We start from the raw sequence: 56715 nt of genomic DNA, 5'->3' as shown, positions 1-56715 counted from the left end.
AGACCAGCTCATTCAGCCAGGTACTGTCGAGCCAGCCGTCATTGGCGGAGCCTGCAATCAGCCCGTTCAGACACTGCCGCGGCGAGAGTGCGCCGATGGTCAGATAGGGTGATATCCGTGATGTGCCTTCAACTGACGGAAAGTCACGCTGTTCACGATAATCCAGAACCTGTTCCGCGATAAAACTCTGCAGTCGTGACGAAATAGCTGCCTCACCTGCAGGCCAGAGATCCCTTGAATACTCGGCAACCTCATAGCCAGGATCATAACCAGGGTCATAATCATCGGGTATCGAGTCTGAGTTCACGCTCGACACAGGCTGTCCGGACGGCAGCCCCAGCGGCTGAACATCACGCGTCATGAGCTGTTGACGCCAGCGCCTGCTGAAGGGCGTGAACACCTTGAAGGGAGTGCCCTGCCCGGTCAATACCTGGCCAGGTGGAATAATCAGCTCACCGTGATAACCACGGCAACTGACACCGGTGGATTCCAGCATACGACAGACTTCGCGATCGCGCTGGCGCTCATTGAGTGGATATTCATAATTGAAGTAGAGTTCAGTCGCCCTGAGCTCCGCGGCCAGATCGCACAGTGCAGGCGCAACATCGCCAAAGCGATCAAGCCGCAGAACTTTCAGGGGAATATTCAGTTCACCCAGCGCTCCAGCCACCTCACGCAAACGATCTCGCCAGAGCGACATCCGAAGGGGTGACTCATCATGTTCACGCCATTGCCCCGGGGTCAGCGTCACAACCGCCACCACACCCTGACGCGCCTCACAGGCATAAAAAAGCGCCGGGTTATCCACCAGGCGCAGGTCATTTCTCAACCAAAGGAGCATCATTTGCACATCACCACGAATTAACAAGCTTCTCTATATCAAAGCTCTGTGAAGAGCCCTGAAGATATCCGAAGAGAGCCTGCCAGCTGTCAGAGCCCGACAAAAGGCTGAATCAAACGGCCCATGATGCCGGTAAACTTCAGAGGGGCATCCGTCGCGATCAGACAGATACAATCCTCACCGGTATCGACTATCGGTTGATGCAATACATCGCTGTCCAGGTCGGCAACATCACCACGGCGAAAACGACCAATTTCATCGCTGTAGGAGCCACGCAATATCAGCGTCAACTCATTGCCGGTATGTGTATGGTGAGGAACGGATACGCCCGGCGCCAGTTTGAACAGGCGAGCCGCACCTTTACCACCGAAATTCAGATCCACCTGATACATGCCATAGCCTATCCATTTCCATGGAAGATCATCCAGCGGTTTGTCCAGATAGGTCGACAGTGGATAAGGCAGATCGCTCTGAGTCGGTTTAACCGCTTCTACCTTCTCAACTGCTGCCGGTGGCACGTCATCCAGGCTTGCCAGTAGGTTGTCCAGAGCTGAATCACTTACCGCAACCGGGTTGATATTATCCAGCAACGCTCCACCGACTGCCTCCGCCTGCTTGACACGCTTCATGCACTCAGGGCACCAGTGTAAATGGCATGCAACCACCAGTGCCATGCCTTGCGACAGGGTGCCAGCTGCATAGGCCATCAACGTGGCGTCGTCAAAATGATGGCTAATATTCACGCTTCTTCTCCCCAGTAGGTCTTGAGCTTACTGAAAGCCAGACGCAACCTTGATTTAACACTGCCAAGCGGAATGCCGAGCTGTTCGGCAATTTCAGAATGACTTTTTCCTTCGTAATATGACAGATGCAACACCTGAGCCTGATTTTCAGGAAGCTGTTGAATCGCAATCTGCATGCGCTCAGCCAGAATCGCATGTTCGGCATTATCGCGCTGATCCGGATCTGGCTCCTCCTCCGGCAACTCATACTCCACCGCTTTTTCGCGACGCATACGGTCGATACACTGATTACGTGCCAGAGTGAAGATCCAGGTGCTCGCGGCCGCCTTCTCAGAGTTGAACATATGTGCCTTGCGCCAGACCGCCAGCATCGCCTCCTGCGTCACCTCTTCGGCTGTCGCCAAAGGCATGCCCAGGCGTATGATGTACGCTTTCACCCTGGGGGCGAAATAACTGAAGAGCTGTGCAAACACGACTTTATCGCGCGTTTCGCCAAGAGACATCAGTTGTGCAGACCATTCATCGCGCATCTGCTTTCTGCTGTCCTCCGCTAGCTTGGTGACTGCGTTCACATCGCCTCCTATAGGCTCATCTTCTTGCATCACCCACTCCTACGCTGGAAAAAAAAGTTCGGATCACATGAAATTAGTCTGGTCTTATGATGATCTGGAAAGGGAGTCATCATCGTAGATTCAGAAACGTTATGCAAAGTTTGGCAAGAGGCCAGCCGATGAAAGTAAAAGCGATTCGCCCACTCAGAATAGCAGTAATAGGATCAGGTATTTCAGGACTATCCTGCGCCTGGCTGTTAAATCAACAGCATCAGGTGACACTGTTCGAAAAAGATGACCGGCTCGGTGGGCACTCCAATACCGTTGATGTGGATGTCGATGGCAAGCTGATACCGGTGGACACAGGCTTTATTGTGTTTAATCCGGTCAACTATCCCAATCTGGTGAAGTTTTTTGAGCAGCTCAATGTTGCAAGCAGCGAGACTGAGATGTCGTTTGCCGTCTCCATGGAAAAGGGACGGCTCGAATACAGCGGTACCAATATCAACGGCCTCTTTGCTCAGCGCAGCAATCTATTGAAGCCTCGTTTCTGGAAAATGATTGCCGACCTTTTGCGCTTTTATCGCGAATCCTCAGATATGCTGAACAATGAAGAGTTTCAAACGCTTACATTAAGAGAACTACTGGCGCAGGGTGGCTACGGCGAGGCTTTTGTGCGTGATCACCTGATACCGATGGGTGCTGCGATCTGGTCCACACCAGCAGACAAAATGCTCGATTATCCGGCACAGAGTTTTCTGCGTTTCTGCCAGAACCACGGGCTGGTTCAACTGGAAAACCGCCCCCAGTGGCGAACAGTGATTGGCGGCAGTCGTGAATATGTAACTCGCATTGCCGATGCACTTAAGGGTCGTATCCGTCTTAACAGTCATATACATCGGATTCATCGGCTGGATGGCAAAGTGATTCTTGAGGACCTGCATGGTGGCAGGGAAACCTTCGACCATGTTGTGCTGGCCTGCCATGCGGATCAGTCGCTGGAAATGCTGGCACAGCCGGATCCACTTGAATCAGATCTGCTGTCGAAGTTTCCCTATCAACGCAACCGCGCCATTCTGCATTGCGATACCGCTCTGATGCCAAGACGCAAATCCGCCTGGGCCAGTTGGAACTATCTGTCTGGAGGTTCTGATGCTGATAAAAGGGACAACGAAAACAGCAAGGAAAGTGACCTGTCGGTCACCTACTGGATGAATCGTCTGCAGCCGCTGAGCACCAGCAAGCCCTTGCTGGTCACCCTGAATCCTGTAGTGGAGCCAGAAGCCGGGAGCATCTATCGCAGTTTTCTGTACGACCACCCGGTTTTCACTCTCGAATCCATCTCTGCGCAGAAAAAACTCTGGGCGCTTCAGGGTCATCGCAACACCTGGTTCTGCGGTGCTTATTTCGGCTATGGCTTTCATGAAGACGGTCTTCAGGCAGGACTGGCAGTAGCTGAAGCACTTGGTGGTATTCAGCGCCCATGGCAGGTGGCAGAGCCCAATGGACGCATCCATGTACACCCACCGAAACGACCCTCTGTTCCACAGGCCGAGGAAGCAGTTGCATGAGCGCACAGATCAACTCCTGCTTTTACCGGGGCGAAGTGATGCATCACCGCATGCGTCCGCACAAGCACCGTTTCATCTATAAAGTTGCCTCCTGGTTGATCGATCTGGATGAGGTGGATACGCTCAACAGCTTGAAGCTGTTTTCTCACAATCGCTTCAATCTTTTCTCCTTCCATGATCGTGACCATGGTGATGGATCGGATACACCACTGAAAGAGCAGATCAGAAGCATCCTGCAAAGCCATGATATCAACACCGGTAAGGGGTCGATCATGCTGCTGTGCTATCCGCGCATTTTCGGCTATGTGTTCAACCCACTGAGTGTTTTTTACTGCTATGACGAGCAAAAAACATTGCAGGCGATCCTCTATGAGGTCAGTAACACCTTCGGGCAGCGGCACAGCTACCTGATCCCTACAGATGAGAATGCCACCTCCCGCATAGTGAGACAAAACTGTCGCAAATTGCTTTACGTATCACCCTTCATGCCAATGGAGACAGACTATTCGTTCCGCATGCAGCCACCTGGCAACAGAATTGCGGTTTGTATTCGCCAGTCAGGCGATGAGGGACCGGTACTGGATGCCACCTTCACCGGCATCCGTCATGAGATCAGCAACAGCGCCTTGGTAAGGAGCTTTTTACGCTACCCGTTAATGACACTCAAAGTGATTGCCGGCATCCACTGGGAAGCCCTCAGATTGTGGCGCAAAGGCATGAGGTTACAACCAAGACCCGATGCTCCCACCTATTCAGTTTCACTGGTATCCGGCAAAGGAGTGACAGTGCATGAAGCCATCTGAATATCGCAGCATGACTGCACGAGACCTGCTGCCCGAGCAGGGTTGGTTAAACCGCTGGTGCCTGGACGCGGTCCTGCGCCATCTGCCGGCATTGGAATATGGCACGCTGATGCTGACCCTGCCCGGTGAGCAGACATTACAGTTCGGCGCACCTCACGATGGAGAGCCACGAGCTGAGGTGAGGCTGCATAATCTCAAACCGATCCGCAAACTCCTGCGTGGAGGCCTGGTCGGTTGGGCCGAGAGCTACATGGATGGCGACTGGGATTCACCAGATCTGACGGCACTGGTCCGCTGGGCGCTCGGTAATGAAGCACGCATGACGACGCTGAATGATGGCAAGCTCTGGATTCGCACGCTGAATCGACTGATGCATCTGAGTCGTGCCAATACAAAGCGTGGCAGTCGTCGCAATATCGCCTACCACTACGATCTGGGAAATGAGTTTTATCAGTTGTGGCTGGATCCGAGCATGACCTACTCGGCAGCGCTTTTCGAATCATCCGAGATGCCATTGGCTGATGCTCAGGCCAACAAATACCGTCGTATCGCCGAGATGCTTCAGCTGAAACCCGGCCAGACAGTACTGGAAATTGGCTGTGGCTGGGGAGGTTTTGCCGAGCTGGCATCACGCGAATTTGGCGTTTCAGTAGAGGGCATTACCCTTTCACAGGAGCAACTGACGTATGCACAGGAGCGAGTTAAACGCGCCAGCCTCGACCATTTGTGTCATTTCAGCCTGACCGATTATCGCGATGTCAGCAAACAATACGACCATATCGTCTCCATTGAGATGTTTGAAGCGGTTGGAGAGGAGCACTGGGGTACCTATTTTGATCAGATCAAGCGCTGCCTGAAACCCGGTGGCAAAGCGGTGCTTCAGGTCATCAGCATCGACGATCAGCGCTTTGCCGACTATCGCCGCAACCCTGACTTCATCCAGCGATATATCTTCCCCGGCGGCATGCTGCCAAGCCCTGAACGACTGCGCAAAGCTGTGGCAGATGCCGATCTCAACCTCACGGCAGAACAACTGTTCGGCCAGGATTACGCACACACACTGGCCCTGTGGCGCCACAGTTTCATTGAGCAATGGCCACGTATCCGAAGCCAGGGCTTTGATGAGCGCTTTCGGAGGATGTGGCTTTATTATCTGGCATATTGCGAGGGAGGCTTCAGGCATGGCACGGTGGATGTCGGCTTTTATCAGATAGAAGCTGAGTGAGCCTGCCGGTGAAAAACCAGATCGCGACGTCGACACTGCTGGCTTACTCAGGGCCAGCACTGCCGCTGGCCATTCCCACCGTCGTGATCTATGTACTGCTCCCCGCCTACTATGTAGAACACTACGCCCTGCCATTGCTATGGACAGGCGTGCTGCTGATGCTGGCACGCCTGACTGATGTGATCACTGATCCGTTGATCGGGCACTGGCTGGATCGAGGTAACACCCGCACCTACCGGCTCAGTCTGATACTGGGCGGGCTGATCTGCATCCCATCACTGCTCCTGCTGATCAACCCACCGACAGAGCACGCAATGCTGACGCTCTTTTGCGGCTCGCTATTACTTTACCTCGGCTGGACGCTGATTCAAGTGCCCTACATCACCTGGCTCAGCCACCTCAGCACCGACAGCTACCAACGTGCGCGTGCAGCCACCGGCCGCGAAGGCCTGGCACTGATTGGTCTGCTGCTTTCCGCATCCCTGCCGGTCGTGGCTGTGTCCCTGGGGTTCGACACCCAGGCAACACTCTGGTTAATGGCCGCTGTGACCATCCTGCTGGGTGCACCTTTGATCGCTGGATTACTGCGCTTTGCGATGCCGCTGCAGACGCAGACGCACCAGCCAGGCCTTGGAAAAAAACATTCAAGTGGCAGACACTGGGCATTATTGCAAAACCGGCTGGCCTTGAGACTTGTCGCAGCCTGGTTCTGTAACGGTATCGCTAACGGTGTGCCAGCGGTTTTGTTTCCCTTCTACATCACGGCGGTGCTGGGTGGAACCGAAGCGGACAGGCCTGTCTATATCCTGATCTACTTTGCTGCCGCCTGCCTGTCATTGCCGTTGTGGCTCATATTGTCGAAAAAGATCGACAAGCGTGTGCTCTGGCAACTGGCGATGTCGGGTGCCGTGCTGGCATTTTTACCAGCCCCCTGGCTCGGTCCGGGTGATGAGGTTCTATTCATGCTGATCTGCATTCTGACCGGTGCAGCTCTGGGGGCTGATCTGGCACTGCCACATGCCATGCAGGCAGAGATCACCGACTGGGACAGATTCCGCTTCCGGCGCCAGCAGACCGGGCTGCTCTTTGCCCTGTGGAACGGCGCCACCAAACTGGCTCTGGCGTTGGCCGCTCTGCTGGCGCTGGGCTTATTGGAGCTCAGTGGCTACTCAGCCGAAAACGCAGCCCCACTCCTGGCTCTGGGTCTGATCTACGCACTGTTACCCTGCGTATTCAAAGCAGGTGCTATTGCACTCTTGTGGGGTTTTCCTTTAAAGACCCATCACCATACCGCTATCCAGCGCCGCTTGATGGAGCGGTCTGGCAGGAGTTCAACCCATGCTTCGTACACTGATATCCCTAATGACATTTCTGATACTGACAGGCTGCAGCAACATGAATCTCGAACAATTTGAAAATCGAGAGCCGGAACTGGTGCTGGAAGAATACTTCGATGGCAAGCTCTATGCCTGGGGTATTTTTGAGGATCGCTTCGGTAATCTGCGGCGAGAATTTCAGGTCGAGATAGACGGAAAATGGGATGGCACTCAATTGGTGTTGGATGAGCGCTTTCTCTACTCGGATGGAGAGCGCGATCAGCGCATCTGGACCATCACGCCCATCGGTGATGGTCATTATGAGGGGCGGGCAGACGACATTGTTGGCGTCGCAAAGGGAGTCGTGCGTGGCAATGCGTTGAACTGGCGCTATCGCATGGACCTGAAAGTGGGAGATGGCAGTTGGCGAGTCGGTTTCAATGACTGGATGTATCTGCAACCCGGCGAGGTCATGATCAATCGAGCCACTGTCAGTAAATGGGGCTTTGAACTCGGTCAAGTCACCCTGTTTTTTGCCCGCTCTGAGGATCTTGCAAAACCACCCTTCTCACTCTTCGATTGAGCGTCAATATGATTCAAGGAAAGACACGGCAAATGGATCTTGCCTGATCGATTTTTTTACTATACCATCTGGTCGGTAAACTAACCGTCTGGATGGTACAGTCATGTCAAAACGCAAGAGCTCCCCCGATTCACGTAACGCTATTCTTGATGCTGCACAGCAAGTTGTAGCCCGCGAGGGTGCAGCCAACCTGACTCTCGATGCCGTTGCCAAGGAGAGCGGTTTCAGCAAAGGCGGACTGCTCTATAACTTCCCCAGCAAAGAGGCCCTGATACAGGGGATGCTGCAACGCCTGATCGACAGTGTTGAACCCAAAATGCAGGCTTTTCGTGATGAGGTTGCCAGCGAGCTGAATCCAACGCTGCAGGCCATGATTGAGTGTGTCCGCTGCGAAGAGATCATTGACCGCAATATCTCCATGGCGATTCTGGCTGCCGGCGCACAGAACCCTCAATTGCTTGATCCACTGCGCAACCTTTACAAAGAGCATTATCAGAGTATCCAGCAGGAGTCACCAGACCCGGATCTGGCCATGTTGCTCTGGGCTGCAGCCGACGGTCTGATGTTCATGTCACTGCTGAACATAGAGCCCTTTCCTGCCGATAAAGCCGACCACCTGATGGATCGTCTGCTTCAATTGGCGAAGGATGAGCAGATCAACACCCCCTGCAACGAACAACCGGTATCCTGAGAAAAACCAACATGAAAATCATCCCAACTCGTCATCTGATCATCGCGCTGGCAGGCCTGGCTCTGGTTGCCTGCAGCGCAGAAAATAATGAACCGGTTGCCGCCATCCAACCCAAGCCGGTCCGAATTGAGACCGTGGGGGCTGATACTCAACTCAACAGCCGCCGCTTTGTCGGCAGAGTGGATGCTGTCAGCACGGTAGACCTCTCGTTTCAAGTGGGTGGCCAAATCTCGGAACTGGATGTACAGCAAGGCACCTTGATCAAAAAAGGTGAATTGATTGCCGCTCTGGACCAATCCGATTTTGCACTTGCTGTTCGTGAATCTGAAGTACAGAAAGAGCACGCCCAGAAAAATCTGGAGCGAATAAAAACACTGGTTGACAGAAACATGGTCTCGGACTCGGCATTTGATCAGGCCAATACCGATCATCAGCTACAATCTGTAGCGCTGGACAACGCTCGTCGTAACCTCTCCTACACCCGTATCAATGCACCCTTTGATGCATTGATCACACGTCGTCTGATAGATCGTTTCAGTAATGTGCAGGCCAATACTCCGGTCGTGCGCGTACAGGATGTCACCGAGCTGCGTGTACGGATCAATGTGCCGGAAGGTCTGATCGCTCTGATCGGCGGACGCAACGGATTCAAGGTTGAAGCCCACTCCCCCGACTACCCTGAGCAGGTGTTCCCGCTGGAATACCGCGAGCATGCCACCGAAGTGGATCGCGCCACACAGACATATGAAGTGGTATTCGGCATGGAAAGACCGGAAGAGATAGAGATATTACCGGGTATGACACTGACAGTCTCGATTACCCGCAATGGCAGTGAGCCACTGCGGCTGGTCAGCGTACCACTCTCCGCTGTCGACACTGACAGCAACGGCAATTTCAGGGTGTGGCGCTATGATACTGAGCGAAACATCGTGACCCCTCAAGCAGTCACACTGGGAACACTTTCAGGCACTCATGTGCCGGTTCTCACTGGTCTTGAGCCAGGTGATACCATCGTGACAGCTGGTACTAATCTGCTGTCAGATGGCATGTCCGTGCGCCCATTCGACCACTTCTGACAGGATAGATGAACATGGATATTGCACGTACATCTATCGAAAAGCCGGTCAATACCTGGTTGATCGTAATGATCTGTCTGCTGGGGGGGATATGGGCGCTGTTGACCATCGGTCGTCTGGAAGATCCAGCGTTCACACTCAAACAGGCGCTGGTTGTCACTCCCTATCCTGGCGCAACTGCGCAGGAGGTTGAAGAAGAGGTCACTGAACTGCTGGAATCTACTCTGCAGCAGCTACCACAACTAAAGCGGGTCAAATCCAAATCTTCGCCTGGACTGTCTGAAATCGAGATCGAGATAAAAGACACCTATGATGGCCCCCAGATGCCGCAGGTCTGGGATGAAGTGCGCCGCAAGGTGGGTGATGCTCAACCCTACCTGCCACCCGGCGCAGGAAACTCGATGGTGAATGATGACTTCGGCGATGTATTCGGTCTTTTCTATGCGGTCACAGCTGAAGGCTTCACCGAACGAGAGATTCATGATCTGTCGACTTTTCTTCGTCGTGAATTATTAACGGTCAAGGATGTTGCCAAGGTGGAAACCCGTGGCGAACAAACCGAGAGCATCTATATCGATGTCACCAATGAGCGCATGACCAGTCTCGGTATCGATCCGAATCTTCTGGCCCAGACACTGCAATCGGAAAATGCTGTCGCCGATGCTGGTGCGATCACTGTGGATGATCGTCGAGTTCGCCTGATATCACGTCCCGGCTTCGACTCAGTCGCCAGTATTGAAGCCGTCAGAGTTGGCACCCCCGGCTCAACCGAACAGCTGAGTCTGTTGGATATTGCTGATATCTATCGCAGTACAACCGAGATCCCTTCACATCTGGTTCGCTTCAATGGCAAGCCCGCTTTTACACTGGCCATATCAGCCGTTGCCGGCACCAACATTGTCGAAGTAGGTCAGCGCGTCAGTCAGCAGCTGGATCTGTTGAAAGAGCAGATTCCACTGGGAATTGAGATTAATCCCATCTATGAGCAGCATGTAGTGGTGGATGAATCGATCAACAGTTTTGTGTTTAACCTGGCGCTGGCGGTCGTGATCGTTATCGGCGTACTCTGCCTGTTCATGGGTTGGCGTGTCGGTTTCGTCGTCGGCGCTACGCTGTTGCTGACCGTGCTGGGGACCGTCTTTTTCATGCGCCTGTTCAGCATCGAGATGGAGCGTATTTCGCTCGGCGCGCTGATCATCGCCATGGGGATGCTGGTGGATAATGCCATCGTTATCGCCGAAGGGATGCTGATCAACATGCAGCGTGGTATCAGCGCCAAGACCGCTGCAAGTGATGCGGCCAAACGGACTCAGATCCCGCTGCTCGGAGCAACCGTGATCGGTATCATGGCGTTCTCAGGTATTGGACTGTCACCGGACTCCACAGGTGAATTTCTCTTCTCGCTGTTTGCCGTGATTGGTATCTCGCTGTTACTCAGTTGGGTGCTGGCGATTACTGTGACTCCTCTGTTCGGGTACTACATGCTGAAAGTATCCGATAAAAACATGAAGGATGACCCTTACGATGGCACCGCCTATCGACTGTATCAGCGCTTTCTGAACCGAGCACTGCGCGCAAGAGGCTTCACAGTTATCGTCCTCCTGCTACTGACCAGCAGTTGCTTCTACGCCTTCGGTTTCGTAAAGCAGGCATTCTTTCCAGACTCCAACACGCCCATTTTTTACGTCAATTATCAGTTACCACAGGGCACCGACATTCGTGCCACGGCAAGAGATATGGCCGAAATTGATGAGATAATACGTCAGCAACCAGGTGTCGTCGCCGTAACAACGCTGGTAGGCCAGGGCGCGAGCCGTTTCATGTTGACCTATAATCCAGAGCAACCGAATACTGCTTACGGTCAGTTCATCATCGAGGTGGAGGACCGTCTTCAGATAGACCCTCTGGCCGAGGCACTGCGCCGGGAGTTACCCCCCACCTATCCAGATGCAGATATCCGTACCCAGAAACTGGTTTTCGGACCGGGTAGTGGTGCCAAGATAGAAGCACGCTTTTCAGGACCAGATGCCGCTGTATTAAGACAGCTGGGTGATGAAGCGATCAGCATCATGCAGGCAAATGGCAATCTGCAGGATATACGGCAGAACTGGAACAAGCAGGAGCTGGTCATTGTTCCCTTGTTCAATGAGGAGCGCGCTCGCATTGCGGGTCTTGGCCGTACCCATGTCGCCGAAACTCTGCAGTTCGCGACCGTCGGTATACGTGCCGGTACCTATCGTGAAGGTGATGAACAGATACCGATCATCGCCCGCCCACCGGCCGATGAACGACTGGATGCCGACCGTCTGGAAGAGCGGCTGATCTGGAGTCCGGGGTTATCAGCCTATATCCCAATCACTCAGGTGGTCGAGCGCTTCATCACTGAAAGTGAGGAGACCCTGATCCATCGTCGTGACAGGGTACGCACGCTGACAGTTCAGGCCGAGCCGAAGGATGATCTGACGGCAGATGCGGCACTTAGGGCCATTCGCGCTTCGATTGAGGCAATCGATCTGCCGCAGGGGTATCGTATGCAGTGGGGCGGTGAGTTCGAAAGCTCCAGCGAAGCACAGGCCTCTCTTGGTGCTCAGCTACCACTGGGCTTCCTGATAATGCTGCTGATCTCCATCCTGCTGTTCGGAAAGCTGCGCCAGCCGCTGATCATTTGGCTGGTAGTGCCCATGTCGGTGTGCGGTGTGGTGATTGGTTTGCTCGGCAGTGGCATGCCCTTTGGCTTCATGGCCCTGCTTGGCTTCCTCAGTCTGTCAGGGATGCTGATGAAGAACGCGATTGTTCTGGTGGATGAGATAGACAGCCAGATCAGTGGCGGCAAGGATAAAGTCGAATCGATCATTGATGCCAGTGTCAGTCGTCTGCGTCCGGTCTTTCTCGCCGCCGTGACCACTATACTCGGTATGCTGCCATTGCTGACGGATGCATTTTTCTCCAGTATGGCGGTAACGATCATGGGGGGGCTGGCATTTGCGACGCTGCTGACATTGATCGCTGTGCCGGTATTCTATGCTTTGCTCTTTGGCATCAAGCCGGCTCGCAAAATAGCGGCCTGATTATTGTCAACACAACGTCCGGGTGCTATCGCTGCCCCGGACGTTTTTTATTCTACTTTTCATACTCAACTGTCATTTTTCAACTATCTATATTCAACTACCTATTTTCAAATACCTATTCTCAACTATCTATTTTCAACTACCCATTTTTGCTCGGACCCGCCTTAACAGTGCCCCCAGCACTGGCAGTCTCAGGTAGATCGGGGCGCTGTCCCAATAGTCGATATGTTCAGACACTTTCCCCTGCTCATCAAAAGCCAGTCGACTGACACCCTCCACTCGCAGATCACCCACCACCGGTAATCCGGCATGAAATATCCAGCGCAGGTAAGCTCTATCCTCGACAACACTGATTTCCGTCACTTCAAAGCCGGGATCACGCGTCTGGCGGAACATATCTTCCAGCACACGCCTCATCTGATCAAAGCCATGATGATCATTAAAAGGGTCCTGAAAATGGATACCGGGCGTGACCAGAGGTTCAAACTCGGCGATACGTTCAGGAGTCAATGACGAAAACAACGCCGCATAGCGTGCACAGGTCTGTTGATTGCGTTGAAGCTGCTCAGTTGTCAGCTCTTTTGACTTATTTGGCATCAGCACCCGTTACCTTGCGGATAAGTGGTAGATAGATAAAGTAAGGCAGTAATCTCATTATCTTGAGCTGCAACACAAAGGTCCAGGGAAAGGCGATCTCGAACCGCTTGCGCTGGAGCCCTTTCAGGATCGCGCTGGCGGCATCATCAGCCTCGATCAGAAAGGGCATCGGGAAAGAGTTTTTATCCGTCAAGGGTGTGCGTACAAAGCCGGGATTGATCAGTGACAGATGCACCCCTGTCCCTCTGAGTTCTGTTGCCAGCGCTTCACAGGCGTTGATCAGCGCAGCCTTGCTGCCGCCATAGGCAGCCGCTGTCGGCAAGCCACGATACCCGGCAACCGATGCCACCACACCCAGCACTCCGCTATCTCGCGCCAGCATGCGCGGCAACAGAGCGTCCAACGCATTCATGACGCCAAAGTAGTTGACCTCCATCAGCTCACGACAGGTCGTGGCACTGAAGCGATCTACAGGCATCGATTGATGGTTGCCAGCACATAGAAGTGCCAGATCCAGCTTGCCATACTCGGCTTCAATCAGTTCCACTGCCTGCCCGACCGCAACCTGATCGGTCATATCCAGCACAAGTGGGATGACACTGCCCGAATGATGCTGCGCCACCGACTCATCTGCAACGGCCTTCAACGCGTTTTCAGTTCTACCTGAAATGATTACTCTGGCGCCTGACTCAGACAGAGACAAGGCTGTCGAGCGACCAATACCTGTGCCACCGCCCGTAATCCAGACGAGTTTCCATTGGAGCTCTTTCATCTCTACTGCTCCATACCGCTGCTGATCAGACGGATACGAGACTTGTCGGTTGCCGAGAACTCCATCCCCATCCAGCGCCCATCGGCATCATACCAGGTGTCTGTATCGATCAGCTCGCCGCCCAATCGATAGCGCATTGCATCCACAACTTCATCACCAAACGGCACCTGATCATTACCCAGCATCTCCACCTGGATCTCGCTTATCTGTCCGGTCAGCGTATTCAGTACCTGGGTCTGATCCAGAATGGCGCGATTCCAGTGGTTGGTCGTGATCAACCCTGATTCCAGACTGCGGCTACCTTCATCCGACTCAACCAGAAGCTGATCCCCCTCACGACGGGCACTGATCATTTGCGACGTGCCATTATCATCGACACTCACCTCCAGCCGGATCAGTTGGTCGTCCTGCCACCACTCCGTTGCCTGATACAGATAGCGATAGGAAAACAGAGCGAGATACCGTATCTGCAATGCCATCTCGACATCAACACGCAGCAAGCCATCCTCCTGAGTGAACGTCAGTGAGTGGGAACCGATGGAGGTATCACGTCGGTAAACATCAAATTGAGCCTTGTCTCCATAGAGTTCGAATGCGCGCTCAGCCAACTGGCTGGCCTGACTCTGCAGGGCAAGAGAACACAGCAGCACACCCAATAACAGAGCCTTGATAGGCTGATTACTCATACTGCTCTTTATGCCGATATTCACGTCACTCTCTATACCAATATCCATACCAATATCCACATCAATCGAATTTCATTGCTAGTACTACGAAGCGGAACGACATGCAGTTCATAGTCTCTTCTGCCGTATTTAATTCATTGTGAGCGTCTTCGTCGGTTTATCCTGCAACTTTCCTTAGCTATAGTAGTCCTTAACAAAGACTGATAACCCCATCTGAACTGAGCAAGGAAACCTCCAAAGATGTTACTGACCCGTACTCTTCGCCTGCTGTGCATGCTGGCACTCATGCTGTCATTGAATAGCCTGGCACTGGCCGACGACTCGAATCGTGTTGTGCTGAAAACCAATCTGGGTGAAATTGAACTGCAACTGGATGCAGAAAATGCTCCGATCACCGTAGAAAACTTTCTGGCATATGTTGATGCTGGCTTTTACAACGGCCTGATCTTTCACCGCGTGATTGAGAACTTCATGATTCAGGGCGGCGGTTTTGATGCAGAGATGACACAAAAGGCAACCCAGGAGCCAATCAAGAACGAGTCAGACAATGGCCTGAGCAACCGTCGCGGCACCATCGCCATGGCACGTACCCGCGCGCCTGACAGTGCTACAGCTCAGTTCTTTATCAACACAGTTAACAATTTCAATCTGGATGGTGCGACCGGTCGCCCTGGATATGCGGTATTCGGTGAGGTAGTACGCGGTATGGATGTCGTCGACAGGATCCGCGCAGTTCCGACCACCACACACAGCCGCATGGCAGATGTGCCTGTTGAGCCTGTGGTGATTGAATCTGCTACACGAGTTGCGGCTGCTGAATAAGGCTCAGATCACCAGAAAGGCCACCAGAGAACCGTACAAACCTGCGGCACCGCTCAGCGATATCACTATGCGGTGCCCATTCGATACCTGCTATAGCCAACCCTTGTATCGAAAGAAGGTATAGGGGGCCACCCCGGCCAGAAGCATCATCCCCAGCGCAAAGGGATAGCCCGCCGTCCATTGCAGTTCGGGCATTACTTCAAAGTTCATGCCATAGATGCTGGCGACCATGGTAGGTGGCAGGAAAACGACAGCAGCAATGGAGAATATCTTGATAATCTTCGCCTGTTGGATATTGATAAAGCCCTGCGACGTATTCATCAGAAAATCGATCTTTTCAAAGATAAACGCTGCATGCGCCATCAGGGTATCCAGATCTCGCAATATCTCACGACAGTTTTCCTTGGAATCTGGATGCTGATGGATATTCCGAATCAGAAATGAAACCGAGCGCTGCGTATCCATCAGACACAAGCGAATGCGTCCGTTACTGTCTTCAAGCTTGGCCAGTTTATCCATGGACGCAGACTGTGCCTCATCTCTGTTCTCAAGAATGTGGCTGCTGATCCCATCCAGATCGCGCAATAGATCCTCCAGCTGATCGGCCAGGTTATCTACCTTGAGTTGGAAGATGGACGTCAGTATCTGCAGCGGCGAATCGGCATCAACCCAACCACGACGCGACCGCAGCCTGAGCAACCGAAAGTCGGCCAGGCCCACATCCCGAATGCTCAGCAACACATCAGGTTTCAGCGTAAAAGCAACAGTGGCAGTCCTGTGCCGCCCTTCAGATTGGTACAGAAACAGGGAGTGAACATGAAGGTCCTGCCCCTCGATGAAATATCGGGCGCTCGCCTCTATCTCTTCAACATCACCCACTTTGGGCAGGCTTTCCGGATACAGTTGCTCAACAACCGCAATCTCATCCTCAGATGCTTCCTGCAGATCTATCCAGCTTGAACTCCTGAGTCCATCTGCCAATTGATCTGGATCCAGAGGATGCTCCCTCATCAACCCCCGCTCAAGTATATAGCTTCGAATCATGTGGCTTCTCGTAAAGTATGATCATCAATACAGATACTATAACCACTGAATGTAACAAAATTGTTCAAATAACAGAAACATATCCGTTACAGATCACTGCAGGGAAGCCATCGCGCGTAACCTTACTGCCTCCGATATTGTATGATAGGCGTTGTTGATGATTCATTGCTGGTATGAACTATCAAAAGCCTACTCCCCGCATCCGAATTTTTGCTGAAAACAACAGATAAAAGGAATCTCCAATGACCTCTCCCTCTCCGTTCGGTCGCCAGGAACCCCGGATCCTGGATCTGAAAAGCGATCGGTTCCGGGCTGAGTTCTGCAGCTATGGTGCCCGTCTGCTGGCTCTGTACCTGCATAACCCGGACGGCAGCGAAACTAACATCGCGCTGGGTTTTCCCAGACTCGAAGACTACCCTGCAAAGGACAGTTATATCGGCGCCATCTGCGGACGCTATGCCAACCGCATCTGTCAGGCTCGTTTCGAGCTGGATGGGCGGCCGATAGCGCTGAGTGCAAACGAGGGCACCAACCACCTGCATGGCGGTGTAGAGGGTTTCGACCGCCGCCACTGGGAAAGCGCCGTGCTCGATTCCCGTTCGATCACGTTTTCCCTGACCTCAGCGGATGGCGATCAGGGCTACCCCGGTACGCTGAAGACACAGGTGACCTACCGTATTGTCGATGAGGACCGGCTACAGTGCCTGATCATCGCCACCTGCGACCGACCGACGGTCGTCAATCTGACCAATCATGCTTACTGGAACCTGAGCGGCGATTTCAGCCAGAGCGCGGCTGGCCATCTGCTGCAGATTGATGCGGACGAGTACCTGCCGGTGAATGATCAGTTGATCCCATTGCCGGGACGCAGCCCGGTCGATGGCACGGCTTATGATTTCAGGCAGGAGGTGTCGATCAGTGAACACCTGGCCGACAGCGGCGGCTTCGATCACAACTTTTGCCTCACAGGCGAGCGCGGACAGTTGAGACCAGTGGCGCGCTTGACTGATCCTGAAAGCGGGCGCAGTCTTCGCCTATCCACCACAGAAGCGGGTTTGCAGTTCTACCTCGCCCGTCATTTCAGCCCAGAACTGAGCAGTCGAGAAGCCCACCCACTGCACCCGGCCGCCGCAATCGCACTGGAGCCGCAGAGCTATCCCGACAGCCCCAACCGGCCAGATTTCCCCTCCTCCTGGCTGTTACCCGGCGACGTTTACGAACATCTGATCGAGTGGCAGTTCAGTTCTGGACATGATTAGGGGTGATTGGGGGGGATTAGGGTCGATTGGGCATCTCGCTCCAGAGTATCCAGAACACGATACTTGAAGACCAGTGTCATCAATCCAGACGTTTTTTCAACACTCTGCTACAGACGGTTTTAAGTAATCTGTTACAAGAAAGTCAGAGCAACACCTTGGGTTCCGGCTGCCCTCGTGCATCTGTGTCGACAACGAAGGTACACCCCGCTTCCGGCTGTTCGTGCAAGACTTCATCCGACAGTCCCTCCCGCGCCGACGTAGCAAACAGAGTACCGAAATCGGCGCCGCCAAAGGCTGGACAGCTGATCTGCGATGCGGGAAAGGTAACAGCACTCAGGAATCGGCCAGCAGTATCGTAACAGGCGATACGCGAGGCGCCCCACTGCGCATTCCAGAGCCGCCCCTCGCTGTCGACCACGGCACCATCGGGGTTCACTCCCTCCTGCCTGCAATCGATAAACAACTCGGGATCACCTCTTGGCCAGCCGCTTTCCGGTTCCAGAGCCAGGCGCCAGATCGTCCCTTTCGCCGTGTCGGCAAAGTACGCATAGCCGCCATCCGGTGAAAAGCAGATAGCGTTGGGAATGGTCAGCGGCGCCAGTAGCCGGCGTACCTCGCCTCGATAGTAGCGGTAGATCGCCCCGGCATCGGTCTCGGCCGCCTTCCCCATGGTACCGATCCAGAAACCACCCCAGAGATCGGCACGACCGTCATTGGAACGGGTAAACGGATTGTCGGCCTCGAGCGGACAGACCCGTTCGCGACCGCCGTTGTCGAGATCAAAGAGGTAAAGTCCGCTCTCGCTCGCGATCAACAGAGTGTTGAGATCGACCCAGCCTGCCGCGGAAACATGCTCGTCGAAACACAAGACCTGCGCCTGCGCCTCGTCAGTTCGGGTCAACAGCCTGTTACCGAGAATATCGAACCAGAACAACTGCTGCCGCTGAGGATGCCAGAGCAGCCCTTCGCCCAGGGTACAGGCCCGGCTGTCGTAAGTGTTGACGGCTGAATATTTCATCGTCCTTTCCGCTCCAGATCGAAGGTTTCCACCATCCGCCGGGCATCCGCGGCCACCACCGCCACTGGCTTGCCTGGCCGGTAGAGCGCCGTGCCGATGCCGAAACCGCTGGCCCCGGCCTCCAGCCACTGGACAAAGTTGCTGTCGTCCACGCCACCGACCATCAGCACCTGTGCGTCGGCGGGCAGGACGGTGCGGATCGCTTTCAGTCCATCCAGCCCCATCATGCAGGACGGGAACACTTTCAGCGCCCGGGCTCCGGCCTTCAGGGCTGCGAAACACTCGCTCGGCGTCAGTACACCTGGGTAAGCATCCAGTCCCAGAGGTTTGCACGCCCGAATCACCTCCAGATCGACATTCGGCGCCACGATGAACCTGCCGCCTGCATCGGCAACCGCGCCGACATCATCGACACTCAGCACGGTACCGGCGCCGATCTCGGCATCGTCTCCAAACGCACGCGCCATAAGGCCGATGCTCCGCAGAGGATCGGGGGAGTTCAGCGGTACTTCTATCCGTGTGATACCCGCATCGATCAGCGCGGCAGTCACCGCTTCGGCCTCCTCGGGGTGGATCCCCCTGAGAATTGCGATCAGATTACGACTCATTGGCAGCTGTCTCCGGTTGATCGGCGGATACCAGGGCGAACACCTCCCGCAGTCCGTCGAGGGTGATACGTTGCGAATTCAGCGCCTGAACCTCGATATCCTGCGCGTGCAACGCTTCAAGGTAGAGCGCAGGCAGTCCGATGTTACCTACCAGGGTCAGGTTCCGGCCCTGCCACAGCGATCGAGCAGCCGCAAGTTCCGAGCCGATCAGCAAGCCGGACAGGCGAGCACGTGCCGTTGCCGGTGCCAGTCCGTTCAGTAAGCCTTGCGCACGCAGGCCGAACAACGCGGCCGGCATCTGTTCCGCATGAGAGAATGCCTCCCGTGAAGCGTCGACAAAGGCATGGTTATCCCAGGCTTCGCCCATTTTATCATCGCCCGACAGGCCATGGCGCAACACCGAATACTCCGATAGCAACGCATACAGCTCGCCAGTCATAAAGGTCTGAAACCCCGTCACCTGCCCGTCCTGCATCTGTACCCATTTGCAATGCGTCCCGGGCAGACAGACCACCCCCTGATAGCCGGGCTGTCCAGCCAGAACCCCGGCCAGTTGGGTCTCCTCTCCACGCATGACATCGACCGGTGACGCCTGACTGAGCCCCGGCACAATGAAGACCCGCATTCTCGAGTCAGTCATCGGCGCTTCAATCGGGCGCTGGGCCGGGAGCGGTCGGCAGGGTACCGGACGGTAGGGGGCTTCGATCCAGCCCTGGCGCGCCCCGACCATGCCACAGGCGACAACCGTCGTCGTCCTGGACATAAGCCAGGGTTCCACCAGTTCCAGCAGCGTCGGTTCAAACTGTTCCGGCTGCAACTGTGTCATCCCCTTGGCGGACTCGGCCCGCTGCAACACTGTCCCTTCGCGAGAACAAGCCCAGGCACGAAGATGCGTGCTACCCCAATCCACCGCGATCCAATCGATGTTCAATGTGTCCTCACTCGAGAGACTGCAGGTCGGCGGGCAACAACTCCACCGGCAGATTCTGATAACAGACCGGCCGCAGGAAACGCCGGATCGCCATCGTCCCCACTGAGGTGGCGCCGAAGTTGGTGGATGCCGGATAGGGCCCCCCGTGGACCATCGAATCGCATACCTCGACCCCGGTCGGGAAACCGTTGGCCAGCACCCGACCCGCCTTGCGCTCGATGATCGGCATCAACTGGCGGGACTGAGCAATATCGTCGGTATCAAGATGCAGGGTGCAGGTGAGCTGACCTTCCAGCGAACTGGCCACCGTCAGCATCTCATCGAAATCAGCCACTTTGACCACCAAGCCTAGCGGTCCAAACACCTCTTCCCCGAGCGTTGCATTTTCCAGCCACTCGCGACCCGAGGTCACAAACAGATAAGGCGTCGCATTCCGATTGTCGCACGATGTGACCAGTACCTCACGCACACCGCTGGACGCCTGTATTCTGCCCGCTCCACCACGATAGGCCTCAGCGATGCCATCCGTGAGCATGGTCTGCGCGCCGATCCCTTCCAGCGTCTTGCCAGCCGTTTCGATAAAGCGCTCGGCGTCGTCGCCATCAATCAGGATGGCGAGCCCCGGATTGGTACAGAATTGTCCCGCCCCCATCGTCAGCGACCCAGCCCACCCCTCGGCGATTGCACCACCCCGCTGAGCAACTGCCGTCGGCATCAGGAACATCGGGTTAACAGAACCGAGTTCGCCGAAAAAAGGGATAGGTTCCGGGCGCTGAGCACAGAGGTTGAACAGGGCACGCCCACCACCGAGGCTACCGGTAAATCCGACAGCCTTGACCCGCGGATCCTGCACCAGCGCCTGACCCGCTTCACGGTTGCCGCCCTGAATGAAGGAAAATACTCCTGGGTGCAGATTGAGCACCTGACGCGCCGCGTCGATCGCCTTGGCGACGAGTTCACCTGTACCAGGATGTGCCGAATGCCCCTTGACGATCACCGGGCAGCCAGCCGCTAACGCAGAAGCGGTGTCGCCTCCCGCCACGGAGAATGCCAATGGAAAATTGGAGGCGCCAAATACCGCCACAGGCCCCACTGGACGCTGCATCAAACGCATGTCGGGACGTGGCAGCGGGCTGCGTTCCGGCAACGCTCGATCATGTCGACGATCCAGATAATCACCTTCTGCGATATATTGGGCAAACAGGCGCAACTGACCCACCGTTCGCCCGAGTTCACCGATCAGGCGTGCTTCGGGCAGACCGGTCTCCTGACAACCTATCTCGATGATGGCGTCACCTCGGGCATAAATCTCGTCGGCGATGAGATCAAGGAAAACAGCACGCTCTTCACGACTAGAGTAACCGAAGGAGGCAAAGGCTGCCTCAGCGGCCTGAGCAGCCTGTTCAACCTCAGCCGGTGTCCCCACTGAGAACTCGTGCGCCGATCCCTTTGATGGTGACGAATGGAAAGTGCGGTCGCCGCCCACCCAGTGACCGGCTATCAAGTGTTTGCCTGTCAGCATTGTAAAACTCCCAAATTTGAAAATGTGAAATGACTCAATGACTGTCTCTCGGCACCGCCGCGCCTCGACAACCGCGCAAAAAATCAAAATCGGCGCCAGTATCGGCACCCTGCACGTGCTCGTAGAACAACCGGGCATAACCGCTTTCCGGCGCTTTCACCGACGACTGCCAGTCCGCCATTCGAGCGGCCAGCGCTTCGTCAGAGATATCCAGGTGCAGGCGGCGGTTGGCCACATCAAGTTCGATCATGTCGCCGTTGCGCACCACCGCCAACGGCCCACCCGCCGCCGCCTCCGGAGTGGTGTGCAACACTACAGTGCCATAGGCCGTGCCGGACATGCGGGCATCGGAGATACGCACCATGTCGGTGATTCCCTTGCGCAGCACCTTCGGCGGTAGTCCCATGTTGCCCACTTCGGCCATGCCGGGATAACCCTTGGGCCCGCAGTTTTTCATCACCAGAATACAGCTCTCATCAACATCCAGGTTTTCGTCGTTGATCCGCGCCTTGTAGTCGTCGATATCCTCAAAAACCACGGCACGGCCACGATGCTGCAACAGCCCTGAAGTCGCGGCCGACGGTTTGAGCACCGCACCACCCGGCGCCAGATTGCCCTTGAGCACCACGATGCCACCGCTGGAGGTCAGCGCCTTGTCTACCGGGCGAATCACATCCTCGTTCCAGTTGTGTACATCTTTCACCTCCTCCCAGATCGCACCACCGGAAACGGTAAGCGCCTCCCGGTGCAGCCTGTCGCCCTCACCAAGCATCCGGATCACCACCGGTAGTCCACCGGCATAGAAGAACTCTTCCATCAGATATTTGCCCGACGGCATCAGATTGACAATAGTGGGGATATCTCGGCCAAGACGGTCCCAGTCGTCCAGAGTCAGATCAATACCGACACGTCCAGCAATCGCCAGCAGATGGATCACGGCATTGGTGGAGCCACCGATTGCACCATTGACGCGGATCGCGTTTTCGAACGCCTTGCGGGTCAATATATCGGAGGGTTTGAGATCGTCCTTGACCATCTGCACGATACGACGGCCGGATAGATGCGCCATCACGCGACGACGGCTATCCACCGCCGGTATGGCTGCGTTGCCGGACAGCGCCATCCCCAGCGCTTCAGCCATGCTGGCCATAGTGCTGGCGGTGCCCATGGTGTTACAGCTGCCGGCTGAGCGCGACATCGCCTGCTCCGCTTCAAGGAAGTCCTCGGTACTCATCTTGCCCGCCTTGATATCCTCCGACATCTGCCAGAGTGCAGTCCCGGAACCAACCCGCTCGCCACGGAACCAACCGTTGAGCATCGGTCCGCCCGACACCATAATGGCAGGAATATCGGTACTGCAGGCGCCCATCAGCAGTGCCGGCGTAGTCTTGTCGCAACCGGCCAGCAGCACCACGCCATCCAGCGGATTGGCGCGTAGCGCCTCCTCCAGATCCATCGCCGCCATATTGCGGTACATCATCGCACTCGGGCGCAGCGAGCTCTCGCCGGTGGAAAACACAGGGAACTCCAGCGGCAAGCCACCGGCTTCGTAGATACCATGGGCCACCCGCTCTGCCAGATCACGCAGATGGGCGTTGCAGGGGGTCAATTGCGACCAGGTGTTACAGATGCCGATCACCGGCCTGCCATCAAACAGATCCGCCGGTAGTCCCTGGTTCTTCATCCAACTGCGATGATAGATGTGATCGCGGCTGGTGCCGCCGAACCATTCGGTCGACCGCAGCTTGCGCGGCCACTTCGCGGGGGTGAACTCGCTCATACCCAGCCTCCATCGACAATGAAATTCTGCGCCGAACACATGGCCGAGGCATCGGATGCCAGAAACAGTGCCATCTGGGCGATATGCTCCGGCAGCAGCGGCCCCTGCAAGCACTGGCTGCGCTCGATCAACTCTCTGGCCTTGTCATCAACCCAGAGTTTCAACTGTTTCTCGGTCATCACCCAGCCCGGCACCAAGGTATTGACGCGGATACCTTCGCCTCCGAGGTCACGTGCCAGGGCGCGGGTCATACCATGGACAGCCGCCTTGCTGGCGGCATAAACCGGGTAGCCGGGCGCGGCCATCATCCAGCCCATCGAGCCGAAATTGATGATCGAGCCCCGACTGACCTGGCGCATCATCGGCACAACCGCCTGAGCCGCGAACATCTGATGTTTGAGGTTCACGGCAATCAGCTCATCGAAGCGCTCGTAGCTGATCTCATCCAATGCGTGACGCACATCATTGGCTGCATTATTGACCAGGACGCTAATCGGCCCGAAATGGTCGGCAATTTCGTGTATGGTGCTCTGATAGCCCCGCACATCAGTGATATCGCAGGGTCTGAAAAGTACTTGAAGTCCTTCCTCTACGAGTTTTTCCTCCAGCGCCTGTCCGGCCCCGGTGTCGATATCAACGAAAGCGGTGCGGCTTCCCTGACGGGCAAAGGCTTCCACCAGCGACTGACCGATGCCGGTGGCACCGCCGGAAATCAGCACCTGGCGCCCCTTCAGATCTGGATAGATAGCCGGAAGATCGGCTCCTCTGACTGTCATAACGGTTGTACCTCCGGGATGTGTAATTCGGCCCGGCTTACCGGGTTACGCAGGGGTAGCCCCATTTGCGGTGCTTCGATCTCCAGAGTGTCGCCCTGCTCCACTCGGACATCGTCAGCAAACGAGAGCGTCGCCGTGCCGAACATATGCACGTGCAGATCACCGGGTTCGCGGAACAGCCCGTACTTGAAGTGGTGATACTCCAGATTCGAGATGGTGTGGGACATGTTCTCCTCGCCGGATAGGAAAGGCTTTTCCCAGATCACCTCGTTGTTACGCAGAATCCGCGAACGGCCGCGAATATCCTGCGGCAACTCACCCACCAGGATCTCCGGACCGAACGCAGCCGGACGCAGTTTTGAGTGAGCCAGATACAGGTAATTGATCCGTTCAGTCACGTGATCGGAAAACTCGTTGGCCAAGGCAAAACCGAGCCGGAAGGGTGTACCGTCCGGACCGATCAGGTAGAGACCGGCAATCTCCGGCTCCTCGCTGCCGTCCAGAGCGAAGTCCGGCGAAACCAGGGCATCGCCCGGCGCCACCGCCACCGCCCCGGTGCCCTTATAGAACCACTCCGGCTGTACTCCGGTTTCGCCGGGGCCGGGCTTGCCGCCTTCTACCCCCATGCGGAACATTTTCATCGAATCGGTCAGCCCCTCACTGTTTTCTGAGGTGTGCATTGCATCCCGAGCGGAAGCCGAACCAAGGTGAGTCAGTCCCGTGCCGGTCAGAAACATATGTGCGGGATCCGGATGACGCACTGGGCAGTCCAGGCGACCGTCGGCGGCCAGCGCCCTCAGGTCGACCATTTCACCCAGCCCGTGGCGCTTGATCACCGAACGCATATCAAGCCCGGCAGTGATCGCCTCCTGTGCCAACGCATAACTGCTCTCGGCATCGTTGACCCTGTACGCGATCTCTGCCTCGCGCCAGATGACGCCGCCCCGTTTCAATTGAGACAAATACATTACAACCACCCCTTGTTAGCGCTGTTTGGTCTTGTTGTAGACATCAAATATCACCGCGGCGAGCAGCACCAGGCCCTTGATTACCTGTTGCCAATCGATACCGATCCCCAGGATCGACATGCCGTTGTTCATCACCCCCATAATCAACGCGCCGACCACGGCACCGATTATCTTGCCAACCCCACCGGACATGGAGGCACCGCCGATAAACACCGCGGCGATAACATCCAGTTCGAATGCGAACCCCGCTTTCGGCGTCGCCGTGTTTAGACGGGCGGCAAAAATCAACCCCGCCAACGCCGCCAACATGCCCATGTTGGCAAAGGTGAGGAAGGTCAGGCGCTCGGTGTTGATACCGGACAATTTGGCGGCCTTTACGTTGCCGCCCAAGGCATAGATGCGGCGACCGATGGTGGTCCTGTTGGTCAAGAAGGTGTAGGCAGCGATCAGAACTGCCATGATGATCAACACATTGGGCAGGCCACGATAGGTGGAGAGCAGCCAGGACATGTAAACAATCGAACCGGCAATGAGCAGGTTGCGACAGATGAAGAATACAAAGGGCTCATTTTCGATGCCATACTGCAGCGCACGAGCGCGACCTCGGGCCGCCAGAATCACGATGGCTGCCGCCGCGAATACACCGAGCGCAATCGCTGTCACATTAGGACGATCGATACCGAAGATATCCGGAATAAAACCGGTGCTCAGAAGCTGGAAATGCTTCGGAAACGGACCCACTGACTGGCCTGCCAGCAGCGCCAGGGTGAGGCCGCGGAACACCAACATGCCCGCCAGGGTGACGATGAACGAGGGGATCTTCCAGTAGGCCACCCAGTAACCCTGGATCGCACCGATCAGCAAGCCGCAAAGCAGACAGACCGGCACCACGACTGCCATTGACAGTTGCCACTCCACCATCATCACTGCCGCCAGAGCACCGATGAAGCCCAGCACCGATCCCACCGACAGGTCGATATGGCCAGCCACGATAACCAGCAGCATGCCAATCGCCATGATGATGATATAACTGTTCTGCAGTAACAGGTTGGTCAGGTTGACCGGACGCATCAACGTGCCTTCGGTCAATACCTGAAACAGCACCATGATGACCACCAGCGCCGCGAGCATGCCGTAGTCGCGCAGATGACCTGCGAGATGGGCCTTGATCGAGGGCTGCTCACTCGCTTGTTCCACAGCAGTATTATTGCCTTGTTGCATTATTATTCTCTCCACTCACGATTTCACGATCATCGACATGATCTTTTCCTGACTGGCCTCGTGACCTGCCAGCTCTCCGGCAAAAGCGCCCTCATTCATCACGTATATGCGGTCACACATACCCAGCAGTTCGGGCATCTCGGAGGAGATGAAAATCACCCCCTTACCCTCGTCAGCAAGCTGATTGATGATGCTGTAGATCTCGAACTTGGCACCGACATCAATGCCGCGTGTGGGCTCATCCAGTATCAACACTTCCGGTTGGGCGAACAGCCACTTACTGAGTACGACTTTCTGCTGGTTGCCACCGGACAGGTTGACCACTTTCTGGAACACACTCGGTGTACGGATATTGAGTGCCTTGCGATACTTTTCGGCGACGATTTGCTCCCGGTTCTCGTCGATGACGGCATGAGAAGAGACGCCATGCAGATTCGCCAACGTAATGTTTTTGAGAATCGTATTTTCCAGTACCAGACCCAGTTCCTTGCGGTCCTCGGTGACGTAAGCGATCCGGTTTTTGACAGCGCTACGGACACTCGACACATCGATCTCCTTGCCCCGGAGATGGACCGAGCCGGAGATATTACGGCCATAACTATGGCCGAACAGGCTCATGGCAAACTCAGTACGGCCCGACCCCATCAAACCGGCAATACCAACGATCTCTCCGGCCGCCACTTTGAGATTGATGTTCTTGATCACCTGCCGCTCGGCATTTTCCGGATGCCAGACATTCCAGTCCGAAATTTCCATCAGCGTCTCGCCAATATCGGGTGTTCGTTGGGGGTAACGATGTTCCATGTCACGCCCCACCATGTCGCGAATAATCTCCTCTTCACTGATCGTCGACGCCTGGCAATCCAGGGTGGACACTGAGGTGCCGTCACGAATAACCGTGATGCTGTCAGCCACGCGGCTGACCTCGTTGAGCTTGTGGGAGATCATGATCGATGAGATCCCCTGCATCTTGAACTCGAGCAGCAGATCCAGCAGTTTCTGGCTGTCGTTCTCCTGCAGCGCCGACGTGGGCTCATCCAGGATTAACAGCTTTACGCGTTTCGACAACGCCTTGGCAATCTCGACCAGTTGCTGCTTGCCGACACCCAGCTTCTCAATCTGGGTCGATGGTTTATCAGCCAGACCCACCTTTTTCATCAGCTCAGCGGTACGCTGGAATGTTTCCGGCCAGTCGATGACACCCATGGCCGCGATCTCATTGCCGAGAAAGATGTTCTCGGCAATCGACAGTAGCGGCACCAGTGCCAGCTCCTGATGAATAATGATGATCCCTTCACTTTCGCTGTCATCGATTCCGCCGAACGCCATGGGACGCCCTTCAAACAGAATTTCCCCGTCGTAGCTACCGTGAGGGTAGACCCCGCTGAGCACCTTCATCAGCGTCGATTTACCCGCGCCGTTCTCGCCGCACAGGGCATGAATCTCGCCTCGACGCACCTTAAGGCTTACGTTGTCCAACGCCTTCACACCAGGAAAGACCTTGGTGATGCCGCGCATTTCCAAAATAGTATCTTGCATGGGAGTTGTCCGCTTGAACGGACCCGCCGAAGCGGGCCCGGCGACTTGACACGTTACTTAGAGGTTTCGACCTGTTCCAGCTTGTAATAGCCACTGTCCACCACCACCGGTTTCCAGTTGGACGCGTCCACCGGCATCGGCTCAAGAAGGAAAGAAGGCACCACCTTGACGCCGTTGTCGTAGGTTGAGGTGTCATTGATCTCCGGCTCGCCGCCTTTCAGCAGCGCATCAACCATGCCAACCGCTACGCCTGCCAGTTCACGTGTATCCTTGAACACCGTTGAATACTGCTCGCTGGCCAGAATAGACTTGATGGAGGGCAACTCGGCGTCCTGACCGGTCACGATCGGCATCGGCATATCGGCGGAACCATAACCCACCCCTTTCAGCGAAGAGAGAATACCGATGGAAAGCCCATCATATGGAGAAAGAACTGCATGAATGCGCTTATCGGTGTAGTGCGCGGACATCAGGTTATCCATACGCGCCTGAGCGAGGGAGCCATCCCAACGCAAGGTACCGACCTTATCCATCCCCATCTGGCCCGAAACGACCTTGACCTCACCGGAATCGATCAGCGGTTGCAGAACGGACATGGCGCCGTTATAGAAGAAATAGGCATTGTTATCGTCAGGTGAACCACCGAACAGCTCGACGTTATAGGGCGGTTTGAAGCGGGATTTCAATCCTTCGACCAGAGAGGTCGCCTGCTGAACACCAACCTTGAAGTTATCGAAAGTGGCATAGTAATCAACATATCCGCTGTCACGGATCAGGCGATCATAAGCAATCACCTTGATGCCCGCTGCATTTGCATTTTCCAGCGCATTGGACAGGGTGGTGCCGTCAATCGCTGCGATAACCAGCACATCGACCCCTTTCACGATCATGTTTTCGACCTGAGCCAACTGAGTCGGAATATCGTCTTCGGCGTACTGCAGGTCAGTCTTGTACCCCGCTTCCTCGAACTGTTTGACCATGGAGTGGCCGTCAGATATCCAGCGGGAAGAAGAGTTGGTAGGCATGGCGATACCGACATAACCATCGGCTGCAGCCATCGCCGCACTTGCGGTCAGGAATGTGGTGCCCAATGCCAGGGCGGCGAAGATATTTTTCATTCTTTTCATCGGTTTTTCCCTGTTCGCGGCATCAGCACCGATCGGCGAATCCAAACGGGCATGCAGACTCCGCTGTTATTTTTATTGTGAAACCCCCTGTGGTCAGAGGGGAGATACCAGAATAAACAACACGTATATATCAATCAAATAGATAATACAGCAAATAACATACCAAAATTGTTATGCAAATTCATATCCAACCCCTTAAAACTACATCCTCAGACACTCGCTGTCCGCATGCCAGAGAAGGAACGGGTAATCAGTCGCTGCAGTACGATGAAGCCGAACAACAGTAAACCGATCATGATTTTGGTCCACCAACTGTTCAGGGAACCGTCAAAGGCGATCAGGATTTGGATCACTCCCATGATCATGCCGCCAAGGAAGGTACCGGCGACAAACCCCATCCCTCCGGTCAGCAGGGTACCACCGATCACCACCGCCGCGATCGCGTCAAGCTCGACACCAGTCGCCGCCAATGGATAGGCAGAGGCGGTATAGAAGGCGAATACAACACCGGCCAGAGCACTGAAGAATCCAGACAGAGCGTAGACCCGCACCAGCGTCCCCTCGACCGGAACTCCGAGCAGTTGTGCTGAGTGACGGTCGCCGCCGATTGCGTAAATGTTGCGACCAAAGCGGGTGTAGTGGGCAATCAGGATTCCGAAGAGCACCGTAGCCAGCATCAACAACGCCGACGCGCTGAGCCAGCCACTACCTGGCAGGGGCAACTGGAAATCGCCGAAGGCACCGACAAACGGATGGTTAATCGGTACCGAATTCAGGTTGATGGTAAAACAGATACCACGCAGGAAGAACATGCCAGCCAGGGTGACAATAAAGGGTTGAATATCGAAGTGTGCGATGATCAACCCCATGAAGGCGCCGAACAACGTGCCAACCAGAAGTGCCACGACAACTGCCGCCAGCGGGTGCATACCAAATCCGGTAACCAGCTCGGCAATCAGAACACCGACAAATGCGATCATCGACCCCACCGACAAATCGATGCCACCGGAGAGGATCACAAAGGTCATCCCGACTGCCGTGATAACCAGAAAAGCGTTATCAGTCAGAAGATTGCCGAGCACGTAAGTATCGCTGAAAGCAGAGTACTCATTAATACCGTATGTATACAGCAGCACCAGTACCGCTACGGTGGCGATAATCGGATAGAAGCGTTCATTGATTTTCATGCTTTTTCCTTTGTACGAGGTGTAGCAGACCCTGGCGGAATCCAGGGACTTGCATCAGCAATACGATCAGCACAACAGCAGCCTTTACCACCAGGGTGTACTGCGACGGCAGGCCCGATAGCAGAATACCGGTCGTCAGTGACTGGATGATCAATACACCGATCACCGTGGCGCCGAGATAGAAGCGCCCCCCCAGTAATGCCGCGCCCCCAAGCACGACCGCCAGAATTGCGTCCAGCTCAAGCCAGAGCCCGGCGTTGTTTGCATCCGCTCCGCGAATATCGGCGGCAATAATTATTCCAGCCACTGCGGAGCAGAGACCGGAAATCATGTAGGCCAGCACTTTGATGCCGCGGGCATCGATCCCCGCCAGCCGACTGGCGCGGGCATTGGCACCCACCGACTCGACAAACAGCCCCAGGGCGGTCTTACGCATTGCGAACCAGAGCAGCATGATTACCGCTGCCGCGATGAGTACCCGCCAGGGGATGCCAAACAAATAGCCGCTGCCGATCGCTTCGAAGAACTCACCGTGAAAGGTCAGAATCTGCCCCCCGGTAATCATCTGAGCGATGCCGCGCCCGGTCACCATCAAGATCAGCGTGGCAATGATCGGCTGGATGTCGAGATAAGCGATCAGCAGCCCATTCCATAACCCACACAGTAAGCCTGTGCCCAGGGCAGCCAGCACGATCACGCCCGGCGGCAACTCGGTGTCACGAATGAGGACTGCCATCACTGCACCGGAGATCGCGATAACCGATCCCACCGACAGGTCGATACCCCGAGTACCGATCACGATCGCCATACCCACCGCCACCAGTGCCGCAGAGGCGCCACGATGCACCACGTCAACCAGCGAACCATACAGGTGACCGTCGACGACGCGCAGATTAAGAAAACCGGGTGACACCATGCTGATCGCCACCACGATCAGCAGCAGGGCGCAGAGCGGGCCAAACCAGGGGAGCTGCACGAGTGCCCCTGGCAAACGTGATACCCACCGCGCTTTAGTTGTTTCCGTCTGTAGACTGGTCATTGTGCGATTGCCTCGATGATATTGTCCTGTGTGATCTGCTGACCTCTCAGTTCGGATACCAACTCGCGGTCACGCATGACGGCGACGCGGTCGGAAAATGCAACGATCTCCTCCAATTCGGACGAGGCCACCAGGAGCGCCAGCCCTTCACTGCACAGGGTCTTGATCAGTTTGATGATGTCGGCATGCGCGCCAACATCAATGCCTCGGGTCGGCTCGTCGAGCAGCAAAAACAGAGGCTTGGAAACCAGCCAGCGGGCCAGAATCACCTTTTGCTGGTTACCGCCGCTGAGCTGACCGACCGGTTTTTCGCTATCCGGTGTGGCAATCCCCAACGCCGCGATCATCTCGTCACTCAACTTCTGTTGCTCTGGACGCGGTATCGGCTGCAGCCAGCCCCGCCGCCCCTGAAGGGCAAGCATAATATTCTCACGCACACTCAGCTCAGCCACGATCCCGTCCAGCTTGCGATCTTCCGGACAGAGTCCGAATCCGGCACGGATGGCGTGGCGGGGCGAACGCAGTTGCAGAGGCTTGCCATCGATGCTGACCGAGCCACTATCGGCCCGACGTACGCCGAAGATGAGTTCTGACAGCTCCGTACGACCGGAACCAAGCAGCCCGGCTAATCCGATGATTTCACCTCCAGAAAGGTCGAGAGTAACCGGCTTCAGCACCCGTTTTTTGCCCAGTCCTTTAATCTGGATACGGCGACTCGTTGCATGGGTCACACGACTCTCTTGATGGCGCTCGGTGCTGATCTCGGCCAACTCCCGACCCAGCATATGGTTGACCAGGTCGATCTGCCTCAGCTCCTGAGTCACGAATGTGCCGACACGCTGCCCGTTGCGCAGCACCGTGATGCGATCGGTCACCGCATAGACCTGATCAAGAAAATGGGTGACGAAGATGATACCCAGGCCCTTCGCTTTCAGTTCCCTCATGACACGGAACAGGATCTGGATCTCATCGCTATCGAGACTGGCGGTGGGCTCGTCGAGAATCAGTACTCGTGCGTCCAGCGCGACAGCGCGGGCAATTGCCACCAATTGTTGAATGGCCACCGAATAGGAACCCAGTGGACGATGGATATCGAGATCCAACCCCAGTATATCCAGCGCCTTCGTGGCGGCACCTGCGGTTTGTTTCCAGGCGATCAACCCCAGCCTCCGATGTTGGCGCTCCAACATCAGGTTCTCGACCACTGACAGAGTCGGTACCAGATTCACCTCCTGGAACACCGTGGAGATACCTAGTGCCTGGGCTTCTCCAGGGTGGGACGGGTGTATCTCCTGACCATCCAGAAACACCTGGCCCTCATCACGCGGATGAACACCAGTGATCACTTTGATCAGGGTGGATTTGCCGGCTCCATTTTCGCCGAGCAGAGCGTGTATCTCGCCGACGGCGAGATCGAAGTTCACGTCTTGCAAAGCCTTGACGCCAGGGAAGAACTTGCCAACCCCGCGCACCGACAACACAGGTTGTGTATATTCAGACATCTGCTCTCTACCTTTGCTGGGGATAAGGGAGAGTGGACTCCATCCTGATCCACCACTCCTGGGAAGGGCGTATCCGGCTTAGCTGCTACTACGTTTCTTATACTCCTCAGCAGCTGTATCCGGTAGATAGAGCGGACCGTTAGCCTTGATCCATTTCGGTACATCCCCGCCCTTCTTAGCGGTATTGATGGCGTCGAAAGCGGGGCCACCCAGATGCGGATTCAGCTCGATCGTGGCGTTGGTGTCGCCCTCGGCCATCGCCTTGAAAATATCCGGCACAGCATCGATTGAAACCACCAGCAGATCCTGCCCCGGGGTCAGCCCGGCTTCCTTGATCGCCTGAACGGCACCCAGCGCCATGTCGTCATTGTGAGCGTAGACGGCACAGATATCCTTGCCACCATCTTCAGCTTTGAGGAAACTTTCCATCACCTCCTTGCCGCCGGAGCGAGTGAAGTCGCCGGATTGGGAGCGAATGATCTGGAGGCTCGGGAAGTTCGAGATAACACTCTCGAAGCCTTTCTTACGATCATTGGCGGCAGAGGAACCCACAGTACCCTGCAGCTCGACCACGTCGCACACGCCGTTGGTTTCCGCGGCCAGCCAGGCAGCAGCCAACGAGCCCTCCTGCACGAAGTCGGACGCCACTTTGGTCAGATACAGCGATTGATCCGCATCGACGCCACGATCCACCAGCACCACCGGGATACCGGCTCGACTCGCTTCCTTCAGTACCTGATCCCAGCCGGTTTCCACCACCGGGGCCAGCAGGATTCCGTCTACCCCCTGAGCAATAAACGAGCGTACCGCCTTGATCTGGTTTTCCTGCTTCTGCTGTGCATCTGAGAATTTCAGATCGATACCGCGGCGTTGCGCCTCAGCCTTGATCGACGCCGTTTCCGACGTGCGCCAGCCGCTTTCCGATCCGATCTGAGAAAACCCGATCACCATCTCTGCCTGGGCCGCGACTGAGACTCCCATCATCAGTGCAACAGCTGCAGTCGAGCAAACCAATTTCTTGAGGTTCTTCGTTGAATTTCGCATCAATTTCTCCTTGGTTGCAGTTTCAGTAAGAGTTACCGAAATGGGCATAAAGCCCCTGCTCTTATATTTATTTTTCAATCTGTCAGGCCATGACAGACCAAGAAAAGACTAAATCAACCGATACATAACATTCAAATAGAAATAATGAGGACTTTCATATCAATTATGATATAATCGCAACCTATGAAATCTACCCTGTCCAAGCACCTCAAAATCAACCAGTTGCGCCTGATCTGTGCCATTGCGGAGCATGGCCAACTCAGTTTGGCCGCCAATGAGGTGGCAGTTACCCAGCCCGCGGCGTCCCGCATGCTGTCGGATATCGAACAGAGCATCGACGCGAAACTGTTCGAGCGCCACGCCAAGGGAATGGAACTGACACTGATCGGACGGCGTGTTGCCCAGCGTGCGCACAATATGTTGGTCGAGCTGCGCGATCTCTCGCGAGACGTGGATGAGATGAAGCGCGGAGAGAGTGGTGTTGTGACCGTTGGTGCCGTCACAGGCGCTGCGGTGGGTTATGTGATTCCGTCGATCCGACAGCTCAAGGCGATCGCACCGAAAACCGAGATCAACGTCAACGTTGATACCAGCGATGTGCTGTTACGCGACCTTGTGGCCGGCAAGAACGACTTTGTTCTGGCCAGGGTGATGCCGCAGTTCGATGCCAGCGACTTCGAGATCCGACCAGCCAAGTCGGAAGATGTCCGCCTGATCGTGAGGGAGGATCATCCACTGGCCCATGTGAAGGAAGTTTCTTTGCGGGATCTGGTGTCTCTCGAATGGGTTATGCAAAGTCACCGCGTCCCCATGCGGGAGGCGGTCAACAACGCCTTCCTGTCGGCCGGACTTCAGCCGCCCGACAACATCATCAATTCCACCTCCCTGCTGGTGATGATCTCCATCCTGGTATCCTCATCGGCCATCGCCCCGATGGCCAGCGAAGTGTCCGACCTACTGATCGGTCGCCAGGTCGGCACCCGGCTGAAAGTTCTTCAGTTGCGCGAACCGATCCAGATGTCACCCTACTACCTGTTGAAGATGAAAGGACGCCAACTATCCCCGGTGGCGGAACGTCTCATGTCATTGGTGGAAGAAGAGCTTAAACGGAACCAGCGGACCTCGGGAGGAGAATAAAAGCATCCACCTTGTGGCTACCGGCAGGACATCTCTCATGAATTTTCACTCCGCACCAGAAGGTGCTTCATTACACTGCCCGAGCTGCTGCATAGTAGACACCTTCAAGTATCAGCGCCGTCTTGCCTTGTTCTTGAATTTCGACCTGAAGCGGGAGCTTTCCTCGCCCTTTTTCACGAATGCGCAACAAAAAGGGATGCAGCACATCATCATCAGGCAGCGACACACAGGCTTGGAAATCAGTGGTAACCGGCTTCAGATACTTTATCTGACTTTCGGCAATCATCACGTCGCAGTCGAGCCCTTGCGAGCGCAGATAAAGCGTTGTCAGACACCAGCCACTGAGTGTGGACAATGCCGCCAGCGAACCGGCAAAACCAGTGCCTTTGTCGTTGATATTGGCGCTCAGGGGAGCACTCAGTGTCAGCACCCGGTCATTCAGACTCAATTGATCGATCTGCATGGCACTGACCAATGGAATTTGGGTACGTAGCCAACTCAAAAATACCTCAGCGTCCTCTGGCTTCAGATTCATCACTGACCCCACTGCTGCACAAAATCGGCAGACTTCAGCTCCGCAACAGCTCGATGCTTGCGCGCCTTACCCAGATAGATAAAACCTGTGATCTGTTCATTCTCTTCCAGCCCCAGGCCACGAAAAACCATCGGGTCAAAGGCCATGGAGCCTGTACGCCAGATCGCGTCCACACCCTGCGCAAAAGCAGCCAGCAAAATGCCATGTGCGGCACAACCAGCCGCAATCTGTTGTTCGATCTGCGGCACTTTAGGATGGTCTGTCAGCTTCGCCACTACAACAATGATCATCGGTGCCCGCAGAGGTTTGCCACGCAGCTTCTCAATCTCGGCATCGCTCATGTCGGGATTTTTCGTTTTGGCAACCTCAATAAACAGATCAGCCAGTCGATCTCGCCCTTCGCCCTCAATCTGGATAAAGCGCCAGGGCTTCAGATTGCCATGATCCGGCGCACGCAACGCCGCCCGATAGATAAGATCCAACTGTTCGGCGGTCGGCGCTGGGCCTTCAAGCACAGGGGATGACACCCGATTGATCAATAGTTCTGTTGCTTCCATGTTTACCTCTACGTGTTTTGCCACGACAGTTTTGTCACGACAACTATTACCGCAACAGACTATTGCCGAGATAGTCGCGGATTACTGGGCTCACCATCAATACTGGAGCGATAGGGGTTGATATCCAACCCGCCACGGCGCAGATAGCGCGCATAGACGGTCAGCTTCTGTGGGCGGCAGCGCTGCCAGATATCCATGAAGATATTCTCGACACACTGCTCATGGAAATCGCCATGCTCTCTGTAGGAGATCAGATAGGCCAGCAGCCCTTTGCGATCGATTTTCTCACCCTTGTAGCGGATATGGATGCTCGCCCAGTCCGGCTGCCCCGTCACCGGGCAGTTGGATTTCAACAGATGGCTGAACAGGGATTCCTCAACCACCGACTTGCTTTCACTGCGCAGTAACTCCGGTTGAGGTTCGTAGTGCGTGACCTCAATATCCAACTCATCCAGACACTCACCATGAAATTTATCAATCGTCAGAGTGGCATCAGGTTTTATCAGGCGAACGCCGACTGCGCCGCCGGCTGCTGCAGACAGATCACGACGCAACAGCGCTTCAACTTCAGACTCCTGCCCGAAACGGCTCAGATTCAACGAGTTCAGGTACAGCTTGAAGGACTTGGACTCGATGATATGTGTCGACGTTGCCGGGATTCTGAACTCGGCCAACCTGACCACTGGCTTGCCCTTATTGTTAAGCCAGGACACCTCATAGGCGTTCCAGATATCCATACCGCGAAACGGCAAACCACTGCGTTTAATGCCTCGCGCCTGCCAGTTGCTGTCGCGCGCTATCGGATAGAGCAGCGCAGGATCATACTGGTTGACATAGGCGGTCTCTTTGCCCAACGGCGATTTATGCAGAATTTCCTCTTCGCTCATCAGCTGCGAATCCCCTTACCCGTATTGAGCAGATGCAGACTGAACGCGGTCAGCAGCCCAATGAAAATCAGAATCATCGTGAACGCAATACCGATATGGATATCGCTCACACCCAGAATACCGTACCGGAAGCTGTTGACCATATAAAGGATCGGATTCAACTGCGACACCCCCTGCCAGAAACTCGGCAACAGGCTGATCGAGTAGAACACACCGCCCAGATAGGTCAGGGGAGTCAGGATGAAGGTCGGAACAATCGATATATCATCAAAACTGTTGGCATAGACTGCATTGATGAAGCCCCCCAGTGAGAAAACCACCGCGGTCAGGAACACTGTACCGATCGTGATCATCAAATGATGAACATGCAGTTTAGTGAAAAACAGCGACAACAGCGTAACTATCAAGCCCACCGCAAGGCCACGCGCCACACCGCCGAATACAAAGCCAGCCAGAATCACCCAGTTGGGGACAGGTGCCACGAGCATCTCTTCGACATGACGCTGAAACTTGGTGCCAAAAAAAGATGACACCACATTGCCATAGGAGTTTGTGATTACTGACATCATGATCAGGCCCGGTGCAATATATTCCATATAACCGAAACCGCCCATCTCACCGATACGGCTGCCGATCAGGTTGCCGAAGATGATGAAATAGAGTGTCATGGTGATGGCCGGCGGCAACAGCGTCTGCACCCAGATCCGTGTAAAACGACGCACCTCTTTCACCAGAATGGTCCAGAAGGCGGTCCACAGGAGTTGATTATTCATGCTGGCTCCTGATTCAGATTCTTATCCACGAGTGACACAAACAACTCCTCCAGTCGATTTGCCTTGTTACGCATGCTGACTACCTTAAGACCGGAAGCCTCCAACTGCGCAAAGAGATTGTTCAGCCCCTGCTCTTTATCTACTTCCACCTCCAGGGTACGAGGAGCGGTCAGCCTTGGCCGATAACCATTGAGCGCTGGCAGTTGCTCTACATCCGATTGCAGATCCAGAATAAAAGTCTCGGTATTCAGCTTCTGCAACAGAGATCGCATGCTGGTGTTCTGAATGATTTCTCCACGATCAATGATCGCAATGTTGCGGCACAGACTCTCGGCCTCTTCCAGATAGTGGGTCGTCAGAATTATCGTGGTGCCCTTGCTGTTGATCTCACGCAGAAAGCTCCACATCGAGCGGCGCAGCTCGATATCCACCCCGGCAGTCGGCTCATCCAGTATCAGCATGCGCGGCTCATGGACCAGCGCACGTGCAATCATCAACCGACGCTTCATCCCACCTGACAACATGCGGGCGCTGACATTGCGTTTGTCCCACAGACCCAGTTTATGTAGATAAAACTCGGCGCGTTCAAGACCCTGACGCCGCGGTATACCGTAATAACCCGCCTGGGTTACGACGATATCGAGCACCTTCTCAAAGTTGTTGAAATTAAACTCCTGAGGCACCACACCGAGTTCCATCTTGGCTCTGGCCGTATCAGTTTCAAGATCATGCCCGAAGATACTGACCTTACCGGAGCTTTTGTTCACCAGAGACGATACGATACCGAGCGTGGTCGACTTACCCGCACCATTGGGTCCAAGCAGCGCAAAAAAATCACCCTCCTGCACCTCCAGTGAGATACCCTTGAGTGCCTCAAACCCATTACCATAGGTTTTGCGCAACTGATCAATGGCCAATGCAACAGTCATAACATAAAATCCTTAATTAGCCGGATAGCTTAATCTGCGGGTGATCGATTGCATTTTCAACTGCAAGCCCCCATAAATCAGCTAATTCGTTTCAATCTTTGCCGAGGACAACCGTGACCGATTTTCATACCTATCACCTGAATCTGCTCAAACTGGGCTACAACAATCTGATCAAGCAAGAGCCCTTCAACAGTGAAGATGCCGATGCTGTGGATGCTGAGTTTCTGGAACAGTTTGCCGCACTGATAAGCGCCTTCGAATCTCACGAACCAGTTGCTTACGATGAGGGGCAGTATCTGATGGCACGACTGGTACGCGCCTACCCACAACTTGTACCACTGGTTGCCCGTGATCTGTTTTGGTTGTTTGGTGGTGATTGTCTGCACTTCATGCCGGATGATGAGATCAGTCGGTTTCAGCAACTGGATGAGCTGCGTGCCGAGGCTGAAGAATCAGGCAAGGCGTTCGACTATCTGGCTGCCCGCACTCGGTTGTTTAATCAGCATTGAGCTGCCAATAAGTGCCTTCAATACAGCCATCTGAAACAACTGCCGTCGGAAAAGCAAAGCCAGATTATACCCTGATCTGGCTTCAACCACAGCAGATCCAACAAACAGCCGGGTTATTTACTCTCCAGCACCCAGACACCCTGCCAGTCTTCCGGTGGGTGATTGATCAGATGTATGCAGTAGCGCAGATAAGAAGCAGCCACTGCATCGCTCTGCGCAAGAGCCAGAAAACAGCGCGCCGCTGCTTCAAACTCACCCTGATAAAAGCGATTAAGAGATGCTTCAAAGTAAGCGTGGTGTTCATCATCAAGGTGTTCCGGTAACGGCTGAAACAGCGTCACTGGCTCTCGTCTACCCATAACTGCTACACAGCCTATCTCACGCAGTGCCAATGAATTGCCCACTTCTGCGCGGATGACATGAGACAACAGGGTACCACTGCAGAACACCTTATTGACCCCTTCAAGCCTTGCCGCCAGATTCACCGCATCACCCAGCATGGTGTAATCAAATCGGGTTTTAGAACCCAGATTACCAACCACCGCCTGACCGGTATGCAAACCGATACGCATAAACAGTTCATGTCCGGTCCATTCACGGTAGCGCGGCCTAAGCTCATCGAGCTTCTGCTGGCATCGGACCGCCGCGCGGGCAGCATGCAGCGCATGACCTGGAAGATCCACCGGCGCATTCCAGAAAGCGATGATCGCATCACCTTCGTATTTATCAACGGTTCCTCCCTCCTCCTGGATGATCTCGGTCATCGCTGACAGATAATCGTTCAGCAATTCCGTCAACTGATCCGGTTCCAATTTTTCTGATACCGAGGTAAACCCCTCCAGATCGGAGAAGAAAATACTCAATGTCTTGCGCTCGCCCCCCAGGCGCAGTCGATCAGGCTGACTCACCAACTGCTCAATCACACCCGGACTGAGGTAGTGCTGAAAAGCATTGCGAATAAAGCGTCTCTGCCGCCCCTCAACTGCATAGTTCAGCAGCAGACAGACAAGCACCGCGAGCAGAGTGGAGACCTCAAGCCAAAGCACCGGTAACCAGTAACCCAGCTCATAAGCAGCGACCGCCAGCGGGATAGGCAACAGTATCAGCAGAGCACCAGCCAACGCACTTGCCAATGCTGAAGAGAAACGGATCAGCATCAGGGCAGAGAAAAATGCCAGCAGCAACGATAACAGACCCGTCAGCCAGTCCGGCACCATTTGCATGAAGTCGTCAGCGAGCAGGTTATCCAGAAATGTTGCCTGAATCTCAACGCCGGGGTAAACACCCCCTACCGGTGTCGGCCTGAGATCAAACAGACCTGGAGCCGAGAATCCGAAGAAAACATACTTCCCCGCCAACTCTTCAGGAGCAATCACCGGCTCCTCACCGGCACGCAGGCGTAGTTCCGATTGCAAAATGGCGGCTGCACTATAGGCGGTATGAGTGCCGGATGGGCCTCTGAAGCGAAGTAGTGCTCGTCCCTTATCATCCAGTGGAATCTGCTTTTGTCCCAATTGCAGCGAATCAGGCGTAGCCACCACCTCCATACCGGGGTTTGCAAGGAGAAAGGCAGCCAGTGCCAACGACGGCACCGGACGGTCGTGGAAAATCTCGAACGGTCTGATACGTCGATAGATACTGTCATTATCTGGCTGATTGCGCACATTACCCAGCCCGGCAGCACTGCTTGCAAGCTCATCAAGCGGCAAGGTCATGCTGTCGACCCGGGACCACCAGGTATCCGGTACAGGAGGTGTTTCTGACAGCGCAAAGCCTGAGATAGGCAGTTCGCCCGGCCACTCTGTCGTCTCTTCTGAGCTATCGTCTAAGCCACCTTCACTGGCAAAAAGCGCAATCACCGAAGGCTGGTCACTAAGAGCCTGCGCCAGCCGTTCATCATCCGAAACACCATAGACAGAGGGCTCTATAAACAGCACATCATAAATAAGTGCTCTGACACCACTGCGTGCGACAAAATCGGCAGCGATCGCATACAGCTCCCGAGGCCAGGGCCAGCCCAGACCACTTTCCTGACTCGCCCAATCCAGGCTGGGCTGATCGAGCATGATCAGGGCGATCTGCTCGGATTCGGGAACAGGCTCTGCCAACCAGGATACTCGCATATCCCAACTTCTGGCTTCCCATCGCTCCAGCGCTCCCGAGAACCAGAGTAGAGCAGCCATCAGACAGGCAATAACGGTCACCAGCAGTGCCCGCAAAGGCACTGACTTCAGAAAGGCCTGATTCAAAAGCTGCAGCTCCTGTCAGGTGTCAGATCAAACGTTACGCATTGCACGCTCAAACCGAGCCTGTCTGGCGCTGGTGGTTTCCCGCCGAGTTGTGCTGAGCAAGCGTTCCGCATCAGCAATGCGCGAATCCGGTGTCGGATGTGTTTTGGCAAAATCGGTACCACCCGGAGTCAGCCGCCGCCCCATCTCTTCCAGCATGCCAAGCAGCGCTCGATCATCATACCCGGTGCGCTGCAAAATCTTGAGCGCTGCGCGATCAGCCTCTCGCTCAAAAGAACGCGAGTAGCCATTATTGACCATCGTGGTCATGATATCGTCAATAGCGCCGTCAAAAATGCTGACAAGCTGCGACAGCTCTGCACCACCTTCATGCCTCACCGCTTCAATACCCACAGTAGTCATCAGCGAGGTGATTCGGGAGCGCTTGATCGCCTGCAGGCCATGACGAGATTCAACATGCCCCACCTCATGAGCCAATACAGCTGCAAGGGCATCCTCCGATTGGCAGCATCTCAACATACCTCGCGTGACCATTACCAATCCACCGGGAGCGGCAAAGGCATTGATCTCTTCTGAGTCGATAATCTGAAAATGATAACCGCCAAAGGTTTCCGGCTGCCCAGAAGCCAGGCAGACATAACGCCCGATATGATTGAGGTATTGGTTGGCTTCATTATTGTTGTAGGCTTTGTACTGGGTCATGACATTAGCTGCCACAGTGCGCCCCAGGTAATACTCCTGTTCGGCATCTAACTCTTCCATTGCGCGGCCAGCTGCTCCGGCAACACGCAACAGGGATTGAGCCTGGGACCCTCCTTGAGAGCCCAGCATTCCACCAAGACTATCCGTGACAACAGCCAGTTCGTCCAACGTCTTGCAACCAGCCAGAGTTGCACCACCCGCTCCGAACAAAAGGAGATGACTGCCACGTTTGAGAAAATCGCGCCTTTGCATGATCAGTTCTCCTCAGAGCGAGTTCAGCCCACCCTCCCGGACAAAACGCCCGAGAGAGTCGCGATTGACATTGGTAGACTCCATCCGATCAACAGCCGCAAAGTTAATGTTGCTGTGACGTTGGCGATAGGCACGCTCCACACTGGCACTGAAACCCTTGCCGGCCAATGCTATCTCACTATCGGATGCAGCACGTTCGACATCTGCAGCACCGGGGTTAATCACGATTTCCTTCTCGCTGAGCGCTGCACCATGCATCCAGCCATCCTGCTGGCCACTGCGAACCTTTAACCAATCTCCCTGCACTTCTTGCAATGCAACCTTACTGCCGTAATTCAGGTTAGTCAGAATGCGACCGAGAAAGGAAGGGTCCGCTCGTAACTGACTGGAGCGAACATTTACACTCAGGGTTTTCATTATTCTTATCTCCTGCTCGAATAGAGGCCATTTCAATGAATCAACACGAAACGCCCAGAAGCTTCAAGAAAGCCGTTTCAAACAAAAATAAGTATAGAAGCGCGAGACAACAAAGCCAATATAACCGTTCATTCTAAGGTGTTATTAATCCGGAAATTACCGCAGTGACAGTGTATTGAAGGACAGCCTTACTTTTAATCGCTTTTTACCATATATGTATCAGCAGTCAGACGATTACGTTATATAAAACAAAGGAAGCAGTTTTTTAACCGATGTAGGGATAGGGACCAGCTCAGCGGAGTGATCAAAGAGTTAAGCAGCGCATCTGGGAATGGAGGGTTGCAAACGGATTAATATTCAAGACTAGAGACGACAAGTACACAAGATACAAATGAGATAGATGCAAAAGACTGGGTAAAGCTGATTGGGTAAAAACTGATTGGATAAAACGAGGAAAAATATGGCGTCCCATAGGGGGTTCGAACCCCTGTTACCGCCGTGAAAGGGCGGTGTCCTGGACCACTAGACGAATGGGACGCTGCAACATTGAGTGGCAAAATGTACCCGCCAACCAACGGCGCGTATAATACCAGAGGTTCTGATGATTGCAATAAAAAAATGATGAAAAACAGAGAAATGGCATTCCTTACAATCACCTGAGCAGTTGTGCAATACACAGGCTATTCCCATCAACGTCGACTCTGCGTATACTTCCATCAATAAGATGTATTTTTAATGTATGTTATTGTGAGCTGCAATCCATGGCCCTTCTTTACTCAAGCCTTAAACATCTGCACCTGTTCATGGTGGCGCTGAGCGTCAGTGGCTTTATGCTGCGCGGATACTGGATGCTGTGCAGCAACCCTCTGCTGCAACATCGTCTGACTCGAACCTTGCCACATCTGATCGATACCCTGCTGCTCGCCAGCGCGATCGGCATGATGATCATCATCCAACAATACCCCTTCACGACGCCCTGGTTGACCGCAAAGTTGATCGGTCTGATGTTCTATATCCTGTTCGGTACCCTGGCACTGAAGCGCGCACCAACCCGACGCAGCCGAATCTTCTTCTTTTGCCTGGCTTTGCTGGCCTTTTTCTATATTGCCGGGGCTGCCGTTGAACACAACCCTCTGAGCTGGATGACAAGGTGGTTAGCATGAATCAATCCCAATCTTCCGTTTCTGCCCTCTTTCTCTACCCCTTCCGCATCTTCTTTATTGCAGGATCGATCTGGGCGGTGATAGCCGTTGCACTCTGGATTTCACTCCTGATGGGCAACCTCATTCTCCCCCTTGGGCTACCCGGCACTGTCTGGCATGGACATGAGATGATCCACGGTTTTACCAGTGCGATCATCGCCGGATTTCTACTCACCGCCATGTCCAACTGGACCGGCATCCCCGCTATCAGCGGGACCCCTTTGATACTGCTGTTTCTGCTTTGGCTGGCCGCCCGCATCGCTCTGATATTTTCAGCACTACTACCACCGATACTGATGTTTATGACTCCACTCTTCTATCTGGTACTGGTGCTGCATACGGCACGCATCCTGTTGATCAGCGGTAATCGCCGTAACCTGATCATGCCACTGGTATTGCTGTTACTGGGGACTGGCAGCAGCTTGATGCTCTGGGGCGCGATCAGTGCCGACTATGCCTGGGTGCAGGCAGGCGAAAAGGTCAGCCTCTATCTGCTGACCCTGTTGATTGCCGTCATTGCCGGGCGTATTACACCTGCATTCAGCAGCAGTTGGTTACGCCAGAGAGGTTTTCATCATGAAGATCTGATCAGACTGCCAAAGTTAGAAGTGATCTGCATCCTCAGCCTGCTGCTTCTGGTCGTTGCTGATCTGGGCGGTGCTGATCTCGGTACACCTGATTGGTTGATCGCCCTGTTGGCACTCTTTGCGGCAGTTGCTCACCTGTCACGACTGCTGCTGTGGCGTAGCTGGCGTATTCATCCTGAACCACTGCTCTGGATACTGCATCTGGGCTATTTTGTGCTGGTACTGTCACTGCTGAGCAGAGCAGTGGTGGCTGCTTCACCTGCGCTTGGATTGCACTTGAGCCTGAGTACCTGGATTCATCTGTTCGGCACCGGCGCGATCGGCATCATGGTGATCGGCGTCATGAGCCGGGTAGCGCTCGGGCACACCGGACGCCCCCTGCTGTTGCCAAAACTGGCTCTGATAGCGTTTTTCACGATTATCGCTACTGCACTCACACGCACACTGAGTTTACTGGTGCCGGGCAATTACCTGCTCTGGCTGGCAGTATCGGCCCTGCTCTGGTGTCTGGCATTCACGCTGTTCATTGTCTGCTACTGGCGAATACTGAGCAGCCCCAGACCTGATGGAAAACATGGCTAAAGCCTGCAGCTTTACCCCTTATCAGCAGATAGTTGAAACGCGCTATTGGGTATGCAGCAGGTTATACGTTAGTCTGATGGAATAGCCTTATAACAATAAATAGTGATAGCGGGCCAAAAAGATGACCACCTCAGGAACGAGTATCGATGATATTTTTCGGCGCAGTCTGATCAAGGGTGAATTACCCGAAAGGGTCTCCCCTCTGACTCTGGCAGAAGCAGGCTTGAGCCAGTATGAACTGATTGAGCTGTTCGAATCCCAGGCGCTGAGTCGCCAGTTGGATCTGCACGCACGCAGGCTGCAGGCGATGGGCGAGGCGTTCTACACCATTGGCAGCGCCGGCCACGAAGGCAATGCGGCCATTGCCAAAGCCTTCGCGGTGACTGACCCCGCCTTTCTCCACTACCGTGATGCCGCCTTTCTGATTCAGCGCAGTAAACAGTTACCGGGTCAGACGATCTGTTACGACATGCTCCTGAGTTTTGCCGCATCCAGTGATGACCCCATCTCTGGTGGTCGACATAAAGTGCTTGGCTCGAAAGCACTGAACATCCCACCTCAGACCAGCACCATCGCCTCTCACCTGCCCAAGGCCGTGGGTGCAGCACATAGCCTGGGTATCTGGCGCAAGCTCGCCGATCAGGGCGACTGGCCGAATGACAGCGCCGTGCTGTGCAGTTTCGGCGATGCTTCGTTCAACCACTCAACAGCACAGGGGGCACTGAACACAGCCGCCTGGACCGCCTTTCAGGGCGTTCCACTGCCACTGGTGTTTATCTGCGAGGATAATGGTATTGGGATCTCCACCCCCACGCCTTCGGGCTGGATAGAGTCGATCGTTCAGCGCTGGCCTGGCCTGCACTATCTGAGCTGCAATGGTCTTGATCTGCTGGATACGCATGCGACTGCGCTTAAGGCAGCCCGCTTTGCACGCAAACACCGACAGCCGGTCTTTCTGCATATGCACTGTGTCAGACTGATGGGACATGCTGGATCAGATGCCCAGCAATCTTACCTCAGCAAGGAGCAGATCAGCGCAATGGAGCGACTGGATCCGCTGCTGCACACCGCACGCCTGCTGCAACAGCACTGCGAAATGGATGCTGCTCAAATCCTCTCTCTCTATGATGCCATTGGTGAACAGGTGGAGGCCGTGGCAAGGGAGGCTATCAAACGTCCGCGACTGCAGACCGCCGATGAGGTGATGGCATCGATCATACCGCCAAAGCGCGCTTCGCGCGCCACGGCAACAGAGCTTCCTGCACCCAATGATCAACCACAGACATTAGCACGTCTGCTTAATATCAGCCTGCATCGCCTGATGACCCGTTACCCACAGATGGTGATGGCGGGAGAAGATATTGGCCGCAAGGGCGGCGTCTATGGCGTCACACAGAAACTCCAGTCTCAGTATGGCCGCCACCGTGTCATTGATACACTGCTGGATGAGCAGAGCATCCTGGGGCTGGCGATCGGGATGGCGCATAACGCACTGCTGCCGGTGGTCGAGATTCAATTCCTCGCCTATCTGCACAATGCCGAGGATCAATTGCGCGGAGAGGCTTCAACGCTGAGCTTCTTCTCCAACGGACAATACACCAACCCGATGATCGTACGGATCGCGGGGCTGGGGTATCAGAAGGGTTTTGGCGGCCACTTCCACAACGACAATGCGCTTGCTGTGTTGCGGGATATTCCCGGTCTGGTAGTCGCCTGCCCCTCCGATGCACGCGAAGCGGTCGGGCTGCTTCAGGAGTGTGTCCGGCTGGCGGATGAGGAGCAACGCGTTATCGTGTTTGTCGAGCCGATTGCCCGCTACCATTGTCGTGATCTGTTGCAGGAGGGTGATAACGGTTGGTGCTTTGCCGACCCCGGCCCAGATTACCTGATCCCCTATCGCCAACCCGGCTACCGTGGCGACGGGACAGATCTGGCGATCATCACTTATGGCAACGGCGTTTATCTCAGCGCGCAGGCTGCGACCGATCTGGAAGCGCTGGGCATGCGCATTCGCATCATCGATCTGCGCTGGCTGACCGAACTGGATCATGCTGCGATTGCAGCACTGGCCAAGCCCTGCCGACACACACTGATCGTGGATGAGTGCCGCCGCAGTGGCTCCATCAGTGAAGAGGTGTTCACGGCGCTGGTGGAGCAAGGAATCACCGCTGATTCGCTGGCCCGCATCACGGCTACCGATAGCTTCATTCCGCTGGGTAAAGCCGCCACTTGCACACTGCCCTCACGTGAAAGCATCACACAAGCCGCACTCGATCTGACCCAGTGGCAACAGCAGACAAGGGTGAAGCAGGGATGAGTCATAAAGAGATAAACCGTAAAGAAAGAGTAGTACTGATCTGCCCCGGTCGCGGCACTTACAATCAGGCAGAGTGGGGCTATCTGAAGCGTTATCACACCGACAAAGCCGAGTTACTGGAAGCGTTCGATACCTTCAGAGAAGGTGCCGGTCAACCGGGATTACAGGCACTGGACAGTGAGCTGCCCTTTCAGCTCAAGCTGCACAGCCGAGGGGACCACGCCTCTGCACTGATCTATGCCTGCGCCTATGCGGACGCCCTGAGCATCGACCCTGAGCGTTACGAGGTGGTAGCGGTGACCGGCAACTCGCTGGGCTGGTATATCACCCTCGCTGCTGCCGGTAGCCTGCCACCCATGATCGCGCTGGAGCTGATCAACACTATGGGGCAACTGATGCAAGAGGCTCTGATCGGCGGCCAGTTGATCTATCCTTGTAGCGATGAACAGTGGGTGCCTCAGCCCGAACTGAGAGCATCACTGCTGGCCCTGGCGACTGAGCAAGGTGCGGAACTGTCGATCGATCTTGGCGGCATGTTGGTGTTTGGTGGCCAGGCCGATGCACTTCAGCGCCTGAGCGACAAGCTACCACCACGAGATCCCTTCCCGATGAAACTGCACAACCATGCCGCCTTTCATACCTCATTGCAGCAACCGGTACTGGAAAAGGCGCGAAATACGCTGGCTCATCTGGCATTCAATCCACCATCAATCCCCATGATCGATGGGCGCGGCAAGATCTGGACAAGCTGGAGCTCAGACCCACAGTTGCTGTGGGACTATACGTTGGGACATCAACTGGTAAAACCCTATGACTTTGCCCGTGCGATACAGGTCGCGGTCAAGGAGTTTGCGCCAGACAAGCTGGTCCTGCTGGGACCGGGCAGCACACTGGGAGGCTCAATCGCCCAGTCGCTGATTCAGGCAGGCGCCTACAATCTGACAAGCAAGGCAGACTTCATCGCTCGTCAGCAGAGCGATCCTGTACTGCTGTCGATGGGGATTGAGGAGCAGCGACAGCGTTTACTGCCACCTGAATAAGAGATAAAGCACCTCCCTGAAGAGGCAGTCACCTCAGTGCTGCCAGCCTCAGGGAGCTCACCTCAGGATGGGAAGGAGAACTGAGCCCCTTCACGCACACCGGACGAAGGCCAGCGTTGCGTGATAGTCTTGCGACGAGTGTAAAAACGCACCGCATCAGGGCCATAGGCATACAGATCACCAAACAGCGAGCGCTTCCAACCACCAAAGCTGTGGTAGGACACAGGCACAGGCAGCGGTACGTTAATACCCACCATACCCACCTTGATATTGTCACTGAAGTAACGCGCCGCCTCACCGTCACGGGTGAACAGGCAGGTGCCATTGCCATACTCATGCGCATCGATCAGATCCATCGCCTCCTGCATCGTATCCACGCGCACAACCACCAGTACCGGCCCGAAGATCTCCTCTTCGTAGCAGCGCATACCCGGCTTGACCTGATCGATCAGCGTACCACCCACAAAGAAGCCCTGATCAAATCCAGATACCGCAGGATCACGACCATCAACCACTACCACGGCGCCCTCTTCTTCAGCGCTGTGGATATAACCCTGCACCTTCTCTTTGTGTGCAGCCGTGATCAGCGGACCGAAGTCATTGCTGCTGTCGCTGAAAGCACCGACTTTCAGACTCTGCATGCGCGCCTTGAGTTTGCTCACCAGCAGATCTGCTGCCTCATCCCCTACAGCAACAGCCACCGAGATCGCCATGCAACGCTCACCGGATGAGCCGAACGCCGCACCTGTCAGCGCTTCAACGGCGTTATCCATATCAGCATCCGGCATCACGATAGCGTGGTTCTTGGCACCACCAAGTGCCTGGCAACGCTTACCATGTGCCGCAGCCGTCTGATAGATATATTCTGCAATTGGCGTGGAACCGACAAAGCTCACTGCCTCGACACGTGAGTCGGTCAGCAGTGTATCCACCGCTTCCTTGTCACCATTGACGACATTCAATACGCCCGGCGGCAAACCCGCATCCTGCAGCAGTTGAGCAATAAACAGTGTAGATGACGGATCACGCTCAGATGGCTTCAGTACGAAGCAGTTACCGCAGACAATCGCCATCGGATACATCCACAAGGGTACCATCGCCGGGAAATTGAACGGCGTGATACCTGCGACAACACCCAGCGGCTGATGCTCGCTCCAGGAGTCGATCGAAGGGCCGACATTCTTGCTGTGCTCACCCTTGAGCAGTTCCGGCGCATAGCACGCAAACTCGACGTTCTCGATACCGCGCTGCAGCTCACCCATCGCATCATGTGAAATCTTGCCATGCTCACGGCCGATCAGTTCCACAATCTTATCGGCATTCTGCTCCAGCAGCTCCTTGAAGCGGTACATGACACGGGCGCGTTTGGCCGGTGGCGTATTACGCCAGGCCGGAAATGCCGCCGCAGCACTGGCAATCGCCGCCTCAACGGTCTCTTTCGAAGCCAGCGCCACGTGTGCGCCCACCTCTCCGGTTGAAGGGTTATAGATCGGCTGGCTGCGCTCGCTCAGATCGTGAATCTCGCCGTTTATCAGATGTCCAACAGTTGTCATGTAGCTTGCCTCAATTAATCCAGTTCGTTGATTGAATCGCCCAGCGCATTGATCAGGCGATCAATCTCTTCGCGTTCCACAATAAAGTTCAGACCCAGTTGAATGGTGTCGCCGCCGTAGCGCACATAGAAACCCTTCTGCCACATCTTCATCGCGATATCATAGGGGCGACGCATCGGCTCACCCGGCAGCGCTTCGATCTGCAGCGCACCGGCCAGACCATAGTTACGGATATCGGTGATGTACTGGGTTCCTTTCAGGCTGTGCAGCGCATCTTCAAACACCGGGCTCATCTCACGTACCCGCTCGATCAGACGATCATTCTCCAGAATATCAAGCGCCGCCAGACCCGCAGCGCAAGCCACAGGATGGCCGGAGTAGGTATAACCGTGCGGCAGCTCAAGCATGTAATCCTTACCGCCCTGGTCCATAAAGGTCTGGTAGATCTCGTTCTTCACGATCACCGCGCCCATCGGTACGGCACCGTTGGTGAGCTGCTTGGCCACGTTCAGAATATCCGGCGTGACACCGAACTCCTCAGCACCAGTACGTGAACCCATGCGCCCGAAGCCGGTGATCACTTCATCAAAAATCATCAGAATATTGTGCTGATCACAGATCTGACGCAGACGCTGCAGATAACCTTTTGGTGGCGGAATAACACCGGCAGAGCCAGCCAAAGGCTCCACAATCACTGCAGCAATGTTGGATGCATCATGCAGCGCGATCAGCTCCAGCATCTCATCGGCCAGCTCGGCGCCAGTCTCCGGCATGCCGCGGGTGAAGGCGTTACTTTTGAGCAATGTATGTGGCAAGTGATCGGCATCTACCGCCTGACCATAAAGTGCGCGGTTGGCACCAATCCCGCCGACGCTGATACCGCCGAAGTTAACGCCATGATAACCCTTGGCACGGCCGATCAGTTTGGTTTTGGAGGGCATACCTTTTTTGCGCCAGTAGGCACGGGCAATCTTCAAAGAGGTGTCCGCACTCTCGGATCCCGAACCAGTGAAGAACACATGATCCAGCCCTTCCGGCATCATCCCCTTGATTCGGTTCGCCAGCTCAAACGCCTTGGGGTGGCCAAACTGAAAAGCCGGCGCATAATCCAGCTGCATCAGTTGTTTGCTGACCGCTTCGGCAATTTCAGGGCGGCAGTGTCCGGCACCGCAGGTCCACAGACCCGACAGACCATCAAATATCTTACGCCCTTCGCCATCGGTCAGGTAACTTCCCTGAGCGGAGACGATCATGCGGGGATTGTCCTTGAACTGACGATTCCCGGTGTAAGGCATCCAGTAAGCTTCCAGCTCATCCCGGGACAGCCCGGCTGACTGGTTGTGTTTGAGTTCGGACATCATATTCACCTGATCCACCCTTTTGAATGCGGCAGTGACTGCAACAGTACTGCGGGTTATTTATTCATGCTTTCCTGCAGTGTGCACCGATCAAAAGGTTTTTAAAATATTAATTTACTTATCTTCAGTTAGCCATTTAGTTACCTGTTATGGCAGACTGATGAATAAGTCACTGCCTCCATGAAGTTTAGTCCGCAGGACCCGCAATTGCCCTGATAAAGAGGAATAGAGGATGAGTATCAAGCGCAAAACACCCGCTCTGACAGGCCAGATAGCCGATGCCGATATCCGCCTGCTGCGTATCTTCAAGGCGGTGGTGGAGTGTGGCGGTTTTACGGCTGCCGAAGTGGATCTGAATATCAGCCGTGCCGCGATCAGCAGCGCGATGGCGGATCTGGAGCAGCGCCTCTCTTTGCGCCTGTGTCAGCGCGGTCGCAGCGGTTTTTCACTGACCGACGAGGGGCGTGAAGTCTATGCCTATTGCCTGCAACTGCTCACAGCAATGGAAGCGTTCCGCACACAGGTCAACAGCCTGCATGCACATCTCAAGGGCGAGCTGAATATCGGTATCACCGATAATCTGGTCACCATGCCACGCATGCGCATCACACATGCCATCAGTGCACTGAAAGAACGCGGCCCGGATATCCATATCAATATCCGCATGACACCACCGAGCGAAATAGAGATAGCCGTGCTGGATGGACGCTTGCATCTCGGTGTGGTGCCAGTCCTGAAGCCACTCCCGGGATTGGACTATCTGCCACTCTATGATGAGACATCCCTGCTCTACTGCTGCAAGGGCCATCCACTGTTTGAGCTGGTAGATAGTGACCTGTCACTGAAGCTGATAGAAAAACACGACGCCGTCGTGGCCGCCTACGCCCAGACCGCCGAAGTACGCAGCCAGTATCAGGCACTGAAGGCCAGTGCTTCAGCCAGTGACCGTGAAGGGATCGCCTTTCTGATCCTGACCGGGCGCTATATCGGCTACCTGCCCACTCACTATGCTGAACGCTGGCTGCGAGAAGGCCAGATGCGCGCCCTACTGCCAGATCAGCTGCAATATATCACCCAGTATGCAGCAATCACCCGCAAAGGCGCCCGGTCAAATCTGATTCTGGATAGCTATCTGGAACTGTTGCGCGACAGTGAACATCAGTCGTGAAACTGCTACCTAGTCGACCCTGCCAATGCCTTTGTTGCACTGAGATCAAACAGTCGGATAACAAAGCACTTAACCATACCGCGATGAAACAACCTTAGGAAGCGCAGCATAAAGTCAGGTTTGCGCTCTTGCCAGGTGTGCGTCAAAAAGCATGATCAACACCAGAAACGCTATTGGCGGCAAGGTACTTTTCATACCGCTATCGACCAAAATCCACTCGGCATTTTGCATCAGACTTTTTAACGCTGCCAACAATCCGCGTCGAGATTGAATCGGCTGGCCGCCTTTGCGTTTTTCAACCGAGGCCACGGGCACCCCTTCCTCCACCAGATGCCAACCGGTCGATAGCGGCCCCAATATCAGGTCCTTCTTTTGCTGGTTCAGGGCAGACAGTTGGTAACGGCGGTTATTGACATGATCCTCCAATTGAAATAACTCCCGCCCCAAGGGAGTGAGCAACTGTTTCAGTGACGTAGGCAACTCAACACTGAATAGCCGTTTACCATGGCTGTCGAAAAGATCCCAACGGGTTGGAAGCAAGGTTTTATTCGGTCGGAGTTGGTAGTCGTGCCCATCAGCGCCCATTATCATGGCACCCTTCTCAACATAGTCGAACAGATCACATTGCGCGAAGCGCTGCCCACCTGCGAGTGCTTCAACCGCATGGCTGCGGCGATACCCTTTTTGACTTACACATTTCGGATCACGAAATTCAATGCAGCGCATCGGTCGCTAACCTCCAGTCATCATTTGGAATTCAGAATAAGGTTGATTCATAATCACCTGTTCATTGAAGTCAACGTGCGAGATCTGCCAACAGGCAGGACCAGGTAGCTCGGGTGTAGTCTAGGTAGGGGGCCAGGAAAGTGAACCCAACTCTTCTGGCAATGCATCCGTCAGAACCTCACGAACAGCATCCGCGAGTAACTTAAACGGTAGGCCCGGTTGCCGGTATAGTGCTGTAATAATACCGCCCTTGACCAGATGGTATTTCCAAGCGGGAATTCGAACGGGTTGCTTACCAAGCGTTGGCGTTTCACACAAAACCGTGTCTGATCGCATAGATATGATCACCATCCATGTTCAGGACTTCCACGGACAATATAGTACGACACCGCTTTATCCACGACAACCCTGACCCGAAGCTGGTACTTCACAACAGCAGAATCACTGTGGCAATCTGCGGCTGATAACAAGCATCTCCCAGCACCAAACGCGATTTCAGAAAAACGCTGACCGGAGTATGAGAAAAATGAGTAACATTATGAATGCATGAGACTGGAGCGGGAAACGAGACTCGAACTCGCGACCCCGACCTTGGCAAGGTCGTGCTCTACCAACTGAGCTATTCCCGCTTTTTGATGCCAGCTCTCGAAGAGAGATGGCGTCCCATAGGGGGTTCGAACCCCTGTTACCGCCGTGAAAGGGCGGTGTCCTAGGCCACTAGACGAATGGGACGTACCGCAAATCTGCTGGAGCGGGAAACGAGACTCGAACTCGCGACCCCGACCTTGGCAAGGTCGTGCTCTACCAACTGAGCTATTCCCGCGTATCAGCAAATCAACTTTTTCTTCAAGAGGTTGGCGTCCCATAGGGGGTTCGAACCCCTGTTACCGCCGTGAAAGGGCGGTGTCCTAGGCCACTAGACGAATGGGACGTCGCGTGTTCCTCGTGAAGAGGCGCAAATAATACGTAGCAGCTCTTTCATCGTCAAGACTGTTCTTTAACTTTTTTCAAAAAAAACCCTCTTTCACCCCCACCTGCCATTAATGCAGAGCAGCTGAAGCGGGAAAGCTGGCGAAAAAGTTATATATCTGTATCCTCCATTGCATAATAATCATTAGTGAAATGGTCACGATGGGACTGGCAGAAACCTCAATATTCATTCTGGTCGGCATAGCTGTAATGGCCGGTGTTGCTATTGCCGTGCAGACTGCGGAAACCAATCGACAGGAACGACGACTGAGGATTCTTGCGATCCGAGACCAGATTCGCCGGGCAGAGCATCTGTTGGAGAACCTGCCGGGCCATGTACAGTACCCGGATCTGCGCCTGCTGCTGATCACCTATCTGGAAAAATGCTGGCGCCGTATACTTCAGTACGAATCAAATGCCGAGAACAAACGACAACTCGAAGCACTGATGAATGTCAGTAGCAACCCGCCCGAAAACAGCCTGACCACCTCTGGTGGTGTCACACTTTATAATGATCGTAACAGCGCTGCCAAGGCCAGAGCACTGGTTCGCGAAATGGCACAGATGCTGACCGATCTGGAGCGAAATGGCTATCTGCAGCCGGATACCACACGTTTTCATATGCAGAAAATGAAAGACTCCCATGTTCAGCTCACCTGTGACCTGGAGCTGATGGACGCGCTGGAAACTCTGAAAACAGCAGGATCAAAAGTTGCTATACATCAATTCAGAAGCATCCTGCTCAAGCTGCAACGCCTCAATGCGCGCTTGCAGGTCGACAGCCAGGTTTTTGCCATCAATCATCTGATAGAGCAGATGGAACGCGAAATCGCAGAGGCTGAAGACACTAGCCCTCCTGAAGATGAAGACGGCTCCTCAGGAGCCATCTAGCCTCAGCTGCAATGCCACGTTGTTACGCGAGTCCGCATGATGCAACGCCTCCTTGGCACTGATTTTACCTTCCTGATACAGCTTGATAAGGCAGGAATCGAAGGTATGCATTGCGATATCCCCGCCCTGATCGATCGCCTCTTTGATCCGATGAAAATGGCCTTTTGATATCAACTCAGTGACAAACGGCGTATTCACCAGTATTTCGGTTGCGGGAATGAACATTCCATCAACCCCTTTAATCAAACGGAGCGAAATGACGGCACGCATATTCAGCGACAGGTCCATGTTCAGTTTGCGCGACTCCGTTTCATGGAAGAAGTTGACGATATGCTCCAACGCCTGATTGGTATTGTTCGCATGCAGGGTCGAAACACACAGATGGCCTGTTTCGGAATACCGGATCGCCTGCTCCATCGTTTCACGATCACGTATTTCACCGATCATGATCACATCCGGTGCTTCGCGCATCGCATTTTTCAGAGCATTGGAGTAGGAATGGGTATCGAGACCGACTTCACGCTGATTAAACAGTGATTTATGATTCTCGTGAACAAACTCTATCGGATCCTCAATCGTCAGAATGTGCCCGGTGCGGTTTCGATTACGATACTCCAGCATCGAGGCCAGTGCTGTCGATTTGCCTGATCCTGTAGCGCCTACCACCAGAATCAGACCACTGCGTTCAAGAATAAGCTCTTCAAGTACCGCCGGAAGATTGAGTTCAGCCACCGTTGGTATATCACTGCGGATATAACGAATAACCATGGCAACTTCACCACGCTGCCGGTAAACATTGACACGAAAACGACCAAATCCCTCCTCGGCACGCGCAAAGTTCATCTCCAGTTCACGCTCATACTCGGCAATCTGGCTTTCTGACATCATGCCGTAAGCCAGCGCCTTCACCGCCTCCTGATCAAGAGGCTTATCCCCTATGGGGCGCATGACACCTTGTATTTTGATCTGCACCGGCGAGCGGCCGCTGAAAAAAAGATCAGATGCGTTCTTTTCAACCATCAGTTTCAGATAGCGGGTTATATCAGCCATACACTCCTCCGTCCAATAAGCAGCTACTGGTGTATCAATACAAGTATGGTGTGCTAGGGCATTATTTGGCAATCACCAATACAGAGAGTCATTCCTCCGGCACGGGTGCCTCAGCAGGCAACGAGAGCTCCATCGTGGTCCCCTCATCCAGAGTGCTCTCAACCCGGATAGTGCCACCGAGTATACCCGTCACGATATTGTGCACCACATTTAACCCAAGCCCGCTGCCACCCGAGCCAAGCCGCGTAGTGAAGAAAGGATCAAAGATACGCTTGATTATCTCTGGCGGAATCCCTTTACCATTATCCGATATACGAATAATGACATACTGCTCCGATTGATAAGCATGCAGGGCAATATCACCCGCCTCCCTGTCTTCAAAACCATGGATGATTGCATTCTGGATAAAATTAGT

The 56715-nt window shown here is 54.7% G+C and carries 53 protein-coding genes and 5 tRNA genes (2 of these 58 running past the window's edge); 18 read left to right on the top strand and 40 right to left on the bottom strand.

Annotated elements, in window-relative coordinates:
• The 3 genes from phrB to ACK3CJ_RS07585 form a co-directional block, all read right to left on the bottom strand.
• Positions 1–844, bottom strand: the 5' portion of a protein-coding gene (phrB, locus tag ACK3CJ_RS07595) for a deoxyribodipyrimidine photo-lyase (protein WP_409525836.1). Its footprint begins 566 nt before the window's first position; 844 of the gene's 1410 nt are visible here — the first part of the coding sequence; its start codon is at positions 842–844; the stop codon falls past the left edge of the window.
• 86 nt (positions 845–930) lie between these two features.
• Complete coding sequence (locus ACK3CJ_RS07590) at positions 931–1584, bottom strand: ChrR family anti-sigma-E factor (RefSeq protein ID WP_409525835.1); 654 nt, start codon at positions 1582–1584, stop codon at positions 931–933.
• Positions 1581–2186: a sigma-70 family RNA polymerase sigma factor gene (locus tag ACK3CJ_RS07585; RefSeq protein WP_409525834.1), complete on the bottom strand. Its 606-nt coding sequence runs from the start codon at positions 2184–2186 to the stop codon at positions 1581–1583. The genes ACK3CJ_RS07590 and ACK3CJ_RS07585 overlap by 4 nt, the downstream gene beginning before the upstream one ends.
• Positions 2187–2314: 128 nt before the next feature.
• On the opposite strand from ACK3CJ_RS07585, the gene ACK3CJ_RS07580 reads away from it, so the two are divergent.
• The 8 genes from ACK3CJ_RS07580 (at position 2315) to ACK3CJ_RS07545 (ending at position 12468) form a co-directional block, all read left to right on the top strand.
• On the top strand, positions 2315–3706 hold the full coding sequence (locus tag ACK3CJ_RS07580; protein ID WP_409525833.1) for an NAD(P)/FAD-dependent oxidoreductase: 1392 nt from the start codon (positions 2315–2317) through the stop codon (positions 3704–3706).
• A complete protein-coding gene (locus tag ACK3CJ_RS07575; RefSeq protein WP_409525832.1) occupies positions 3703–4509 on the top strand; it encodes a DUF1365 domain-containing protein in 807 nt (268 codons plus the stop codon). The genes ACK3CJ_RS07580 and ACK3CJ_RS07575 overlap by 4 nt, the downstream gene beginning before the upstream one ends.
• On the top strand, positions 4496–5734 hold the full coding sequence (locus tag ACK3CJ_RS07570) for a class I SAM-dependent methyltransferase (protein ID WP_409525831.1): 1239 nt from the start codon (positions 4496–4498) through the stop codon (positions 5732–5734). Before ACK3CJ_RS07575 ends, ACK3CJ_RS07570 begins: the two co-directional genes overlap by 14 nt.
• An 8-nt stretch (positions 5735–5742) precedes the next feature.
• Entirely contained in the window at positions 5743–7149 is a 1407-nt protein-coding gene (locus ACK3CJ_RS07565; protein ID WP_409525830.1) for an MFS transporter, read from the top strand.
• A complete protein-coding gene (locus ACK3CJ_RS07560) occupies positions 7130–7633 on the top strand; it encodes a DUF3833 domain-containing protein (RefSeq protein ID WP_409525829.1) in 504 nt (167 codons plus the stop codon). The genes ACK3CJ_RS07565 and ACK3CJ_RS07560 overlap by 20 nt, the downstream gene beginning before the upstream one ends.
• Positions 7634–7736: 103 nt before the next feature.
• A complete protein-coding gene (locus ACK3CJ_RS07555; RefSeq protein ID WP_409525828.1) occupies positions 7737–8324 on the top strand; it encodes a TetR/AcrR family transcriptional regulator in 588 nt (195 codons plus the stop codon).
• 11 nt (positions 8325–8335) lie between these two features.
• Positions 8336–9400 (top strand): efflux RND transporter periplasmic adaptor subunit, encoded by a 1065-nt coding sequence (locus ACK3CJ_RS07550; protein WP_409525827.1) that lies wholly within the window; start codon positions 8336–8338, stop codon positions 9398–9400.
• Positions 9401–9414: 14 nt separating this feature from the next.
• Positions 9415–12468, top strand: a complete 3054-nt coding sequence (locus tag ACK3CJ_RS07545) for an efflux RND transporter permease subunit (protein WP_409525826.1) — start codon at positions 9415–9417, stop codon at positions 12466–12468.
• A gap of 135 nt (positions 12469–12603) precedes the next feature.
• Here the strand turns inward: ACK3CJ_RS07545 and ACK3CJ_RS07540 are convergent, their stop codons facing one another.
• Genes ACK3CJ_RS07540 through ACK3CJ_RS07530 form a run of 3 tightly spaced genes read right to left on the bottom strand, consistent with a single transcriptional unit; the run spans position 12604 to position 14571 of the window.
• On the bottom strand, positions 12604–13065 hold the full coding sequence (locus ACK3CJ_RS07540; protein ID WP_409525825.1) for a nuclear transport factor 2 family protein: 462 nt from the start codon (positions 13063–13065) through the stop codon (positions 12604–12606).
• Positions 13055–13837, bottom strand: a complete 783-nt coding sequence (locus ACK3CJ_RS07535) for an SDR family NAD(P)-dependent oxidoreductase (RefSeq protein WP_409525824.1) — start codon at positions 13835–13837, stop codon at positions 13055–13057. The genes ACK3CJ_RS07540 and ACK3CJ_RS07535 overlap by 11 nt, the downstream gene beginning before the upstream one ends.
• A gap of 2 nt (positions 13838–13839) precedes the next feature.
• Positions 13840–14571: a DUF6134 family protein gene (locus ACK3CJ_RS07530; RefSeq protein ID WP_409525823.1), complete on the bottom strand. Its 732-nt coding sequence runs from the start codon at positions 14569–14571 to the stop codon at positions 13840–13842.
• A gap of 225 nt (positions 14572–14796) precedes the next feature.
• On the opposite strand from ACK3CJ_RS07530, the gene ACK3CJ_RS07525 reads away from it, so the two are divergent.
• Entirely contained in the window at positions 14797–15345 is a 549-nt protein-coding gene (locus tag ACK3CJ_RS07525) for a peptidylprolyl isomerase (protein ID WP_409526561.1), read from the top strand.
• A 90-nt stretch (positions 15346–15435) separates the two neighbouring features.
• On the opposite strand, the gene corA is transcribed toward ACK3CJ_RS07525, so the two are convergent.
• Complete coding sequence (gene corA, locus ACK3CJ_RS07520) at positions 15436–16389, bottom strand: magnesium/cobalt transporter CorA (RefSeq protein WP_409525822.1); 954 nt, start codon at positions 16387–16389, stop codon at positions 15436–15438.
• 242 nt (positions 16390–16631) lie between these two features.
• Here corA and ACK3CJ_RS07515 point away from each other — a divergent pair, with 242 nt between their 5' ends.
• Positions 16632–17648: an aldose epimerase family protein gene (locus ACK3CJ_RS07515; protein WP_409525821.1), complete on the top strand. Its 1017-nt coding sequence runs from the start codon at positions 16632–16634 to the stop codon at positions 17646–17648.
• A 142-nt stretch (positions 17649–17790) separates the two neighbouring features.
• Here the strand turns inward: ACK3CJ_RS07515 and ACK3CJ_RS07510 are convergent, their stop codons facing one another.
• The 14 genes from ACK3CJ_RS07510 to ACK3CJ_RS07445 form a co-directional block, all read right to left on the bottom strand.
• Complete coding sequence (locus tag ACK3CJ_RS07510; RefSeq protein WP_409525820.1) at positions 17791–18666, bottom strand: SMP-30/gluconolactonase/LRE family protein; 876 nt, start codon at positions 18664–18666, stop codon at positions 17791–17793.
• Entirely contained in the window at positions 18663–19274 is a 612-nt protein-coding gene (locus ACK3CJ_RS07505; RefSeq protein ID WP_409525819.1) for a 2-dehydro-3-deoxy-6-phosphogalactonate aldolase, read from the bottom strand. The genes ACK3CJ_RS07510 and ACK3CJ_RS07505 overlap by 4 nt, the downstream gene beginning before the upstream one ends.
• The gene (locus ACK3CJ_RS07500; protein WP_409525818.1) at positions 19264–20205 is read right to left on the bottom strand and encodes a 2-dehydro-3-deoxygalactonokinase; all 942 of its coding nucleotides are present in this window, start codon (positions 20203–20205) and stop codon (positions 19264–19266) included. The genes ACK3CJ_RS07505 and ACK3CJ_RS07500 overlap by 11 nt, the downstream gene beginning before the upstream one ends.
• A gap of 7 nt (positions 20206–20212) precedes the next feature.
• Complete coding sequence (locus ACK3CJ_RS07495; protein ID WP_409525817.1) at positions 20213–21727, bottom strand: aldehyde dehydrogenase (NADP(+)); 1515 nt, start codon at positions 21725–21727, stop codon at positions 20213–20215.
• Positions 21728–21761: 34 nt separating this feature from the next.
• On the bottom strand, positions 21762–23507 hold the full coding sequence (gene araD, locus ACK3CJ_RS07490; protein WP_409525816.1) for an L-arabinonate dehydratase: 1746 nt from the start codon (positions 23505–23507) through the stop codon (positions 21762–21764).
• Positions 23504–24283, bottom strand: coding sequence for an SDR family NAD(P)-dependent oxidoreductase (locus ACK3CJ_RS07485; protein WP_409525815.1), 780 nt, complete (start codon positions 24281–24283; stop codon positions 23504–23506). Before ACK3CJ_RS07485 ends, araD begins: the two co-directional genes overlap by 4 nt.
• Positions 24280–25251: an AraD1 family protein gene (gene araD1, locus ACK3CJ_RS07480; protein WP_409525814.1), complete on the bottom strand. Its 972-nt coding sequence runs from the start codon at positions 25249–25251 to the stop codon at positions 24280–24282. Before araD1 ends, ACK3CJ_RS07485 begins: the two co-directional genes overlap by 4 nt.
• A 15-nt stretch (positions 25252–25266) precedes the next feature.
• On the bottom strand, positions 25267–26472 hold the full coding sequence (gene mmsB / locus ACK3CJ_RS07475; RefSeq protein WP_409525813.1) for a multiple monosaccharide ABC transporter permease: 1206 nt from the start codon (positions 26470–26472) through the stop codon (positions 25267–25269).
• Positions 26473–26487: 15 nt separating this feature from the next.
• Positions 26488–28011, bottom strand: coding sequence for a multiple monosaccharide ABC transporter ATP-binding protein (mmsA, locus tag ACK3CJ_RS07470; RefSeq protein WP_409525812.1), 1524 nt, complete (start codon positions 28009–28011; stop codon positions 26488–26490).
• A 53-nt stretch (positions 28012–28064) separates the two neighbouring features.
• On the bottom strand, positions 28065–29138 hold the full coding sequence (gene chvE / locus ACK3CJ_RS07465; RefSeq protein ID WP_409525811.1) for a multiple monosaccharide ABC transporter substrate-binding protein: 1074 nt from the start codon (positions 29136–29138) through the stop codon (positions 28065–28067).
• Positions 29139–29347: 209 nt separating this feature from the next.
• Positions 29348–30325, bottom strand: coding sequence for a galactofuranose ABC transporter, permease protein YjfF (gene yjfF, locus ACK3CJ_RS07460; RefSeq protein ID WP_409525810.1), 978 nt, complete (start codon positions 30323–30325; stop codon positions 29348–29350).
• Positions 30312–31364: an ABC transporter permease gene (locus ACK3CJ_RS07455; RefSeq protein ID WP_409525809.1), complete on the bottom strand. Its 1053-nt coding sequence runs from the start codon at positions 31362–31364 to the stop codon at positions 30312–30314. The genes yjfF and ACK3CJ_RS07455 overlap by 14 nt, the downstream gene beginning before the upstream one ends.
• Positions 31361–32866: a sugar ABC transporter ATP-binding protein gene (locus tag ACK3CJ_RS07450; protein WP_409525808.1), complete on the bottom strand. Its 1506-nt coding sequence runs from the start codon at positions 32864–32866 to the stop codon at positions 31361–31363. Before ACK3CJ_RS07450 ends, ACK3CJ_RS07455 begins: the two co-directional genes overlap by 4 nt.
• Positions 32867–32944: 78 nt before the next feature.
• On the bottom strand, positions 32945–33910 hold the full coding sequence (locus ACK3CJ_RS07445) for an ABC transporter substrate-binding protein (RefSeq protein WP_409525807.1): 966 nt from the start codon (positions 33908–33910) through the stop codon (positions 32945–32947).
• 183 nt (positions 33911–34093) lie between these two features.
• Between ACK3CJ_RS07445 and ACK3CJ_RS07440 the strand changes: the two genes are divergently transcribed.
• Positions 34094–35047, top strand: a complete 954-nt coding sequence (locus ACK3CJ_RS07440; RefSeq protein ID WP_409525806.1) for a LysR family transcriptional regulator — start codon at positions 34094–34096, stop codon at positions 35045–35047.
• A 70-nt stretch (positions 35048–35117) separates the two neighbouring features.
• Here the strand turns inward: ACK3CJ_RS07440 and ACK3CJ_RS07435 are convergent, their stop codons facing one another.
• The 5 genes from ACK3CJ_RS07435 to ACK3CJ_RS07415 are packed head-to-tail and all read right to left on the bottom strand — an operon-like array spanning position 35118 to position 38728.
• Positions 35118–35582 carry a YiiD C-terminal domain-containing protein gene (locus ACK3CJ_RS07435; RefSeq protein ID WP_409525805.1) on the bottom strand — a complete coding sequence of 155 codons (465 nt, stop codon included), beginning with the start codon at positions 35580–35582 and terminating at the stop codon, positions 35118–35120.
• A complete protein-coding gene (locus tag ACK3CJ_RS07430) occupies positions 35582–36139 on the bottom strand; it encodes an NAD(P)H nitroreductase (RefSeq protein WP_409525804.1) in 558 nt (185 codons plus the stop codon). The genes ACK3CJ_RS07435 and ACK3CJ_RS07430 overlap by 1 nt, the downstream gene beginning before the upstream one ends.
• Positions 36140–36198: 59 nt before the next feature.
• Entirely contained in the window at positions 36199–37026 is an 828-nt protein-coding gene (gene queF, locus ACK3CJ_RS07425; RefSeq protein WP_409525803.1) for an NADPH-dependent 7-cyano-7-deazaguanine reductase QueF, read from the bottom strand.
• A complete protein-coding gene (locus ACK3CJ_RS07420; protein ID WP_409525802.1) occupies positions 37026–37799 on the bottom strand; it encodes an ABC transporter permease in 774 nt (257 codons plus the stop codon). Before ACK3CJ_RS07420 ends, queF begins: the two co-directional genes overlap by 1 nt.
• A complete protein-coding gene (locus ACK3CJ_RS07415) occupies positions 37796–38728 on the bottom strand; it encodes an ABC transporter ATP-binding protein (RefSeq protein ID WP_409525801.1) in 933 nt (310 codons plus the stop codon). Before ACK3CJ_RS07415 ends, ACK3CJ_RS07420 begins: the two co-directional genes overlap by 4 nt.
• Positions 38729–38841: 113 nt before the next feature.
• On the opposite strand from ACK3CJ_RS07415, the gene ACK3CJ_RS07410 reads away from it, so the two are divergent.
• Positions 38842–39237, top strand: a complete 396-nt coding sequence (locus ACK3CJ_RS07410) for a PA2817 family protein (protein WP_409525800.1) — start codon at positions 38842–38844, stop codon at positions 39235–39237.
• 113 nt (positions 39238–39350) lie between these two features.
• Here the strand turns inward: ACK3CJ_RS07410 and ACK3CJ_RS07405 are convergent, their stop codons facing one another.
• The 4 genes from ACK3CJ_RS07405 to ACK3CJ_RS07390 all read right to left on the bottom strand — a co-directional run bounded on the left by ACK3CJ_RS07405 (position 39351) and on the right by ACK3CJ_RS07390 (position 43394).
• The gene (locus ACK3CJ_RS07405; protein ID WP_409525799.1) at positions 39351–41486 is read right to left on the bottom strand and encodes a CHASE2 domain-containing protein; all 2136 of its coding nucleotides are present in this window, start codon (positions 41484–41486) and stop codon (positions 39351–39353) included.
• A gap of 27 nt (positions 41487–41513) precedes the next feature.
• Entirely contained in the window at positions 41514–42440 is a 927-nt protein-coding gene (locus tag ACK3CJ_RS07400) for a M48 family metalloprotease (protein ID WP_409525798.1), read from the bottom strand.
• 12 nt (positions 42441–42452) lie between these two features.
• Positions 42453–42857 carry an SH3 domain-containing protein gene (locus ACK3CJ_RS07395; protein WP_409525797.1) on the bottom strand — a complete coding sequence of 135 codons (405 nt, stop codon included), beginning with the start codon at positions 42855–42857 and terminating at the stop codon, positions 42453–42455.
• A 461-nt stretch (positions 42858–43318) separates the two neighbouring features.
• Positions 43319–43394 (bottom strand) — tRNA-Glu (locus ACK3CJ_RS07390).
• Between the two features lie 224 nt (positions 43395–43618).
• Between ACK3CJ_RS07390 and ACK3CJ_RS07385 the strand changes: the two genes are divergently transcribed.
• The 4 genes from ACK3CJ_RS07385 to ACK3CJ_RS07370 all read left to right on the top strand — a co-directional run bounded on the left by ACK3CJ_RS07385 (position 43619) and on the right by ACK3CJ_RS07370 (position 48585).
• Positions 43619–44020, top strand: coding sequence for a SirB2 family protein (locus tag ACK3CJ_RS07385; RefSeq protein ID WP_409525796.1), 402 nt, complete (start codon positions 43619–43621; stop codon positions 44018–44020).
• Positions 44017–45228 (top strand): NnrS family protein, encoded by a 1212-nt coding sequence (locus tag ACK3CJ_RS07380; RefSeq protein ID WP_409525795.1) that lies wholly within the window; start codon positions 44017–44019, stop codon positions 45226–45228. Before ACK3CJ_RS07385 ends, ACK3CJ_RS07380 begins: the two co-directional genes overlap by 4 nt.
• A gap of 121 nt (positions 45229–45349) precedes the next feature.
• A complete protein-coding gene (locus ACK3CJ_RS07375; protein WP_409525794.1) occupies positions 45350–47545 on the top strand; it encodes a dehydrogenase E1 component subunit alpha/beta in 2196 nt (731 codons plus the stop codon).
• Positions 47542–48585, top strand: a complete 1044-nt coding sequence (locus ACK3CJ_RS07370) for an ACP S-malonyltransferase (protein WP_409525793.1) — start codon at positions 47542–47544, stop codon at positions 48583–48585. The genes ACK3CJ_RS07375 and ACK3CJ_RS07370 overlap by 4 nt, the downstream gene beginning before the upstream one ends.
• Positions 48586–48647: 62 nt before the next feature.
• Here ACK3CJ_RS07370 and ACK3CJ_RS07365 read toward each other — a convergent pair whose 3' ends face one another.
• Positions 48648–50138, bottom strand: a complete 1491-nt coding sequence (locus ACK3CJ_RS07365; RefSeq protein WP_409525792.1) for a CoA-acylating methylmalonate-semialdehyde dehydrogenase — start codon at positions 50136–50138, stop codon at positions 48648–48650.
• Positions 50139–50152: 14 nt separating this feature from the next.
• On the bottom strand, positions 50153–51496 hold the full coding sequence (locus tag ACK3CJ_RS07360) for an aspartate aminotransferase family protein (protein WP_409525791.1): 1344 nt from the start codon (positions 51494–51496) through the stop codon (positions 50153–50155).
• Between the two features lie 232 nt (positions 51497–51728).
• Here ACK3CJ_RS07360 and ACK3CJ_RS07355 point away from each other — a divergent pair, with 232 nt between their 5' ends.
• Positions 51729–52664, top strand: coding sequence for a LysR family transcriptional regulator (locus ACK3CJ_RS07355; RefSeq protein WP_409525790.1), 936 nt, complete (start codon positions 51729–51731; stop codon positions 52662–52664).
• A gap of 114 nt (positions 52665–52778) precedes the next feature.
• Here ACK3CJ_RS07355 and ACK3CJ_RS07350 read toward each other — a convergent pair whose 3' ends face one another.
• From ACK3CJ_RS07350 to ACK3CJ_RS07325, 6 genes are all read right to left on the bottom strand, one after another.
• On the bottom strand, positions 52779–53390 hold the full coding sequence (locus ACK3CJ_RS07350; RefSeq protein ID WP_409525789.1) for a hypothetical protein: 612 nt from the start codon (positions 53388–53390) through the stop codon (positions 52779–52781).
• A gap of 120 nt (positions 53391–53510) precedes the next feature.
• On the bottom strand, positions 53511–53726 hold the full coding sequence (locus ACK3CJ_RS07345; RefSeq protein ID WP_409525788.1) for a DUF6958 family protein: 216 nt from the start codon (positions 53724–53726) through the stop codon (positions 53511–53513).
• Positions 53727–53943: 217 nt separating this feature from the next.
• Positions 53944–54019, bottom strand: a tRNA-Gly gene (locus ACK3CJ_RS07340).
• Between the two features lie 27 nt (positions 54020–54046).
• Positions 54047–54122, bottom strand: a tRNA-Glu gene (locus ACK3CJ_RS07335).
• Between the two features lie 15 nt (positions 54123–54137).
• Positions 54138–54213, bottom strand: a tRNA-Gly gene (locus ACK3CJ_RS07330).
• Between the two features lie 32 nt (positions 54214–54245).
• Positions 54246–54321 (bottom strand) — tRNA-Glu (locus ACK3CJ_RS07325).
• 200 nt (positions 54322–54521) lie between these two features.
• On the opposite strand from ACK3CJ_RS07325, the gene ACK3CJ_RS07320 reads away from it, so the two are divergent.
• Positions 54522–55250 (top strand): hypothetical protein, encoded by a 729-nt coding sequence (locus tag ACK3CJ_RS07320; RefSeq protein WP_409525787.1) that lies wholly within the window; start codon positions 54522–54524, stop codon positions 55248–55250.
• Here the strand turns inward: ACK3CJ_RS07320 and ACK3CJ_RS07315 are convergent.
• Both ACK3CJ_RS07315 and ACK3CJ_RS07310 read right to left on the bottom strand, forming a co-directional pair.
• Positions 55236–56300 (bottom strand): PilT/PilU family type 4a pilus ATPase, encoded by a 1065-nt coding sequence (locus ACK3CJ_RS07315; protein WP_409525786.1) that lies wholly within the window; start codon positions 56298–56300, stop codon positions 55236–55238. The genes ACK3CJ_RS07320 and ACK3CJ_RS07315 overlap by 15 nt on opposite strands.
• Positions 56301–56388: 88 nt before the next feature.
• Positions 56389–56715: the end of a sensor histidine kinase gene (locus ACK3CJ_RS07310; RefSeq protein ID WP_409525785.1), read on the bottom strand. The gene runs 1323 nt beyond the window's last position; the window shows 327 of its 1650 coding nt (coding positions 1324–1650); its start codon lies off the right edge, out of view; the stop codon is at positions 56389–56391.

Source organism: Nitrincola salilacus, from assembly GCF_046271865.1.
Classification (GTDB): Bacteria; Pseudomonadota; Gammaproteobacteria; order Pseudomonadales; family Balneatricaceae; genus Nitrincola; species Nitrincola salilacus.
This window is presented reverse-complemented; position numbering and strand designations above follow the sequence as displayed.

What these genes read in the sequence shown, in the direction of transcription:
- ACK3CJ_RS07585 (WP_409525834.1), bottom strand. Translation starts at nt 2,186, where the DNA reads ATGCAAGAAGATGAGCCTATAGGAGGCGATGTGAACGCAGTCACCAAG.
- ACK3CJ_RS07580 (WP_409525833.1), top strand. Translation starts at nt 2,315, where the DNA reads ATGAAAGTAAAAGCGATTCGCCCACTCAGAATAGCAGTAATAGGATCA.
- ACK3CJ_RS07575 (WP_409525832.1), top strand. Translation starts at nt 3,703, where the DNA reads ATGAGCGCACAGATCAACTCCTGCTTTTACCGGGGCGAAGTGATGCAT.
- ACK3CJ_RS07570 (WP_409525831.1), top strand. Translation starts at nt 4,496, where the DNA reads ATGAAGCCATCTGAATATCGCAGCATGACTGCACGAGACCTGCTGCCC.
- ACK3CJ_RS07560 (WP_409525829.1), top strand. Translation starts at nt 7,130, where the DNA reads ATGAATCTCGAACAATTTGAAAATCGAGAGCCGGAACTGGTGCTGGAA.
- ACK3CJ_RS07555 (WP_409525828.1), top strand. Translation starts at nt 7,737, where the DNA reads ATGTCAAAACGCAAGAGCTCCCCCGATTCACGTAACGCTATTCTTGAT.
- ACK3CJ_RS07550 (WP_409525827.1), top strand. Translation starts at nt 8,336, where the DNA reads ATGAAAATCATCCCAACTCGTCATCTGATCATCGCGCTGGCAGGCCTG.
- ACK3CJ_RS07545 (WP_409525826.1), top strand. Translation starts at nt 9,415, where the DNA reads ATGGATATTGCACGTACATCTATCGAAAAGCCGGTCAATACCTGGTTG.
- ACK3CJ_RS07540 (WP_409525825.1), bottom strand. Translation starts at nt 13,065, where the DNA reads ATGCCAAATAAGTCAAAAGAGCTGACAACTGAGCAGCTTCAACGCAAT.
- ACK3CJ_RS07535 (WP_409525824.1), bottom strand. Translation starts at nt 13,837, where the DNA reads ATGAAAGAGCTCCAATGGAAACTCGTCTGGATTACGGGCGGTGGCACA.
- ACK3CJ_RS07530 (WP_409525823.1), bottom strand. Translation starts at nt 14,571, where the DNA reads ATGGATATTGGTATAGAGAGTGACGTGAATATCGGCATAAAGAGCAGT.
- ACK3CJ_RS07525 (WP_409526561.1), top strand. Translation starts at nt 14,797, where the DNA reads ATGCTGGCACTCATGCTGTCATTGAATAGCCTGGCACTGGCCGACGAC.
- corA (WP_409525822.1), bottom strand. Translation starts at nt 16,389, where the DNA reads ATGATTCGAAGCTATATACTTGAGCGGGGGTTGATGAGGGAGCATCCT.
- ACK3CJ_RS07515 (WP_409525821.1), top strand. Translation starts at nt 16,632, where the DNA reads ATGACCTCTCCCTCTCCGTTCGGTCGCCAGGAACCCCGGATCCTGGAT.
- ACK3CJ_RS07510 (WP_409525820.1), bottom strand. Translation starts at nt 18,666, where the DNA reads ATGAAATATTCAGCCGTCAACACTTACGACAGCCGGGCCTGTACCCTG.
- ACK3CJ_RS07505 (WP_409525819.1), bottom strand. Translation starts at nt 19,274, where the DNA reads ATGAGTCGTAATCTGATCGCAATTCTCAGGGGGATCCACCCCGAGGAG.
- ACK3CJ_RS07495 (WP_409525817.1), bottom strand. Translation starts at nt 21,727, where the DNA reads ATGCTGACAGGCAAACACTTGATAGCCGGTCACTGGGTGGGCGGCGAC.
- araD (WP_409525816.1), bottom strand. Translation starts at nt 23,507, where the DNA reads ATGAGCGAGTTCACCCCCGCGAAGTGGCCGCGCAAGCTGCGGTCGACC.
- ACK3CJ_RS07485 (WP_409525815.1), bottom strand. Translation starts at nt 24,283, where the DNA reads ATGACAGTCAGAGGAGCCGATCTTCCGGCTATCTATCCAGATCTGAAG.
- araD1 (WP_409525814.1), bottom strand. Translation starts at nt 25,251, where the DNA reads ATGTATTTGTCTCAATTGAAACGGGGCGGCGTCATCTGGCGCGAGGCA.
- mmsB (WP_409525813.1), bottom strand. Translation starts at nt 26,472, where the DNA reads ATGCAACAAGGCAATAATACTGCTGTGGAACAAGCGAGTGAGCAGCCC.
- mmsA (WP_409525812.1), bottom strand. Translation starts at nt 28,011, where the DNA reads ATGCAAGATACTATTTTGGAAATGCGCGGCATCACCAAGGTCTTTCCT.
- chvE (WP_409525811.1), bottom strand. Translation starts at nt 29,138, where the DNA reads ATGAAAAGAATGAAAAATATCTTCGCCGCCCTGGCATTGGGCACCACA.
- yjfF (WP_409525810.1), bottom strand. Translation starts at nt 30,325, where the DNA reads ATGAAAATCAATGAACGCTTCTATCCGATTATCGCCACCGTAGCGGTA.
- ACK3CJ_RS07455 (WP_409525809.1), bottom strand. Translation starts at nt 31,364, where the DNA reads ATGACCAGTCTACAGACGGAAACAACTAAAGCGCGGTGGGTATCACGT.
- ACK3CJ_RS07450 (WP_409525808.1), bottom strand. Translation starts at nt 32,866, where the DNA reads ATGTCTGAATATACACAACCTGTGTTGTCGGTGCGCGGGGTTGGCAAG.
- ACK3CJ_RS07445 (WP_409525807.1), bottom strand. Translation starts at nt 33,910, where the DNA reads ATGCGAAATTCAACGAAGAACCTCAAGAAATTGGTTTGCTCGACTGCA.
- ACK3CJ_RS07440 (WP_409525806.1), top strand. Translation starts at nt 34,094, where the DNA reads ATGAAATCTACCCTGTCCAAGCACCTCAAAATCAACCAGTTGCGCCTG.
- ACK3CJ_RS07435 (WP_409525805.1), bottom strand. Translation starts at nt 35,582, where the DNA reads ATGAATCTGAAGCCAGAGGACGCTGAGGTATTTTTGAGTTGGCTACGT.
- ACK3CJ_RS07430 (WP_409525804.1), bottom strand. Translation starts at nt 36,139, where the DNA reads ATGGAAGCAACAGAACTATTGATCAATCGGGTGTCATCCCCTGTGCTT.
- queF (WP_409525803.1), bottom strand. Translation starts at nt 37,026, where the DNA reads ATGAGCGAAGAGGAAATTCTGCATAAATCGCCGTTGGGCAAAGAGACC.
- ACK3CJ_RS07420 (WP_409525802.1), bottom strand. Translation starts at nt 37,799, where the DNA reads ATGAATAATCAACTCCTGTGGACCGCCTTCTGGACCATTCTGGTGAAA.
- ACK3CJ_RS07415 (WP_409525801.1), bottom strand. Translation starts at nt 38,728, where the DNA reads ATGACTGTTGCATTGGCCATTGATCAGTTGCGCAAAACCTATGGTAAT.
- ACK3CJ_RS07400 (WP_409525798.1), bottom strand. Translation starts at nt 42,440, where the DNA reads ATGCAAAGGCGCGATTTTCTCAAACGTGGCAGTCATCTCCTTTTGTTC.
- ACK3CJ_RS07395 (WP_409525797.1), bottom strand. Translation starts at nt 42,857, where the DNA reads ATGAAAACCCTGAGTGTAAATGTTCGCTCCAGTCAGTTACGAGCGGAC.
- ACK3CJ_RS07385 (WP_409525796.1), top strand. Translation starts at nt 43,619, where the DNA reads ATGGCCCTTCTTTACTCAAGCCTTAAACATCTGCACCTGTTCATGGTG.
- ACK3CJ_RS07380 (WP_409525795.1), top strand. Translation starts at nt 44,017, where the DNA reads ATGAATCAATCCCAATCTTCCGTTTCTGCCCTCTTTCTCTACCCCTTC.
- ACK3CJ_RS07375 (WP_409525794.1), top strand. Translation starts at nt 45,350, where the DNA reads ATGACCACCTCAGGAACGAGTATCGATGATATTTTTCGGCGCAGTCTG.
- ACK3CJ_RS07370 (WP_409525793.1), top strand. Translation starts at nt 47,542, where the DNA reads ATGAGTCATAAAGAGATAAACCGTAAAGAAAGAGTAGTACTGATCTGC.
- ACK3CJ_RS07365 (WP_409525792.1), bottom strand. Translation starts at nt 50,138, where the DNA reads ATGACAACTGTTGGACATCTGATAAACGGCGAGATTCACGATCTGAGC.
- ACK3CJ_RS07360 (WP_409525791.1), bottom strand. Translation starts at nt 51,496, where the DNA reads ATGTCCGAACTCAAACACAACCAGTCAGCCGGGCTGTCCCGGGATGAG.
- ACK3CJ_RS07355 (WP_409525790.1), top strand. Translation starts at nt 51,729, where the DNA reads ATGAGTATCAAGCGCAAAACACCCGCTCTGACAGGCCAGATAGCCGAT.
- ACK3CJ_RS07350 (WP_409525789.1), bottom strand. Translation starts at nt 53,390, where the DNA reads ATGCGCTGCATTGAATTTCGTGATCCGAAATGTGTAAGTCAAAAAGGG.
- ACK3CJ_RS07345 (WP_409525788.1), bottom strand. Translation starts at nt 53,726, where the DNA reads ATGCGATCAGACACGGTTTTGTGTGAAACGCCAACGCTTGGTAAGCAA.
- ACK3CJ_RS07320 (WP_409525787.1), top strand. Translation starts at nt 54,522, where the DNA reads ATGGGACTGGCAGAAACCTCAATATTCATTCTGGTCGGCATAGCTGTA.
- ACK3CJ_RS07315 (WP_409525786.1), bottom strand. Translation starts at nt 56,300, where the DNA reads ATGGCTGATATAACCCGCTATCTGAAACTGATGGTTGAAAAGAACGCA.